Consider the following 55,174-nt stretch of genomic DNA (forward strand, 5'->3'; position numbering starts at 1 on the left):
GGCGCGCCATACGTACGAGGAGAAGGGCGTGCCGTGCAGGAGGACGACCGGATCCTGGCCGGGCTGCCCGAGGCTGCCCCAGCGGATGTCGCCCGACGTGCTGCGGAAAGTCTCGGGCAGCTGCCATTCACTCACGGGTGCTGGTCCTCTCGGTCGTGTCTGCCGAAGCCTCCACCATTGTGAGGGCGGCGCTCAGCGCGACGGCTTTGTTGAGCAGCGCCCTGGAGCGAGTTGCGATGCCGGCCTCCCTGGCCGCCAGCGCGAAGGCGACGTCCTCCGATCGGCGGGTGCGGCGCAGCTCCGGCATGAGGGCCCGCAGGGGTGCGATGCGGTAGCCGGCCTTGCGCAGCTGGTGCACGATCCGCGCATCCCGGACCTGGGCGGGTGTGTACCGGCGTGTGCCACGCGCGCGGTCACGGTTCGGGACGACGAGTTCCTCCGCATCCCAGTGCCGCAGTGTCGAAGGGCGTACGCCGAGAGCGGCGGCGAGGTCGGAAACGCTCATCGAGTCCGACGTCCGTACGTCCTCGATCGGCTCACCGGCGATGGCCCTGGCGGCCTCCTGGGCCAGCCTCAGTTCCGTGCGCTCCGCGGCGAGCCGGGCGTGGGCCGCGTCGAGCAACGCCAGTACCTGCGAGGTGGGGGAGTGGTGGACGGCCCGGACGATCCTCTTGGCCTCGGTCGGACCGGCGCCTGCTGCGAGGGTGCGGTAGGCCAGCGCCGACTGCAGATGCAGGTCCCCGTAGCTCCGGTAGCCCGTGGCCGTGCGCGTCGCCGGCGGAAGGACACCGTCGCGTTCGAGATTGCGCACCTGTTGAACGGAGTACCCGCAACGCCTTGCGACATCGGCGGTGCGCAGAACACCTGATTTGAGACTTGCCACCCCAAAAGCCCTCCATCTGGCCGTCAAAGTCTCCACAAGCACTTCAATGCAACGCTAGAGCACATGACCATGGACGAGATCATCGGTTTCGTGGACGGACTGGACGGCGTGCTGACCCTCAGGCCGGCACCGGGCGACGGCACACCGGACATCAGCTGGGGCGACACGTTCTTCTACTACGCGCCCGATCGGGTGCTCCCGACAACGACCCAGCCCTTCGCGACGATCGTGACCAAGAACTACCCCGGCGACGAGGCCTCACGTCTGGACCGGGCGGACACCTTCCGCGTGAACGTCAACGCCGGGAAGGAAGCATTCGTCAGGTGGACCGGTCACACGCCGCGCGAACCCCTCACCGGCGAGGCCGATCCCGGCACCGCTGACACCGTGATCGCCCATCCGGTCTACGGCACCCTCGGATGGCTGGCAGTCGTGAACCCGGGCCCGCGCACGGCAGCGGCGACCCGTGAGCTGCTGCGTGCGGCCCATCACTTGGCCCGCTCCCGCCATGAGCGACGCAGCGCGTCGACCACGTGAGGAGCCGACGGGCCGCGTCACGCCCGCCCGCATGCGCCCGAGCGCACCGCATCGCACCCTGGTGCCATGGCAAGTGCGCAGCCCATCGTCATCTATCCGCCCGCCGAGGACGGCGGCCGGCGGGTGCGTGCGGACACCCGGTTCCTGGGCATGGCGTACGGGCTCCTGGACGTGGCCGAGTTCCTGAGCCGGGCGGGGATCGAGGACGCGGATCCCGAGTACGTACGGCAGTCCGCGCTGATCGAATGGCGGGGCGGCGGCCCGGACGTGTGGGGTCACTGAGGAGGCGGGACGACCACAGCCGGCCTCCGCCGTCACGGTGCCTCGGTCAGGCGGCTTGCTTCTTTCCTCTGCGCCCCGCCCGGGCGAGGGCGTCGATCAGCTGGTCGCGGGTCATCTTCGAGCGGCCCGGGAGGTTCTGGTCGGAGGCCTGCTGGTAGAGCTCCGACTTGCTCATCCGCCGCAGCTCACTTTTCTGCGCCGGACGGTCGGCGGCCGGCTTCTTGCGTTGCTTCGCAGCCCCACTTCCGGGGGAGCGGGCCTGGTCGAGGCTGTTCTGGAGGACGTCCATCAGGTCGACGACGTTGGTCGCCTCGGGGGCTTCCTCGGCGAGGGCGATGTCCCGGCCCTCGGCCTTCGCCGTGACCAGCTCCCGCACCTTCTCCTGGTAGGTGTCGTGGTAGCGGGCGGGGTCCCATTCCGAGCTCAGAGCGTCGACCAGCTGCAACGCCATGTCCAGTTCCTTACCGCGCCCGGCTCGGCCGGAGGGCAGCTCGGGCAGTTCCTTGCCCGGGTCGCGCACCTCATCGGCCCAGTGCAGGGTCTGCAGGACAAGGACCTGGTCGGCCGCGCGCAACGCGGTCAGGTACTGCCTGCCACGCATCACGAAGGTCGCGATCCCCGCCTTGTCCGCCTCGGCCAGCGCCGCGCGCAGCAGCTCGTACACCTTCAGGTGCTCCTTGCCGCGCGGGGCGACGTAGTACGTGCGGGCGAAGTACACGGGCTCCATGTCCGCCAGGTCGACGAAGTCCGAGATCTCGATGGCCTTCGAGCGGCCCGGCGCGATCTCGTCCAGTTCGTCGGGGTCGATGACGATGTACTCGCCCTCGGCCGCCTCAAAGGCCTTGACGATGTCCTTGTTCTCCACTTCCTTGCCGGTGCGCTCGTTGACCCGCCGGTTGCGGATCCGGTCGGCGGTGCCGCGCTGCAGCTGGTGGAAGTGGACGGTGTGGTCCTCGGTCGCGGTGTACAGGCCGACCGGCACGCTGGCCAGCCCGAACGTGATCACTCCTGTCCAGATCGCACGAGCCATGCCGTCCCACTCCGTCCCGCGTGCAACCGAAGACCCGCTCGGGCCGTGTCCCATCTCCACGCTCGCACCCCGCACCCGGCCTCGCGCGCGGAGAGCGGATCGAGATCGTCCTCAGGTGTCCGCGAGACGGTTGGGTTGAAGCAGCAGAAGGGCGATGTCGTCGGTGTGATGGTTGGTGCGGTGGGTGTGGCGTACCAGGCTGTCCACGAGTTGGTGCAGGGGCAGATCGCTCGTCTCGCTGAGGTGGCGTGCGAGGTCGGCGATGGTCTGGGTGATGTCGGTGCCGGGGTCTTCCACGAGGCCGTCGGTGTAGAGGGCGAGGAGCGTCTCCGGACCCAGGGGCAGGGTGGTGAGCGGGTAGGTGGGGGTGCCGAATCCGAGGCCGAGCGGCGGGCCGGGGTGGACGTCGACGGGATGGGCCCGGTTGTCGGGGTGGCGCAGGAGCGGGGGAGGGTGTCCGGCGCTGGCGAGGGTCACCTGGTGGCGGGCGAGGTCGATGTGGGCGTACAGGCAGGAGACGAAACGGCTGGCGTGCAGGTCGGCGAGGTCGCGGTCGGTGCGGGTGAGGACCTGGTCGGGAGCGGCTCCGGCCGTGGCATGGGAGTGGACGGCCATACGGACCTGGCCCATCAGGGCCGCCGCCGTCATGTCGTGGCCCTGCACGTCTCCGATGACGGCCGCGGCGGTGGTGTTGGTGAGGCGGATGAGGTCGTAGAAGTCGCCGCCGATGTTCACGCCCTGGCTTGCGGGGAGATAGCGGGCGGCGACCTCGAGACCGGCCACGGTGGGCAAGGCGTGCGGCAGGAGGGTCTGCTGCAGGGCGTGGGCGAGGTTGTGCTTGGCGTCGTAGAGGCGTGCACGGTCCAGGGCCTGGGCGATGAGACCGGCCAGCGGCGTGAGGATGGAGCGCTCGGCGGCGGTGAAAGTGTGGGGCCGGTTGTAGGCGAGGAGCAGACAGCCGATGGGGCGTCCGGAGCTGAGCAGCGGCAGGAAGGCCCAGGCGTGCTTGTCGCTGATCTGCGGTGCCCGCGGGTAGAGGCGGGCGAGTTCGCCGCGGTTGGCGAAGAACAGGGGCGCCCCGGTCGCCAGAGCGCGGCCGGCCGGCGTCAGGTCGGCGTCCGTGGGCAGGCCGTCGAACTGCTCGATCAGGGAGGGGTCGTAGCCGCGGTGACCGATGATCTGGATACGGCCGGCGTCGGCGGCGGACATGATCATGCCGTGGGCGCCGAAGGCAGGCAGGATCTGGTCGGCGATCAGGTCGACGACGTCCTGGACACCGACGGCCTCGGTCAGTGCCGCTGTCAGGGCCATCAGCAGATGGATCCGGCTCGTCGGCGGAGTGCTGGCGGGGGAGGCCGGCTGCGTGCCGAGGGGCTTGGACGACTGGTCGGGGGTGATGAGGATGCTGGTGCCGCTGTCGTCCGTGTGCAGGCGCAGGTCCAGCCATTGGTCCGGTGGGCGCAGGACGGTCAGAGCGAGGTGCTCGCGGCTGCTCATGGCAGTGCGGTACGCGTCCATGTACGCGATGTTGTCGAGCCACGGCAGTGACTGCCAGGGCTGGGTTCCCAGCAGCTGCTTCGCCGGTCTGCCCAGCAGATGGGCGGCTGCGGTGTTCACGTAGGTGATGCGCCCTCCGAGGTCAAGGGCGAGCGTGCCGAGGGGCAGGCGTTCCACCAGGTCGGCTGCCGCGAGCTCGGACTGGGGCCTCGGCTCCTCGCGGTGCGGATGGACGAAGCGGGGCCGGTCCGGAATGACCGGAGGGGAAGTCTCCGCGTCCAGCACGCGGGCGATGCGGCGCGCGCTGACGGCGATGCGGCCGCGCTCGCGGCGGCTGAGGCGGGGGGACCGGTCCGGGGCCCAGATCAGCAGCAGCGCACCCCGGCAGTGCCGGATCTGTTTCAGCGGGACGACCGCGAACGCGACTTGGTAGGGGATGGTCGCCGCCGCGCGCGGGTAGGAGCGGGCCAGCGCCTCCAGGGAACTCACCCAGACGAGTTGTTCGTGGCGAACCGCATCCTGCGCCGGACCGCGGACGGCGAAGGACATCCGCCACCAGGGTGCGAAGGCATCGACCGGGAGACCGCACAGCGCGAGCAGACCCATTGAGGTCTCGGCCGGGTCCAGGAGGTAGACACCCCCGGATCGGGCACCGGTGCGCCGCACAGCCGCCGCCAAGGCCTCACCGAGCGGATCAGCCACCTCAGGCTGCTCACCGGACCCGCTCATTCGGCGCAACACCCAACGCCCATAGCAAGAACGCTAAGCCCGGCCCGGCGGCACGGCATGTGGATCAGCCCTCCTGTGCCGCGCCGGGAGGCGACGTAGGCGTTCCCAGGCGGCGCCGCAAGAACGGCTCCTGGGACAGTACGGCCCCCACGCTCAGGCTGACGGCGACGGCCACGCACACGATGATCAGCCAGGACAGCAGGACGAAGACCGGACCGGCGGAACCGTAATCCGCCAGTGCCCGGTTGAGCGCCCGCGGCATGTAGAAGTGCGCGGTCAGGGACAGGGCGCTGACCGCGATCGCCGTGATGACCGCCCCCGGCAGCAGGGGTGACCAGCGGACGCCGCCCAGCAGAAGGTGCTGGGTCCACCACCACAGGGCCGTCTCCACGACCAGGATGACCGGGATTCCCAGCACCGCCCCGAGGCCGACCCGGTTGTGCAGCAGCCCCTGCCCGACCAGTGCGCCGAGCCACAGGACGATCCACGCCAGCCACCGCCACGGAGCGACTCTCGCGCCTGACCGGGGCAGCAGCCAGGCCCGTCTGCACAGCCGCTGCACCGCACGACTGACCGCGGTGGCCGACAGCAGCACCATCAGTGCGCCCACCACGCCGCTCGCCTGGCGCAGGTCGTCGGTCGGGGGCTGGAATGCCTGTTCCAACTGACCCTTCGCCTGCCCGTTCAGACCGAAGACGGCACTGACCGCCGCGGTGACCTGGTCCTGCACTGCCGGTGGCGCGTACGCACTCAGCACGAAAAGCAGGGGAACGGCAGTCAGGAAGCACTGCGCCGCGATGCGGGTGGCGGAGTCGAAGATGTTCACCGACACCATGCGGTCCACGATCCCCGTGATCACCGGGAAGCGGGTCTCCACCCGTGCGTGGACGGCCCTCAGCCAGGCAGTCAGTTTCCTGGTACGGCCACGCCACCAGGACGCGTGCAGCACGGACCGCCGGTGGCCGTCGGCGGAGCCCTCGCCCGCGCCCCCGCGCGGCATCAGGCACCGGCGCGGGTGGAGCCCGGGCATGGTGTCCGGATCCCTGCTGCCGACGGCACCCGTGCGGAAGTCTCCATCGCGCCGCTCCTTCCCAGTCTCCAGATTGCGCGACCGAGCGGGCCACGGCACTCCGTCGCCCGCCCAATGGGCGCGTACGCGGACGCCCGGGACACGGCCAAGAGATGCGGCGGATCACGGCCGTGCCTACGCTCGTGCCGTACTGAGCCCGATGGGATCGCCCATGGTCGTGGACCTGCTGCTCATCGCCCTCGCCATCACGCTCGACCCCCTTCCCCTCATGGCGTTCGTGCTGGTGGTCGCATCCGGCAAGGGGGTACGGACAGGGCTCGCCTTCATCGCGGGATGGATGGCGTGTTTTGCCGCGGTGATCGCCCTGGTCCTGACACTGACCGGCGGGCAGCCCCCCGCTCCCAGGTCGCCTCCGTCCACGGCGAATCTCGCGGCCAAGCTCCTCATCGGGGTGTCGCTGATCGGGTACGGCCTCCACCGGCACCGGCACCGATATCGGCACCGACGACCCGTCCACGACCGCACCTCGAACGCGACGCCCGACGCCGCCGCGTCGTCGCGCGGCAAGTCGTCCTCCTTTCTCACCACCCGGATGGACCGCGGCGCGGTCTGGCCGGCGGCGGGGCTGGCCGTCCTCCTCCAGCCGTGGGGACTCGTCGCGGCGGGCGCCGTGACCGTGGTGGACGCCGACACCTCCCACAGCACGACATGGGTGGAGTTGATCGCGTTCTGCATCGTCGCCTCGGCCAGTCTGCTCGCCGCCGAGCTGTACGCCGTACTCAGACCGGCATCGGCACAGCGCCGACTGCTGGGCATGCGCACCTGGATGGCGGACCACTCACAACAGGCCATCGTGCTCGGCAGCGTCGCGATCGGCCTCTGGCTGACGGGAAAGAGCGTCTACGAGCTCGCCAGTTGACCTTCCGGAGGGATCACCCGCGCAGCGCCCCGCCGGACCCGGGGCGATAGTGGGCGTGTACCGGAGCCCACCATCACCTCAGGAGGGACCTTGACCGCGAAGGTCGACGGCCCCCGGGTCGTCATCGTCATGGGCGTGTCGGCGTCCGGGAAGTCCACCGTCGGCGCGCGCCTGGCCCAACAGCTCGGCGTGCCCTTCCTGGAGGGCGATGAGATGCACTCCGCGGCCGAGCGGGCCAAGATGGCCGCCGGACACCCCCTCGACGACGCCGATCGCCGGCCCTGGCTGGCCGCTCTTGCCCAGTGGATCCGGTCAGCCGTGTCACACGGGCGTGGTGGGGTGGTCACGTGTTCCTCACTGAAGCGCCGGTACCGGGACGAGTTACGGAGCGCGGGCGAGGGCGCGAACATGACCTTCGTCCACCTGGCTCTCGATCGCCGGTCGGCCGCGGAGCGGATCGCCCGCAGGAAGGGGCACTTCATGCCGCCGGAGCTGCTGGACTCGCAGTACGCGATTCTCGAACCGCTGCAGGCCGACGAGCCGGGCGTCACCGTCGACGCGAGCGGCACGCCGGACCAGGTCATGGCAGCGGCGCTGCGAGCGGTGACCGAACCGGGCGGATAGCGGGCGTCCCGCTTCCCGCTCACAGGAGACCCGCATGGAACTGGTCCACTTCCGCATGGTGATGCCGTCCGCCCTCACCCGGCCGGCCGTCGCCCTGCTCTCCTCGCACGGCAGCGTGATCAATCTCGTCGTGGTGAGGTCGGGCCAGGTTCCCGAGGGTGACGCGGTGGAGTGCGACGTGGTGCAGGGCGCCGCCAACGACGTGCTGGGGCAGTTGCGCGAACTGGGCGTGGACCGTAGGGGGTCGATCGCCGTGGACGGCATCGACGTGATGTTCTCGCAGCAGGCGGAGCAGATCGAGGCCGATCAGCCGAGCGCGCTCGTCCACGCGCCGTTGTGGGCCGGCGTCGAGGCGCGCATCCGGGCGGAGGGCACCTACCGGCCGTCCTTCTACCTGTTCCTGGTCATCGCGGGGATCATCGGCTCGGTGGGCATCATGTCGAACTCTCAGATCCTCATCGTGGCGGCGATGGTGGTCGGCCCCGAGTACAACGCCATCACCAGCGTCGCCCTCGGTCTCGACCGCCGTAGCCGACGCAGGGTCCGCGAGGGTGTGCGGGCGCTGGTGGTCGGGTTCTCCCTGGCGATCGTGGCCACCTTGGGATTCGCCGCGGTGGCCCGGGGCTTCGGCCTTCAGTCGGAGGCCTTCGATCTGGGCCTGCGACCGGTGTCCAACCTCATCGGTACGCCGAACTTCTTCTCCGTCGTCGTGGCCTTTCTCGCCGGCATCGTCGGAATCGTCTCGCTGACCGAGGCGCGCGGCAGTGCCCTGCTGGGTGTCTTCATCTCCGTCACCACCATCCCCGCCGCCTCGGACATGGCGGTCTCGCTGGCGTTCGGGGACTGGGACCACGTATGGGGTTCGTTCGTCCAGCTGTTGCTCAACGTCATCGTCCTCGTGGCCGTCGGCGTCCTCGCTCTGCGTGTCCAGCGGAGACTGTGGCACCGCGCCACCCGACGGGCCGCGGCGTCCGGGCAGTAGGGCATGCCGGACGGTCCCCGCCCCGCCCCCGCACCCCCGCCGCCCTCGTCCCCGCGCGCCGATCTCCGACCTCCGGCTTAGTCTGAGGCGGGGGGCATTCGGGTGAATCGCACGCCGAGAGGTGGCCTCGATGGACGACTACCCACTGATCGAGAACCACGGCCTCCTCGGCGACCTGCAGACTGCCGCACTGGTGACGACCGACGGTTGCATCGACTGGTTCTGCGCCCCGAGATTCGACTCGCCCAGTGTGTTCGGGGCGCTGCTGGACCAGGACAAGGGCGGGCACTGCACGGTCCGGCCGCAGAACGGCGCCTACGCGACCAAGCAGTTGTACTTTCCCGACACGGCCATTCTGGTCACACGCTTCATGACCGAGGCGGGCGCCGGTGAGGTTCTCGACTTCATGCCGGTGACGGGCACGACGGTCACGGAAAGTCACCGACTGGTGCGCATGGTCCGCTGTGTGCGCGGCAAGATGGTCTTCGAGGTCGAGATAGCGCCGCGGTTCGACTACGGCCGGCAGGCGCACCGGTTGCACATCACCACGCACGGGGCGGCGTTCGTAGCGGAGGGCGGCGCGAAGCTCACCGTGCACCCCGTGCGCGAAGCGGACGACGAGCGACTGCTCGACCTGCTCGCCGACCGGCGGGACGCCCTGCACTTCACGCTGACCCTGGAGGCGGGCCAGGAGCGCGGGCTGGCCCTGGAGTGGGGCGCCGACGGGCCGCCCAGGGAGATGCGCCTGGCCGAATACCACCAGCTCTTCGACGAGACGGTGCAGTTCTGGCGTACCTGGCTGGGCCAGTCCCGCTACACGGGACGCTGGCGCGAAGCCGTGGAGCGCTCCGCGATCACACTGAAACTGATGACGTTCGCGCCCACCGGCGCCGTGGTGGCCGCCCCGACGGCCGCACTCCCGGAACAACTGGGCGGGGAACGCAACTGGGACTACCGGTTCACCTGGATCCGGGACGCGTCCTTCTCGGTGTACGCCCTGCTGGGGCTCGGTTTCACCGACGAGGCAAGGGCGTTCATCCTGTGGCTCGCCGACCGGGTCAGGGAGCGGGCCGGACGGCACGGCGACACCGGTCCGCTGAACATCATGTACAGGGTCGACGGCTCCTCCGACCTGGACGAACAGACCCTCGACCACTGGGCCGGCTATGCGGGTTCGGCGCCGGTGCGGATCGGCAACGGCGCCGCCACGCAGCTCCAGCTGGACATCTACGGCGAGGCCCTGGACAGCATCTACTTCGCGCACCGGCACGGTCTGCAGTTGGGGCACCGTGGCTGGAACTCCCTGCTGACCAACCTCGACTGGCTGGTCGATCACTGGGACCAGGCGGAGGAGGGCCTGTGGGAGACGCGCGGCGGACGGGAGGACTTCACCTACGGCCGCGTCATGTCCTGGGTCGCCTTCGACCGAGCCCTGCGGCTCTCCGAAGCGAACGGACGCCCGGGCGCCTCCGAACGCTGGCGCAGGGCACGCGACGACTGCTACGAGCAGGTCATGGCCAAGGGCTGGAGCGAGGAACGCGGGGCCTTCGTCCAGCACTACGGCAGCGAAGTCCTCGACTCCTCGCTGCTGCGCATGTCGACGGTCGGGATCATCACGCCGGAAGACCCGATGTGGACGTCGACCCTGAGCGCCATGGAACAGGAACTGGTCAGCGACAGCCTCGTCTACCGCTACAACCCCGACGCGTCCCCCGACGGCCTGCGTGGCTCCGAAGGCACCTTCTCGCTGTGCACGTTCATGTACGTCGACGCCCTGGCACGCGCGGGACGGACCGGCAAGGCGCGGCTGGTGCTGGAGAAGATGATGGGGTACGCCAACCACCTGGGCCTGTACTCGGAGGAGATCGACCCGACGGGCCGTCAGCTGGGCAACTTCCCGCAGGCCTTCACCCATCTCGCCCTCATCGACGCGGCCATCACTCTGAACGCGGCGCTCGAGCGACGAGCCTGACGCCCCCGGTTCAAACGGCGGTGTCCGCGCCCGGTGCCGGCGCGGGGCCGAGCAGCACGAGTGTGTCGCCCTCCCGGGCCGTGACCGCCCGCGCCTCGGTCGTCGGCTCCAGGCGGCCGTCCGGCCGTACGACGAACAGGATCTCGTACCCCGGCGGACAAGGGGCCGACGCGGGCTGTACGTGGAAGCGGGCGCCGCGCTCATGGCGGTCCGCGACGGTGTGGCGGACGAGTTCCCGGCCGAAGAGGAGCTCTCCGGAGGTGTAGGGGGCGACCACGCCCCGGGTGTCCGGCGGTGGGCCCACCCGGTAGACCGGGCCGTCGACGCTGTCCCGCAGGGCGACCGAGACGAGCGCGTTGAAGTCGTCGTCGTCCGTGAGCAGGAAGACCGATGTGATGCCCTCCAGACGGGCCTGCGGATCGGTCGCCACGGCCATGAGTTCCCCGGCTGTCTGCTCGATGCCCGCCGCCTCGATCCGGGCCTGCCCCTGGGTGGATCCCGCCCACATCAGCACGTCCAGCCCCGCGCTGCGCAGCGCTCGGGCGAGGTCCACGACCCACGGCTCGTCGCCCAGCAGCAACGGCCGGGATCGCGCGGTACGTACGACGTCCAGCTCGGTGGCCACGGGCTTCGCGGTCAGCCCGTAGACGAGGACCGTCCCGACGATCACCAGGAAGGTGACCGGGAGGATCTTGTCCGCGTCGTGCAGACCCTCGCTGGTGAGTGCCGCGGAGAAGGTCGTGGCGGTGGAGGCGGCGACGATGCCGCGCGGGGCCATCCAGCCGATGAAGGCGCGTTCGCGGCCGGTGAAGTCCGTTCTGAGGGTGGACAGCAGCGCGATCACGGGCCTGACGACCAGAACGAGGGCCGCGACCAGCGCGACGGTGGGCAGCAGCACCGGAACGAGCGACTCGGGCGTCACCGAGGCCGAGATGGCGACGAACAGCAGACCGATGATCAGCTGGACCAGCGTCTCGAAGAACGGCCGCCGCGCGGGCATGTCGAAGCCCGGCAGGTTCGCGGCGACGAGGCCGATGACGATCGCGGCGATGAGCCCGGTGTCGTCGTACACCGCGTCGCAGCACGCGGCAACCACCACGACGACGGCGAACTGGGCGAGCGTGCCGAGGGTCTCACCGAGGCGGAGCAGCCGAAGAGCGAGCCACAGCAGCGCGGCCCCGACCACGCCGCCGGCCAGCCCGACGGCGATGCTGCCCAGGAACGAGCCCACCCGGAAGTGACCGGTCTGCAGGCCGCCGGAGACAATGGAGTGGAAGACCACGGCGCCGAGGATGCCGCCGACGGCGTCGATGAGCGAGCCCTCCCACACCAGCACACGCCGCACCTTGTCCGACGGCCTGACGTGCTCCAGCAGCGGACCGACGACGGTCGGCCCGGACACCACGAGGATCACCCCGATCATGCTGGCCACGGCCGCCGGAACGCTGAACAGAGCCGGCCCCACGGCCATCACCGCCGCCCAGGTGAGCACTACTTGGAACACCAGCAGCCGGATGACGGTGTTGCGGGTCGCGCCCTTGAGCAGGCGCATGTCCAGGCCCAGTCCGGCGTCGTAGAGGATGAGCGCCACCGACAGCGACACCAGCGACGAGAAGTCCTCTCCGACGAGCCGGTCGGGGTGGACGATGTCCGTGAGGGCTCCCGCGGTGAACCCGGCCGGCAGGAGCACGATCAGGGCCGGGATCCGCAGTCGGCCGGCCAGGATCTGGGAGCCGACGGCGAGGGCCACGACCAGGGCGAGCCCCAGCAGGATGTCGTCCTCGCTCACCTTGCCCTCACCCTCGCCCCTCGCCGCGGGGCTCAGGCGTCGTCACCGGCACCGAGCCGCAGATCGGTGTCGGTGAGGCCCTCCAACTCCCCGTGGGTGTCCAGCCAGTAGAGAAGGACGACCGCGGGCATGACGAGCACGACGGCGACGAGGGTGACCACCCCCAGCCAACGCAGCGTCGTGTCGGCACCCGCGCCCTCCGCGACGGTCAGGGAGGTCGGAACGAGGTACGGCCGCTGCGCCAGGCCCCAGGCGATGACCGCGGACGCCACGACACCGACCGCGCTGACCCGGGACCAGGCGCCGGACGGGCGGATCAGCAGCCAGGCGGTGGCCAGGGTGCTCACCGCCGCCACGATCACGAACACGAGTCCCGCACCGTGCGTGAGCCCGTGCCACACATGCGCCGCGTCGTCGTGCGCGACGATCAGCGTCACCACGGACAGAACGGCGACGGCGGCCAGGGCGGCCAGTGCCCGCCGCCGGAAGTAGCCGACCAGATCCGGTGCTTCGAAGCGCCGGGCGTCCGCAGCGAGGAACACGGCACCGAGCAGGGCGGTGGTCGCCACGGCGAGCACCCCGAACAGCACCGGGGTGGGGTGGGCCCATGCGTGGTCCGAGGGCTTGGCGTCCGCCGTCACCCGACCCGACGCCACACCGCCGGCCGCGGCGCCGAGGAAGAACGGCGTCAGATGGGAGGAGACGGCGAACACCGCGCCGTACAGGCGCCGCCCCGCCAACCGCTGGGCGGGCTTGCGCAGCGCGAACCCCGCGCCGCGCAGGACCGTGCCCACGACGGCCAGGGCGAGCGGCAGCCACATCGACTGGAACAACTGCTGGAAGAGCACGGGGAAACCCGTCCACATGATGACGAGCACGAAGATCAGCCAGACGTTGTTGACCTCCCACACTGGCGCCATCGCATGGTCGATCAGCCACCGGGGCCGCTTGCCGTGCTCCGCTCCGCCGGCGGTCAGGTCCCAGAAGCCGGCTCCGTAGTCGGTGCCGCCCGCGCAGGTGTAGGCGGCGATCGCGAGGAGCAGGACGACGGCGATGACGTCGGCGATCACGGCATGCCCTCCGCGGACGAGGACGGTCCGTCACTGCCGGACGGCGGCGAAGCGCCGGACGGGACCGTGGGACGCGGCCCGTAGGGGGTGTCCGTCTCGGGCGCCTGCGCCGTCGGCCGCGTCCCGGTTCCCGCCCTGTCCTCCTCGTCGGCGAGCCGCCAACGGGTGCGCATCCGCAGCAGGATCACGAGGAACGACCCGAAGATGAACACGTACACGACGACGACCAGGCCGAGCATGGTCCACAGCGTGCCGGACCGGGTCGAGGTGACCGCTTCGGCGACCCGCATGTTCTCGTAGACGATCCACGGCTGGCGGCCGACCTCGGTGGTGATCCAGCCGCATTCGACGGCGACGACGGAGGCCACGCCGGACACGGCGGCGCACCGGTAGAACCAGGGTGAGGCGGGCAGTCGGCGGCGCCGCCACCAGACCAGGGCGTACCACAGGGCGAGCACCGCGAGCAGGGAGCCGATGCCGACCATGATGTCGAAGGCCCAGTGGGCGATGGTCGCCTGGGTGGGGTTCGGTCGCTGGTCGGCGGGGACGGAGGTCAGGCCGGTCACCCGGGTGTCCGGGCTGAAACCGGCGAGGATGGAGTCGAATTGCGGGATCTTGATGCCGCCCGAGACGCTCCCGTCCGGGTGCAGCCGGCCGAACAGGTACTCCGGGACGTGCGTGTCCGTCTTCCAGACGATCTCCATGGCGGCGAACTTCACCGGCTGCTTCTGGAAGACCTGCCGGGCGATGGAGTCGCCCAACATGAACTGCACCGGCGTGAACACCGCGGCGACCGTGAACGGGACGGTGAAGCCGAGCCGGTGGTAGTGGTCCCGGCGCCCGCGCAGCCAGCCGACGGCGTAGACGCCGGCCACGATGTAGCCGGCCGTCACGAGCATCGCCACGACGAAGTGCCAGTACTGCGGGCCGAACATCGGCGTGAAGATCGCCTTCCAGATGTTCACGTCGACGGGGTTGCCCGCGGAGTCGAGGCGGAAGCCACGCGGCGTGTTCATCCAGGAGTTGGCGGCCAGGATCCCGAAGGCGCCCAGCAGGGCCGTGACGGGCAGCGGCAGAGCCAGCAGGAAGTGGGTCCGGGCGGGGAGGCGCCGCCAGCCGTACAGGTAGATCGCGATGAGGACGGCCTCCAGGAAGAAGGCCCACGCCTCGACGCCGAAGCCGATGCCGAAGACATCGCCCCACCTGCCCATCAGGCCCGGCCAGAGCAGCCCGAACTCGAAGGACAGCACGGTGCCGGTGACGACCCCGATCGCGAACTGGACCGCCATCACCGCCGACCAGCGGCGCGCCAGCAGCAGGGCCGTACGGTCGCCGCGGCGCAGCCCGTAGCCGTGCAGGATGAGCGTGATCAGCGGCAGTGCCACACCCAGGGGCACCAGGATGATGTGGGACGCAAGGGTGAAGGCCATCAGGGATCTGGCCGGCAGCAGTTGCGCCGGCGCGTCCGCAAGCACCTGCAGAGTCGTGTGCACAGGGGTTTCCGTCCGGGGCCGTCGTGCGTGTGTGCTGTCAGCCGCCGGTGGCGAAGCCGGGGAAGAGGGTCATGCCGCCGTCCACGTAGAGCGTCGCGCCCACCACGTAGTCCATGAGGTCGGAAGCGAGACCTACGGCCGCGTGCGCGATGTCGTCCGGATCGCCGACGCGGTCGTAGGGAATCAGCTTGAGGAGGTCGTCGCGGGCCGCCTGCGTCTCCCAGGCACTGCGATTGATGGGGGTCGCGATGGCGCCCGGGGCGATCGCGTTGACCCGGATCTTCTTGGGCGCGAGTTCCTGCGCGAGCGTCTCCATCATCATCTGCACGCCGCCCTTGGACGAGGCGTAGTTGACGTGCCCGGCCCAGGGGATGACCTGGTGCACGGAGCTCATGCAGATGATCTTGCCGGCGGCGCGCGACACCTCGGGGACGACGCCGCGCCGCAGGAACTCCTTGGTCGCCTCCCGGGCACACAGGAACTGCCCCGTCAGGTTCACGTCGATGACCTTCTGCCACTGGGCGAGGGTCATCTCGGTGAACGGGGCGTCGCGCTGCAGGCCGGCGTTGGCGACCAGGATGTCGATCGTGCCGAACTCCTCGACCATTCGGTTCGTCATGGCGACGACCTGGTCCTCGTCGGAGACGTCCGCCTCGTAGGCCGCGGCCCGCACACCGAACGACTTGATTTCCTCTACGACCTTCTCGGCCTCGTCGCGGCCGGCCACGTAGTTCACCACCACGTCGGCGCCGGCCCGGCCCATGGCCACGGCCGTCGCCTTGCCGATGCCGGAGTTCGCGCCGGTCACCAACGCCTTCTGGCCCTTGAGCAGGTGGGCGGGGATCACGTCGCGGGGCGCGCCCTCGGGGGAACTCACGATGACTGTCTCTCCATTGCGTGGCCGGGTCGCCCGGGCCGTGGCCCGGCGGTCAAGGGGTCACACAACCACCGCGGGCGCGTAGCGGCGCGTGGCACGAGCCGGTGTAGGCCGACCGGCTCAGGAACTTCGCCCGCTCGAAGGCGAGCCGCCGGGCCCCGCTCAACCCAGGCGCTCCAGGAGGTGATCGCCCACCCGCAGGGCGTTCGCCATGGCCGTCAGGGACGGGTTGACCGCGCCGATGCTCGGGAAGAAGCTCGTGTCGACCACGTACAGGTTGTCGACGTCGTGCGCCTTGCAGTGGACGTCCAGGGCGGAGGAGGCCGGATCCGTGCCGAAGCGGACCGTCCCCGCCTGGTGCGCGGTCGCGCCGATGGGCATCCCCTTGTGCAGGTAGATGCTGTGCGACAGCAGGTGGTGCTCGTGCATGCCGAGATGGCCGAGCATGTGCTGGAGCTTGTGCTGCAGGCGCTTCAGCCCGGCCGTGTTGTTGTTCTCGTCGAGCGTCAGGCGGATGCGGCCGTCGCCCTCCAGCGTGACGCGGTTGTCCGGCAGCGGCAGGTCCTCCCCGCACAGCCAGAAGTCGACGGCATGGTGGGCCAGCACCTCGAAGGGCATGTCGGGCGCCACCGCCCCGGCCCAGCGCGGGGCCTCGCCGTGGATCTGCTCGGCGTCCGACTTGCCGAGCATCTGGATGCCGCCGAGCGGATACTCCCAGTCGTCCCCGCCGAGGTACCAGTCGTGCAGGGCGAGCGTCTTCTGGAACTGGGTGTCGTTGGGTTCCTTCGACACGGCCATCAGGGCGAGGTTGTTGTGCCGCATGTAGTGGCGGCCGACCAAGCCGGAGCTGTTCGCCAGCCCGCCCGGGTGCCGGTCGTTCGCCGAAGCGAGCAGCAACGCGGCCGAGTTGACCGCTCCGCACGCCAAGACCACGATGTCCGCCTCGAAGCGGGCCTCCTGCCCGTCCGCGAGCGTGGTGACGACCGCGGTGACGCTGCGGCCCGTCGGGTCGGTGTCGAGGCGCGTGACATGGGCGTTGGTGATCATCTCGACGTTCGGGTGCTGCAAGGCCGGTTCGACGCAGACCACTTGGGCATCGGACTTGCCCCGGACCAGACAGGGGAACCCGTCGACCCGGTTGCAGCGGATGCAGGCGCTGAAGTGCGTCGCCCCGCCGTTCGTGTCCTGGGTGAGGTCGACCCCGATGGGCAGATGGAAGGGATGCAGGCCCTGCTTCTCCAGGTCGTCGCTCAACTGCTGGATGCGCGGCTCGTGTTCGACCGGAGGATGGGCGTACTGCTCGCTGTACGGGCCCTCCCAGGGGTCCTCGCCGTGCCGGCCGTGCACGCGGTAGAGGTGCTCCGCCTGGGTGTAGTACGGCTCCAGGTCCTCGTACCGGATCGGCCAGGCGGGGGAGAGGCCGTCGTGGTGGCGCAGCTCCCCGAAGTCCTCGGGCCGCAGCCGGAACAGGGCCGCACCGTAGAACTTGGTGTTGCCGCCGACGTAGTAGTTGACCTCGGGCGGGAACTCGTTTCCGTGCTTGTCGAGCCAGAACTCCGGGGCCCGGTACTTGCCCTTGACGAACACGGCCGTGGAGTCCCAGTTGTCGCGCTCGCGCGGCAGGTAGTCACCGCGTTCCAGAACCAGGACCCGTTTGCCCGAGGGGGCGAGCCGGTGGGCGAGCGTTCCCCCGCCGGCTCCGGTGCCGATGATGATGACGTCGTACTGGGGTGAGTCGCCCATGACGACCACCGTCCTTGGCTGGGGTGGTCTCCCGCCGCCGCGGTGACCCGGACACGTCTGGGGGCCCACTTCGAACGTATACGGAGGCCGCCGATGCAGCATCCGCAAGGCAACCCTTGCCGGCGCTCACAGAACGGCGATCGGGTTCACCGGCGAGCCGGTGGCCGAGGGAAGCCGCAGCGGGGCGACCACGCACAGGAACTGCCAGCGGGCCGACCCGGCGCAGGCCTCCGCGAGCTCCTCGAGGTCCAGCCAGTCCAGCAGATGCAGTCCCATGGCGTTCACGGCCAGGACGTGCACGGGGTAGTCGACGCCGGTCACCGCGCTCGGTGCGGCGTCGTTGTTGCCGTCCGATCCGAGTACGGCCACGCCCCGCCCGGCAGGGAAGCGCATCGCCTCCGGATGCAGTCCGGCCCGGGCCTCGGCCGGGTCCCAGGGGCCGAGGCTCCGTCGCCGACGGCGGTGCCCCACGCGCACGAACAACAGGTCGCCCGGTCCGACCGTGACCTCCTGTGCGGCCTCGGCGGCCTCGAGGTCCTCGGCGCTCACCTGCTCGCCGGGTTCCAGCCACGGCACGCCCCCCAGCCGGGGGATGTCCAGCAGCACACCGCGCCCGACGATGCCGTCCCGCACCAGGTCCAGCGTCAGCGCGCCGGCGTGGTCCGGCGTCACCGTGCTCGCCGGGACGCCGCCGTAGAGCTGGCCGTCGAACATCACGTGACAGAGCGCGTCGAGGTGACTGTCGGCGTCGCCGTGCACGTTCATGGCGAACCGGTCCCGGGCGAAGTGCAGTCCCGGGGCGGTGGTCTCCTCCTGGTCCGTCGGCGCGATCATCCGGTGGGACGCGGGCTGCGGATTGTCCGGCCCCGGCTCGGTCTCGATCGGCGCGGCCAGCGAGACGGTACGCCCGGTACGCACCTCGCCGACGGCGGCGACGACCCGCTCGGGCGTGAGCCGACCGAGCGCCCCGCGGTGACCACCGGTGCCTTGCGCCTGCTCACGCAACCGGCGGTACAGGGCCCGGAAGGCCGCCTCGGACATGCGCTCGGGCGCTGAGGCCTCCAGACGCGAACTCATCACAACCGAGGGCCAGGCTCGGCCGGGCTCCGCTGCGCGCCGAGCTGGACGTGCACAACGAGCACAACGAGCGCGGTGCGCCTCCGGCGATCGACCATGTGAGCTCCTTGTGTGCAGGGCTCTCGCTTCCACTGTCGACCGGACCGGGCGGACACGCATGTTGGCGCGTCGCGGGTTCGGGGGCCCTGCCGAGGCTGAACCCTGTTGCCCTGTGGGCGGCCCGGGCGGGTGGGTGGACGGGTCGCGGCGCCCGGCCGTGGGAGGCGTGGGCCGGTGTGCGGGGGGCCTTGTCCGGCGTACAGGACGTCCGGTCGGCTGGCGGCATGTTCGACGGTCTCGGTGAATCCCGGTCGGCCGTGCCTGTTCGACTTGCCGACGGCAGTGGGTGCGTGACGGACGGGTCGCGGCGGCGGCCGGCGGTGTCTGGCGCTTTCGGGGGCTGCCCGGCGTGCGGGGGTCGGTCGAGGGCGGGGCTGGTCCGGCGTACATGAGGTCCGGTCGGCTTGTCCTGGGGGGCAGCAGTGCACGCGTGCCCCCACCGGTCACCGCTTCCGGCCGCGTCAGGTGCCCTCGGCGCGGTCCCCCGCCCTTCCGGGGGGCCGGTCAGCCGGGTGCCCGTCCGGTGGGCCGGAGCTCGGGTCGGCCGGGGTCCCGGCCGGTGCTGGGGCCGGCTTGCCAAGCGGTGGCACGGGACGGCCCGGTGGGAGGAGTTGGGCGGTCACGAAGCCCACCACCGCCGCGAGAAGCACCACGGGAGTCATCGCCCCGCTGCCCATCAGCAGCACGACCAGCACCGCACTGCTCACCGGCAGTCGCAGCGCGGCCGCGGCCGAGGCCGCCATGCCCGCCGCCAGGCCGGGCACGACTCCCAACCCGGGCAGGGGTGCCAGCAGGACCCCCAACGCCGCCCCCAGGAACAGCGCGGGGAAGATGGGGCCGCCGCGCAGACTGCCCAAACACAACCCGTACGCCGCCGCCTTGCACAGCAGTACGGCGATCAGGGCACCGACGCCCCAGGAGTGGGGGTCCTCGGCCAGCCGGGCCAGCGTGGCCTGGCCGGAGGACGCCACGTCCACCGGTGTCCGGTCGACGGCCAGCGTGTAGATGGTGGCGCACGCCCCGGCGGCCAGGGCGCAGGCCACCGTGTGGACGACGGGCCTTTTGGAGACGAACACCGCGGCCAGGCGCCCGGCGTCCAGGATCAGGTGCACCGCGATTCCGATCACGACGGCCATCGGAATCGCCCAGAGCACGTCCCCTGCGTCGAGGCGCGGCGTGGGCACCCCCAGCGTGAGCGTCAGGTTGCCGATGGACAGGCCGGTCCAGCGACCGAACCCGGTGAAGACCAGCGAGCCGATCCCGCTGGACAGCAGCGCCGGCAGCATGACGGCGAACAGCCGCGGCCCGCCCACTCCGGCGACCTCGATCAGGATCACCGCTCCGACCAGCGGGTTGCCGAAGATCGCCGGAAGCGCCGCGGCGGCGCCGGCCGCTCCGAGAAGTGCCGCGCCCTGCGTCGTCACCGGGGCACGCGCCAGTTGTCCGAAGAGCAGGGCCAGGCCGCCGCCGAGCGCGATCAGCGGGGCTTCTGGGCCGAGGGTCGCGCCCAGCGGCAGGCTGGCCAGGGCCGCCAGGATGACGCCCGGCAGGGTGACCGGAGGCAGCCCCGCGGCATGCAGACCAGCGGCAGGAACGTGACCGCCGGCTCCCGGCAGATACCGGACCACGAGACCGACGGCGATGCCGGCGAGCGTCAGCAGCGGCAGCGGCCACCACCACGGAGGGGTGTCCCAGCCCAGCCCCGAAGGCAGGTCGGCCCACAGCAGGTGCTCGAGCTCGTGCAGCGCGGCCAGGAACCAGAACGCGGCCAGGGAGACCGGGACACCGATCAGCGCGGAGAACACGAGCGCCTTGTGGTAGGCGGGGCTGCGCAACAGCTCACGCAGCCGGTCGGCCTCTTCCGGTTGCGTACCGGTGGCGGGCGCAGCCGAGGGCCCCGGCTCAGGCACGACCCCGTTCCCCCCGCGTCAACCGAGGACCTGGCGCTTCTGGGCCGCGAATTCCTCTTCGGTGAGCACGCCCTGGGCCTTGAGGTCGCCGAGCTGCTTCAGCTGGTCGATCTTGCTGGTCATCTCGTCGGCGGTCGACGGCGGTGCGGCGGGCGCGGGCGCTGCGGGCGTCGGAGGCGCGACGCCCTGCTGGTAGGCGACTTGCCGTTCGGCGTCCTGCTGGGCCCATCGGCCCGCCTGCCGCCGTGAGACGCGGTTCGACACGGCTGTTGCCGTCCCCGCGACGACGGCGGTGCGGGCGACGCCGCGAAGGAGTCCTGGCATGTCAGTCATCTCCCCTGTGATCCGTGGATGGAGTGGCGCTGTGGTGTGGCACTGGGTGGTGTGGCACTGGGTGGTGTGGCGCTGGGGTGGTGCGGCACACCGGATGACGGCATCGGTCCTCCTATGGCGCCGCCGTCGCCTCGGCGGCCTCCAGCGACGCCAGCAGCGCGTCCACGGGGATGCGTCCGCTGGCCACCACCTCGGCCCCGCCGCGCCGCAGCGCCCGCGCCAGGGGCGCGGCCCATACGTTCTCGTACACGACGACGGCGGCGGAGTTGCCGGCCTCCAGCGTGGCTCCGGCGTCGTCCAGGTCGCCCTGGTCCAGCAGTCCGGACGAGGCTCCTTCGAACACCGTCAGGTCGACCTCGTCCCCGACGTTGCGCAGTTCCAGCACTTCGACCGAACCGTCGGTGCCCTTGTGGATGAAGACGAGGTCGAGGATGCGGATGACGCCGCCCTCGACCAGGTCGACGAGCAGGGGCAGTCCCTCACCCGTCATACGGCTGCCGGGGAACTCGACGATCAGGTAGTCGACGGGCCCCATGTCCCCGATGTCCTGGTGCATGGCCACTCCTCAGAGGTGGGTACGGGCCCGGTCACACCTCGTCGGGCGTCGCTCGCCCGCGGCGCAGCCGGAGGGTCAGCCCCTCCAGCCATTGCAGCACTCGGCCCGGCGCCCTGCATGTTCACGGGGCGACCGGGCCCCCGGCGGCGACCGGATCCGCCGCCGACGTCAGGTCTTGACGCTCACAGCCTCGTCGGGCATCCGCGTCGTCTGCCTGCCCGGCCCGCGTCCGGCGAAGTGCATGGCGATGCAGGCCCCCAGATACAGCGCGGCGACGACCAGCAGCAGCGCCTGATAGCCCGTCATCAGGGCCAGGTACTCGAGCGCGCCCCCGGTCAGCGCGCCCAGCAGGTTCGCGCCGAACGCCGAGGTCGGGTCGGAGGCCCGCGCGAGGCGGTCCGAGAAGATGAGGTTGGCGCAGAAGATGGGCGCGAAGGCCAGGGCGATGGCGGCGGCCAGCCGGCCCGCGGTGGGCAGGGAGAGCACGGCCTGCGGCGGGACGAGAAAGGCCACCGCGAGGGAACCGAAGAGCATCAGCTGCAGCACCAGCAGGTTGACCCGCCGCAATCTGCGCCGCACCTCGACAGCGGCCAGGACGGAGAGCAGAACCCCGAAGAAGACCAGGGCGTTGACCAGCCAGGTCGTACCGAAGTAGAGCGCGAAGCCGATCACGTTCTTCGTTTCGAGCAGCATGAAGGCCGCGCCCAGCAGGAACATGTCGGCGTAGCGGAACGTGCTTCGGATGCGGACCCCGGCCAGCCGTACCGACAGCAGCGTCACCAGCAGGATCGCACCCAGGGCGCCCAGATAGATGGTGGGGATGGTCCGGTGCAGCAGGTACGGGAACGGGTGGTCGTCGGTCGCGGCCGCCGGGACCGGGCCGCTGGGCTGCCAGGTCTGCTTGCAGGACTGGTCGGCGGGGGTCATTCCGGCCACCAGCACGGCCGCGTTCCGTTTGAACGTCGTCATGCAGGGTGCGTGGCCGTAGAGGTCGTCGAGGTCGCCGGCGAAGCGGTCGACCAACCAGCTCTTGCGGTAGTAGTTGTACATCGCGAACGCGCCGTCCGGCGTCAGGTGATCGCGGGCGGCCTCGAACGCCTGCCGGGTGAAGAGGTAGCTCTCCAGTCGCAGATTGCTCGCACCCGACACCAGGGTCAGCGAGTCCGGGAGCGCCAGGATGATGAGGTCGTACTTGGCGTTCGTCCGCTCCAGGAAGGCCCGCCCGTCGTCGATGTGGACGTGCACCCTGGGATCGTCGTACGGCCTGGCGGGGTGCAGCTGCGCGCCGATCTCCTGCAGGCGCGGGTCGATCTCGACCGCGTCCACGCGCTGTGCTCCGTGCGCCAGCGCGACGGCGACGTCATTGCCGTTGCCGGCTCCGATGATCAGCACGCGTTTGTGCGGGTTGCGGGGCGTCTGGTCGTACGCCTGCCGATAGGGCGACTTCTCCCGCATCAGCACCGGGAGCGGTGCGGTGCTCTGGTGCGGGACGCCGTTGGCGGAGATGTAGTACGTGCGCGTGGTGGTCGGCGAGGACTTCAGCTCGATCTTGTAGTACGGCGACCAGGAGATGCCCGCCGTGGCCGTCTCCGCCAAGAGCGCGGCGACCATCGCCGCGAGGGGGACGCCGTAGAAGAGGGTGTTGCGGCGGCCGCCGAGGATCAGCAGGGCCACGGCGGCGAGTACGCCCCACACCACCGAGGGGGCGCGCAGCCAGGACAGCACGGCGAAGGAGACCGAGCCGGCGATGCTGCCGAGCAGGTCGTAGCGGTAGGCGTCGAGGGAGGGGAGCTGGCGGAACAGGTCGGCGGTGATCTTGCCGATCCCGGCCATGATCACCGCGGTCAGCAGGAAGATGGCGGGCAACGTGACCCACTGGGGGAGGCCGGTGGTCTTCACGGCGGTGAAGTAGATGACCTCACTGCTGCTCTGACGCACCTGGACCGGATACGCGCGTACGAGGATGACGAGCAGTGCCAGGGGGATCGGGGTCCAGCGTTTGAGCCACTGTCCGCGCGCGGCGGGAAGCAGAAAGCCGATACCGATGCCGAGGAACGATCCCAGCAGGATGAAGTTCGAGAAGTAGCTGAGATGGACGACGTTGGCGCCTGCCCATCTGATCAGCGCCAGCTCTACGAAGAGCATGGTGGTGCTGGCGAGCACCAGCCTCCAGCGCACCGAACTTACCTTTTGTCCGGAATCGGTCAGCTTCATGCCGGATTACGGTGCCAGTTCCGGGTCGATGAGTCGAGATGCCTTGCCGGTGGGAGCCCCGGACGTTGAGCAGAGCACGGTGCGAGGAGCCGAAGGTCAGACGTGCGCGAGGAGACGCTCCAGCGGCCGGGGCACACGATCGGGGTCCAGATGCGCGACCAGTGACTGCGCGTAGAGCGCCTTGCGGCCGCTGTGCGTGCCCATGAAGCGCCGCAGTTGGTGCTCGACGGGCCGTTCCCGCTGGGCCGGCTGGTTCCGGAAGGTCTGGAAAGGGCGTGACTCGCCCTGGGTCTCGATCACCTCCTGCACGTTCTCGGCGCCGAGAGCGCGGATCAGCTCGTCCTCCAGGTCGGCGACACACACGTGGAACCCGAGCGCCTCCAGTCCGGTGTGATTGAGACCGGACCCGAGCCCGACGCGCTCCAGATGGCGCCGGAAATGCCGCTCCTCACCCACGTCGCAGAGACCGGCCAGTGGGAGGCCGAGCCCGGGCGGACCGCACACGTCCAGAAAGTGCCCGATGTTCGTCGCACCTCCGAGCGGCACCACCGCGACGCCCTCCGCACCGAGGTCACGGCCGTGACGCGTGGCCAGGGCTTCGAGCGCGACCTGATCACTGCTTCCCTCGACGAGCACGATCGTCCGCACCCGGCCGCCGGCCAGCTCCCGCGCCGTCGCGGCGGCCGTGGCCGCCCCCGCTCCGCCGGCCGCCCAAGCGACCACCGCGCGGCGCCATCGCGTCAATTCGTCCACGAGACCTCGCTTCCCCGAAGCCATCGTGGCACGCCCGAGATCCTGTACGCGCGGCCGTTTTCCGTGGACGCGTAAATCCGTCGCGCCCCGCACGCGTGAGCCGTTAGCCTGCGGCTGAGGCGCAGTGGTGTGCGTTTCCTCGAAGGGGGCCCGGCATGGACACCGGTGGCGTGCGGACCGACCGATTCGGCTTGCTGCTCGACCAGTTCGACCGTGCCAGGGAGATGGCCGAGGTACGGCTCACGGGACTCGGCGACGAGGAGTACCTGTGGGAGCCGGCGCCAGGCTGCTGGTCGATCCGGCGCCGGGCCGAGGCGACGACGCCGAGGGCCTTCGGGCCGGGGGAGTGGGTGCTGGACCAGGGCGCCCCGGACATCCCCTCCAACGAGTACGCCGAGGTCGCCCGGCAGGCGGCCGGCGGCATGTCCGTGGCGAAGATCGCCGAGGACTGGAGCGTGAGCGTCGAACGCGTCGAGCAGATCCTCGCCCACACCGGGCCGACCGAGCCGGACGAGACACCGATCACCACGATCGCCTGGCGGCTGGGCCACCTGCACTACCAATTCGCGGGCCAGTGGGAGTGGACCTTCGGCGAACGGCGTCAGGACCCCAAGCTGATGGTCGACTTCAGCCCGTCCGCCGCCCTGACGCTCAACCGGTTCTGGGCGGTGATCGACCGCTGGCGCGAGAGCGTCGGCGCCATGACGGACGAGCAACTCGACACGCTCGGCTTCTCCCAGTACCCCTACGGCTCCGACCCCGACGAGCCGTTCATCTCCGTCCTGTGGGGTGCCAACCTCGAGTTGATCCACCACATGGCCGAGATCGCGCTGCTGCGAGACCTTTGGCGGGCTCGCCGTACGTGATCAGCGTCCCGTAGTCTCCCCTGTTCAGGGCAACGGGGATGCGGTACCGAATGGGGGGACGGGGCGACATGGCGTATCGGCGTGCGGTGATACCGGCGTTGGTCGGAGGGGTGCTGCTGGCGGCGTTGCTCTGGTGGGCGGGGGCGAGTGTGCACGCGCTGGACCTGCCGGGTGCCGACGGCGTGCTGGGCGGTCGAACCGCCGCCGGGCTCGAACAGTGGCTCACTCCCTGGTCGTACGATCCTCCGGCATCGCTTCAGTTCAGCGACCGCTACCGCGAGTTGTACGCCACCGCGCTGCAGATCCGCTTCTGCGCGCTCTTCGTCTTCTTCGTGCTCGGGGCGCTGCTCCTGGTCCGCCGGCTGCCGCCGGTGCGGGGCCGGATGACGGCCGCGATCCTGGCGCTGTGGGGCTGGGGTCTGGTGGCCGGGACCCTCGCGGTGACCGTCTCGGCGCCGTGGCTGATCGCCGCGTGGGGGCACGGCAGTTACCGCTTCCTGCCGCAGCTGGCGAGTGCGAGCTCCTCCGGGCGGCAGATCCTGGTCGTGACGGCGCTGGTCGCTGCGGCCGGCACGGTGCTCGCCGCGCGGATCACCGACAAGGGGACCGAGCCGCCGGCACCGGAGGCCGTTCCGGCGGGCGCCGCCCGCCTGGCCGCCACCGTCGGGACCGCGGTGATCGCGTTGTCCCTTGTGGTGCTGTCGTACCAGCCGGTCGCCGCCGCCATCCAGACGGCTTTCATAGGCGATGGACTGCTCTCCGAACCGGGCGACCTGCTGCGCCAGTGGCTGCTGTTGGGCGCCTGGTCGGGCCCCTCGGGGGCCGCTCTCGGCGACTGGCTCGTGGTTCGCCTCGGCGACGTGCTGTTGCTCGCCGTGGTGTGGTGGGCGCTACGGCGGCTGCCGACGCTGCTCACCCGGGCCACGGTCCCGGCGATGGCGGTGGGCGCGGTCTGCGCGACCGTCCTGGGGCTGCTCGCGAGCCAGTTGCTACGGATGGCCACCGACAGGACGGGCATGAGCTACGGGCTGCTGCAGCTGTTCGCCGGTCTGGGCGGTGGCGTCCCGGCCGCTCTGACCTTCGGCCTGGCGGCGGGAGCCGCGGCGGCCGTGACTCTGCGGCTGGCCGCGGCGGGGCGCGTCGACGAGACGGCCGAGGCCACGGTCTCCGCGTAGGCCGGCCCTACCGGCCCTACCGGCCCTACCGGCCCTACCGGCGACACCGGCGACCGTAAGGGGAGTTGACGGCCCGTCGAGTGGCGCCGGATACCTCTCTCACCTCCCGGACCGGTCTGCGTCAAGCCCCAACTCATTGACAGGTCCATACCAGAGCGGGATTCTGAGAGCGCTCTCAAAAGCGTCCTGATCGACCGGAGTCGAACGGAGACAGAGCATGCTGCGCACACTCAAATGCAGAGCCTCGGCCGTGGGGTTGACCATCGCCACGGTCCTCGCCGGAGGGCTGCTCACGGCAGGCGCCCAGTCGCCGGCGCAGGCCGCCGTCCCGGCGACGATCCCCCTGAAGATCACCAACAACTCCGCCCGCGGCGAGCAGGTGTACATCTACAATCTCGGCACCGAGCTGTCGACCGGACGGCAGGGCTGGGCCGACGCGGGCGGCACCTTCCACCCCTGGCCCGCGGGCGGCAACCCGCCGACCCCCGCTCCCGACGCCGCGATACCGGGACCGGCGGCAGGCCAGTCGAGGACCATCCGAATGCCGAAGTTCTCCGGCCGCGTGTACTTCTCCTACGGCCAGAAGCTGGTGTTCAAGCTCACCACCGGAGGCCTGGTCCAGCCCGCCGTGCAGAACCCGACGGACCCCAACCGGAACATCCTGTTCAACTGGTCCGAATACACGCTCAACGACTCCGGCCTGTGGATCAACAGCACGCAGGTCGACATGTTCTCCGCGCCGTACGCCGTCGGAGTGCAGCGCGCCGACGGCAGTACGGCAAACACCGGCCGGCTCAAGCCCGGTGGGTACAACGGCTTCTTCAACGCCCTCAGAGGACAGCCCGGAGGCTGGGCCAACCTCATCCAGACGCGACCCGACGGGGCCGTGCTGCGCGCCTTGTCGCCGCTGTACGGACTGGAAACCGGAGCCCTGCCGGCCAACGTCATGGACGACTACATCAACCGCGTCTGGCAGAAATACTCCAACTCGACCCTGACGATCACGCCCTTCGCCAACCAGCCCAACACCAAGTACTACGGCCGGGTCTCCGGCGGCGTCATGAACTTCACCAACACCGCCGGCGCCGTCGTCACCAGCTTCCAGAAGCCGGACGCCTCCTCCGTCTTCGGCTGTCACCGGCTCCTCGACGCACCGAACGACCAGGTGCGCGGCCCGATCTCGCGCACGCTGTGTGCCGGGTTCAACCGCTCCACGCTGCTCGTCAACCCCAACCAGCCCGATTCCAGCGCCGACGCCTTCTACAAGGACGGCGTCACCAACCACTACGCCCGCAAGATCCACGCGCAGATGGCCGACGGCAAGGCGTACGCCTTCGCCTTCGACGACGTCGGTCACCACGAGTCGCTCGTGCACGACGGCGATCCGCGCCAGGCCTACCTCACCCTCGAACCCTTCAACTGACAGCCCGTCACAGATGGGTCCGGCAGCCACCGGCACTGTGAGCCGATCGCGGTGCCGGTGGATTCTGTGCCCGCGGGCCTCGCCACCGTGCGCAGGCGTCGGGCTGCGGTTCGTACCGGGTCGGCCGACAATGGGTTGTGGATCACATGTCCGGCCCGCCCAAGGCGCCGCGGCGGCGTCGGCACCGAGAGGAACGTGCTCATGCGCGCTGAGTCTTCGCCGACCGCGCGGACGGGGGCGTTCATCGCGGTGGCGGTCGCCGGGGCGGGCATGATCGTGCTCAGCCTGGTCACGGCCTGGTGGCTGTACGTTCCGGCGTTCGCCTGGTGCGGACTCGGCCTCGGTCTCGGCTGGATCCTCGCGGCTGCCGTGGTCGTCATGGCCGTACGCCACCGGCTCGTGGTCCTCGGCAGAGTCCCCCCGCTCGGCTCGCGGGCGCCACGCGGCGGGCGCCTGCCGTGAAGGGCGGGGCCGAGCGGACGCGGATCCTGCACCGGTCGGTGCGGGTGACTGTAGCTGCGGCTGCGGGTTTCTACAGCTTCGTGTACGGCCTCGACGAACCGGTGCTGGCGCTGTACGCGCTGTTCGCGCCGATCTCCCTGGGCCTGCTGTCCCCGATCCCCGGATCCGGGCGGCAGCGCGCCGAGGTGATGCTGAAGGCGCTGCCCGTGGGCCTGTGCCTGGTCACGCTGGGGACCGTACTGGCGGTGAAGACCTGGGCGGCGGTGCTCGGCATGCTCGTCGTGGGCTTCTTCCTCGCCTTCGCGGCGATCGCGGGCCCGCGCCCGGCCGGTGCGGCGCCGGCACTCCAGCTGTTCTACATCCTGGCCTGCTTCCCGCCGTACGAACCCGAGACGCTGGGGCTGCGGCTGGCGGGGCTCAGCTTCGGAGTGCTGGCGCTGGTGCTGTGCGAGCTGTTCCTGCTCCCACAGCCGCCGGACCAGCCCTACCGGACGACCCTCGCCGCGGCCCTGGCGACGGCGGGCGACACCATCGCGGGGCGAAGCAGCCTCTCCCCGGAGGCGCTGCGGAAGACAGGCGCGCGGCTGCGACTCTCCAGCATCCCGCCCGCGGAACGCCCCGCGGGTCCCGGTCGCGTGCCCCGCGGCCTCGCCCAGGCGGGGTCCGCCACCCGCCGGCTGCTCGAACAACTGGCCCATCTCACAGAGACCGGCGAACTGCGCGAACTCGTCCGGGAAGGCGCCGGGGCCGGCGAGCCCGGCAGGGGCCGTACCGACACGCCGTCCGGGTCACTGCTGCCCCAGGTGGCGTCCCTGTGCGACGAGACCGACGCCGCCCTGCGCACGGGCCGGCCCGCCCCCGGCCCGCAGCGGATGGACAAGGCCATCGACAACTTCCAGCAGTTGCGTGTACGGCAGGCCACGGGACCCGCCGCCGACGTACCGCCGGCGCCCGTGCTGCGTCGGCAGGCGGCGCTGCTGGCCGTCGCCGAGTCGACGCGCATCCTGGAGATCTCCGTACGGGTCGGCCTCGACGGGCGACGCACCCCGCCGATCCGGCCACGGGAACTCTTCTGGTACACGCATGCGGCCACGCCCCAGCTGTGGGCGCGCCGGTTCACCGGCAACATGACGCTGCGCTCGGTGCAGTTCCACAACGCCGTGCGGATCGCCGTGGCGCTCGCCGCCGCACGGCTCGTCGCCGGTTCGCTCGACCTGACCCACGGCTTCTGGGTACTGCTGGCGGTGCTGACGCTGAGCCGGACAACCGTCGGGGCTACCTGGGCGGCCATCCGCCAAGCCGTCACCGGCAACCTCGTGGGCGCCGTGGCGGCGGGCGCCCTGCTCATCGGCCTCGGCCGGCACACCGAGGCGTACGCCGCGATCCTCGCGCCGGCCATGCTCATCGCCTTCGCGCTCGGGCCGCTGCTCGGCATCGCCTGGGCGCAGGGCCTGTTCACGCTGGTGGTGGCCACCGCGTTCGCCCAGATCGCCCCGGCCTCCTGGCGGCTGGCCGAGGCACGGATCGTGGACGTGGTGACCGGCAGCGCCATCGGCCTGCTGTGCGCGATGCTCGCCTGGCCGGCCGGCGCCCGCACGGAGGTACGCAGAACCATGGCGGGGCTGCTGCGGGAGTGCGGCCCGCTGATCAAGGGCACCGTCGACATGCTGACTGCCGTTCCGCCGGGATCGGCCCCGGCCCCGCCGACGCTCCCCGCCCTGCACCGGCTGCGCCTCGCCGAGTCCGCGTACGCCCAGTTCCGCAGCGAACCCGGGGCCGACCCGCCGGTGAGTGCCGACTGGCACAGTGTGCTCATCACCGCCAACCACATCCTGCTCGGCGCCCAGTGGCTGGCCCGCTTCGACCTGCCCGCGTCCGCGCTGTCCCCGGACACCGCCGACCGGGCACGGGCCGGCGCCCGCGCGCTGGCCCAGGTCACCGACCGGCTCGCCGCTCTGTGCGTCGCCGACCGGACGCAGCCGCTCGGGTCACGGCCGACGCCGCCCTCGGAACCGACCGGACCGCCGCTGCCCGTGCTGGTCGACCTCGACATGTGGCTGCGCAGCCTCACCGTCCAGCTCACCCGGATCGAGGCGGGACTGCCCGAGGCACTGGGCCGGCCGGCCCGCGGCACGACGGCCGCCCATGCAAGCCACGGAAGCTAGGGGGCGCGCCGTGTCCAGCCGGAAGCTCCGCTCCGAACTTCGGCCGCCCTCCGCGCGAGGGTGGGTGTGGTGGCTGCCGTTGGGCGCCGTGCTCGTCGACGTGGCGGCCGAACTCATCGTCAGAGGACGCGAACCGGTGAGTTTCATGCTCATTGCCGTACCGCCGCTGGCCGCCGCGACCCGCGGCCCGCGAGGCACCGCCATGTCGGCGGTGGTGTGCCTGGGCCTCCAGATGTGGATGGCCGCCCGGCGTCCCGGCCACTTCGACGAGCAGCACCATGTCGCGATGTACATCGCCACGACCCTCATCGGCATCGCCAGCATTGCACTGGCCTGGCAGCGGGAGCGCACCCGGCAGCATCTGATCCGGGCCAACTCGGTCGCCGAGGCCATGCAGCGCACCCTGCTGCGTCCCGTGCCGCGCAGGCTCGGCCCGGTACTTGCCACCGGGTTCTACGAGGCGGGGGAGGGCGGCACGCTCGTCGGCGGGGATCTGTACGACGTGTGCGAGACGCCCTTCGGAGTCCGGGCGATCATCGGCGACGTCCGCGGCAAGGGACTGGACGCGGTACAGACGGTCGCGGCGGTACTGGGCAGCTTCCGGGTCTCGGCCCATGAATGGCAGAACCTGAGCAGCCTGGCCGAGCGCCTGGAGCTCAGCATCGCCCGCAACAGCCCGGCCGGTGACGACGGCGACCCCGAACTGTTCGTGACCGCACTGGTGCTGGAGTTCCCGCCGGAGGGCGGCGAGGTGCGGATCGTGGACCGCGGCCATCCCCCGCCCGTGGTGGTCGGCACGCAGGGCGCCCGACGGCTGGTCACGGCGCCCGGTCTGCCCCTGGGCCTGGGCGCGATGGCGCCGGGTGCGGTCGATGCGACCGTCCATCTGCTCGAGCCCTCCGAGGTGCTCGTCCTGCACACGGACGGCGTGAGCGAGGCGCGCAACGCGGACGGTGACTTCTACCCGGTTCAGGAGCGGCTCGGTGAACGCTTCTCGGGTCGGCGCGCCATCGATCCGGAGACGGTCGTGTCGTTCGTTCGGGCCGACGCGGAGCGGTGGTCGACGCAGTCGGACAACGACGACCGGGCCGTCCTCGGCCTCTCCCTGACGCCCGATGGGCTCAAACCAAGCCGCCGTGCTGGAAGTTGACCGTTCACCAGTTCTGAACATCAAGTACAACTTTGCTGTTCCTTGGTGTAGCTCAGCAGTGGATTACGTGAGCCTCGTGGGCACCACGCGGTGACTGCAGGCCCCGCCGTAACACGGTGCAGCTGCCTCGTCACCATCCCCCCACGTACGGTGGAAAGGCAACAACGATGACGATCAACCGCGCTCTGCGGTACGGCGGCCGCATGCTGGTGCTGACGGCGACCGCTCTCGGAACGATCGCGGCGGCCGTGCCCGCTGCCGCCGACGAACAGCCCACGGCGCAGCAGATCCTGGCCGACTGCGCTTCCGGCGAAGGCAAGTGCGGCTTCAACTCTCCTGAGATCGGCGAGGCTTACCTCGGCAAGCCCCGTCAGGTCTCCGAACTGCTCTACAACTGCACCGCCTCGCCCGCAGCCCAGACGATGTCGTGGGCCGACACCGTGGGCTCCTCCCACTCGGTCGGAGGCTCGGTCACGGTCGGCGGCGGCATCGAGGGCATCATCACCGCCAGTGTCACCGCGACGTACAACTACACGTGGCAGAGCTCGCACACGGAGACGAGCTCCTTCACGGTGAACGTGCAGCCGGGGGAGGTGGGTTGGATCTCCCGCGCCCAGGTGATGCAGCAGATATCCGGCACCTGGCAGACCCACTACGACGACCCCAAGTGGGGCCACTACTACTGGTTCGTGCCCGACGTGATCACCGGCCCCGCCCCGAACGGCACGGACGGCAAGCACAACGCGGTCGTGGTCGAGTCCCGCAAGATGACGGCCGACGAGAAGAAGCTCTGCTCCAGCGGCTCCACCAAGAACGAGGTGTTCACCCGCAACAGCTGAACTGGGCCACCACCGCGAGGTGGGCGAGCCGGCCGGAAGACCGGTCGGCTCGCCCCCGGCTCACCTTCGAGACGCGTCGCCCACGATGCCTCCGACCGAGGGCGCGACGAGGGTGGGCGGAGACGTGAGGAGGGCACGGAGGTCGATGACCCGGTAACCACGGTCGGAGATCGCGTCGAGGATGCGTGGCAGGGCTCGGGCATCGATCACTTCGGTGCGGCCCTGCGACGCACCCGCGTGCATCTGCAGGATCGCCCCAGGGCGCAGGGCGTCCAGCGCCCTGCGCACCGCGTGGTCGACGGTCATGCCGCCCTCGGAGCCCATCCACCCGTTGGTGTCGGTGGTGAACTCGATGTCCGCGAAACCCAGCCTGTTGACTTCCCTGACCTGGGCAGGGCTGGTCTCGCTGTAGGGAAACCGGAAGAACGGGGTCAACGCCCCTCCCGCCCCGGCCGCACGCAGGGCCCGGTCCGCCGCCTGCACTTCGCGGCGCCTTCCGTCCGCCGACAGGTCCGCGAAGAACGGGTGGCTGTAGGAGTGGTTGCCCAGCCCGTGCCCCGCGGCGGCGATCCTCTTCACCACCTCGGGGTACCGATCAGCGAAGTCGCCGGTCAGGAAGAACGTGGCCGGCGTGTGCCGACGCTCGAGGTCACCCAGGATGCCGGTCAGGCCGGCGTCGTTCCAGGCCGCGTTGAACGTCACGGCGACCACCCGCTCGCCCGTACGGATCACACGGTTCTCCGATCCGAACAGCGCCCGCAGGCCTTCCTGGTCCGCGGCCGCCGCCGGACGAGGCGGGACGGCCCTGGCCGCCAAGGCCTGCGGGCCGATCACCACGGCCCCCCAGAGAACGGCGAACAGCGCGGCGGTCACCGCGATCGGCCGACGGCGCACGCGAGGGTGCGCGACGACGAGGGAACGAGTCTCCATGCCACCGGCATCGGCCGCGCGGCGCTCTTCCTTGAGCGTGATCGTGCACGGAGGGCTCACCATCTCTGATCGGCAACGTTGGTTTGTCGTGCGAATGCCGCGGCACTCGGACAGCCACGCGGACGGTGCCCTCCGGGGTGATCACCGCTGCGTGAGGTGCGTCGGCCAGACGCATCAGGAACTGGCCCGGCAGTCGGGCGGAGCATAGGGCGGTCGATGACGACGATCGGCGTTGAAGAGGAGTACCTGCTGCTCGACCCGGCCACCGGCCTGCCGGTGCCGCGGGGGCCCGAGGTGAGGGAGGCGGCGGGTCTGGGGCGTCTGGCGGCCGACCGGGAGGTGCAGCACGAGTTGCTCCAGGCGCAGGTCGAGGTGGCCACCCCGGTGTGCGACACGCTGGACGAGGCCGGGGGACACCTGCTGCGTCTGCGGCAGGCGGTCGCGGTGGCCGCCGAGGAACACGGCTGCCGGCTCGCGGCCTGTGGGACATCGCCCCTGCGACGCGGTCGCCCCGTGGCGGTCACCGACGAGGCCCGTTACCGGGCCATGGTCACGCAGGCGCCGCAGCTGGTGGCGGAGCAGCTGGTCAACGGCATGCACGTGCACGTGGCCGTGCCCAACCGTGAAGAGGGCGTCCAGGTCCTGAACCGGATCAGGGCATGGCTGCCGACACTGACTGCCATGTCGTCGAACTCCCCCCTGTGGGACGGGCAGGACACCGGCTTCGCAAGCTGGCGCACGGTGATCTTCAGCCGCTGGCCGGTCAGCGGGCTGCCCCCGTGCTTCGAGGACGCCGCGGACTACAACCGGCGCGTGCAGCGGCTGCAGGACGCCGGTTTGATCGTCGACACCGGCCAGGTGTACTGGCAGGCCCGCCTCTCGCCCCGCTTCCCCACCATCGAGGTGCGGTGCTCGGACGTCCAGCTGACCGCGGACGAGGCGGTCATGCTCGCCGGGATCATCCGGGCTCTTGTGGATACCGCCTTGAGGGAAGCTGCCGCCGGGGCGCCCGCGCTCGCCCACGAACCCGAACTTCTGCGGGCCGCCATGTGGCACGCGGCCCGCCACGGTCTCGGCGACACCCTGGTCGGCCTCGGCGGCACGCTGCAGCCCGCCGCCGCTGTGCTGCACCAGCTCCTGCGGCACATCTCTCCCGCGCTCGACGCATCCGGCGACACCCGGCAGGTCACGGCATTGGTACGCCGGCTCCTGCGCGACGGGACCGGCGCCGACCGGCAACGCACTGCCCTCGCCGAAGGTGGCATCGAGGCGGTCACCGACCTGATCGGCGTCCGGAGCACTGTGCCGTGACCACATGGATTTTTCCCTTGTAGACGGACGGGTCCTGGGTACTCGCCGCACACCGTGTAAGGAGGATCAAGCATGAGCACCGTCAAGGAAACCGTGGAAGTCGAGGTTCCCGTCGGCACCGCCTACAACCAGTGGACGCAGTTCCAGGAGTTCCCGAACTTCATGGAGGGCGTCGAGGAGGTCCGGCAGCTCGACGACAGCCACAACCACTGGACGACCAAGATCGGTGGGGTACGGCGGGAGTTCGACACCGAGATCGTCGACCAGCTCCCTGACGAGCGGATCACCTGGCGCACCATCAGCGGCGACACCCACCAGAAGGGCACGGTCCGCTTCCAGCGCGTGGACGACACCCACACCCGGGTGGAGCTCGTGATGGACGTCGAACCGAGCGGAGCCGCCGAGAAGGCAGCGGACATGACGGGGACCATCGATCGCCGCATCAAGGGCGACATGCGCCGCTTCAAGGAGTACATCGAGCACCGCGGGATCGAGTCCGGAAGCTGGCGCGGGCGCATCACGCCCGGATGACACCGAACGCCTCGATGGATCCCGGGAGCCCGACGGGCATCAAGACCCGCCGGACCCTCGGGCGCGCTGCCGCCCGGTTGTGCCGGGCGGCAGCGTGGCCCTCACCGTCGACCGGCGGCGCCGTTGACGGCTCAGATGCCGAGCGACGGCGAGGTACCTCCGTTCCTTGCGAGGCTGTCTAACCCTCCTGCTGACGGCGCACCATCTCGCCGATCCAGATGGGTGCGAAAGGAGAGGTGCAGTTCGGGGGAGTCGGGTAGTCCTTGAGCACTTCCAGGCGCTCGCCGATGTCGATCGCGCGGGCGCGGCACTCGGCGTGCTGGATCCCGATCTGAGCCAGACAGTGGTTCATCGCCCACTGCAGACGATCCGGGGCGGCCTTCATCTCCGCCTCGATGACATCGAGCAGTCCCGCGAGGTCGAGGCCCTCGGGCTTCTTCGCCACCCGCTCGGTGGTCAGCGCCCAGCCGGCACTGGCGACCACTGGATCCGGATCCGTGAACCAGGCGAGGCGCAGTTCTTCGGAGTGCGGGCTCTTCTTGACCACGTAGTTCACGAGCCAGTCGTGCACCTTGGGGGCGCGTGTCTCGCGGACCATGGTGTCCAGTTCGTCCCGCTCGAACGCCTTCGGCCGGCAGACCAACATGGCGAGGAGCCTCGCCGCGGTGTCGTCCGTCTGCCAGAGTTCGCGCGCAAGGTCCTGCTGTGTCTTGAGCTGCTTCGCGAGCGCGCGCAGCTTGCCGAGGTTCACACCGTGATCGTCGCCGCGCTTCTCATTCGCCGCGCGCATCTTCGGGTCCTCGAGCACGGCCAACTCGGCCATGACCTGCGCAACTGTCGTCCCGGTCACTTCGGCCTCCTCGCTGTCGCGCCTGAAATCTAGCCGACGGCCACCATCCTTGGCGAAGTTCAGATCTCGACTTCGGGGTACGTCTCCGTGTATCTGTCACCGTCGGCGCCGTAGTAGGTGCAGGTGCGAGCGGCGAGGTCGACGTCGTACCAGACCACGCCGGCCCTCCAGCAGCCCTCGATGAACTCGGGGAAGGTGGTCTCGCCTGCCTGATCGGCGCGCAGAGCCGCCACGAGTGCCTGGCCGTCGAACGGCAGGACATCGACCATGCCGGTCACCAGCGGCTCGCCCTGAACAGCGACGGGGCCGGTCTCGGTCAGGTAGAGCATGGCATTCGACGGCACCGCCATGCGGCAGCGGGCAACGCCGGCCTGCCGCAGCGATTCGGCCAGGAAGGGGAAGCCGCCGACCTTGGGCCGGATGGCGGCCGCGTGCTCCAGCGCGGCCTGCAGGTTTGATATCGCGGTGCTCATGATCTTCTCCAGGAGAGCGGTGGGTGGTGCGGGGGCGCGTTGCGATGGCTCCAGCCGCAATATGACAACATGTTTCTGAAATGGAAACATGTTGTCAATGCGAGGAGCGGGCATGCCCGACGAAGTGGCCCTGCTGGTGGCGGATGTGTACGAGGCGGCTGGAGCGCTGCGAAAGTCGGGGGAGGTGATCGCCGCATCCCAGGGGCAGACGCAGGCGCGGTGGCAGCTCTTGAGCGTGGCGTCCGGCACTCCGCTGACTGTGGCCCAGGCGGCCCGCCGCCTGGGAGTCGCCCGTCAGGGCGTGCAGCGCCTCGCCAACCACCTCGCGAGCGAGAGCCTCGTCGCCTTCCGCCCCAATCCGGATCACCGCAGCTCGCCGCTCCTGGAACTCACGCCCGCCGGGCGTCGCGTCCTGGACGAGATCACGGTCCGCGCGGCAGAGGTCCATCGCAGGCTGGCTGCCGACATTCCGGCCGATGAGATCGCCACGGCCCGTGAGCTGCTCCGTCGCGTCATCGACGAGGTCCGCCGCCAACAGGAGGGGTAGACCTGAAAGCCCTGCCCGCTGGTGCGGCTCGCGGCTCGCGGCAGCCTTCGCCGAGTGCGAGTGTACGATCGTACGCTCCCGCTTGTAGGCTCCGCCGCATGACAGTTGACGTATTGCGTCCGCCCACCCGGCATGCACGGCATGCCCGTGCGGCCGTGGCCATGCTGTTCTTCACGAACGGGGCCCTCTTCGCCAATCTCATTCCGCGATACCCGCAGATCAAGGCCGACCTCGGCATCGGTAACACCGCGTACGGACTGGCCGTGGCGGCCTTCCCGGCCGGTGCCATCGCGGCCGGCCTGGCCGCAGGTGTGCTCATCCGGCGACTGGGGTCGGCGCGTGTCGCGGTGGCCGGGACCTTGCTGACCGGCGCGGGAGCCCTTGCCGCCGGGCTCGCGGGGTCGGTGGCCGTGTTCGCCGGAGCGCTGTTCCTGGCCGGGGCCATGGATGCCATCACCGATGTCGCCCAGAACGCGCACGGCCTGCGGGTGCAGCGCCGCTACGGACGTTCCATCATCAACTCCTTCCACGCCGTCTGGTCCGTCGGCGCCGTCACGGGCGGTTCGATGGCCGCCGCCGCGATCGCACTGGGCCTGTCGCGCGGGCAGCACCTGCTGATCTCGGCGGTGGTGTTCGGGATCGTTTCCCTCGTGGCGCTGCGCCACTGCCTGCCCGGTCCCGACACCGAGCCCGTGGGGGAGGAGGCAAAGGTCCAGGGCAAGAGTTCGCAGCAGCCCTCCCGGGGCGGCATGCGCGTGGGCTACGTGCTCGCGGCGCTCGTCGTCATCGCGACGGCCGGCACGGTCGTCGAGGACGCGGGCAACTCCTGGGCGACGCTCTACCTCTCCGACTCCCTGCATGCGTCGGTCACCGTGGCGGCTTCCGGGTTCATCGCCCTGGTCGGAGCCCAGTTCGTCGGCCGTCTCGCCGGCGACCGCCTGGTCGACCGGTTCGGTCAGCGCACCGTGGCGCGCACCGGCGGGCTCCTCGCCGCGGCAGGCATGGGGCTGGCGCTGGCCGTGCCCACGGTGCCCGGCACGATCCTCGGCTTCGCCGCGGCCGGATGCGGGGTGGCCACCCTGGTGCCGGCCGCGATGCAGGAGGCCGACGAACTGTCCGGCCTCAAGCCGGGATCAGGGCTTACGATCGTGTCCTGGCTCATGCGCCTGGGCTTCCTGTTCTCCCCGCCCGTGGTCGGCCTCGTCGCCGACGTGACCAGCCTGCGCGTGGGCCTGCTGGTGGTGCCGCTCGCCGGGCTGCTCGTGATCCTCCTCGCCCAGGTGCTGCAGAACCGTCGCCGGTAATTCCCGTATCGCCTCGATGTAAGGCAACCCCATACCGCCTCTGCACCCAGGCGACCCCCACACCCCAGAATGTACGTTCGTACACTCGCCGGTGTACGCTCGTGCGCATGCCGACGGACTACTTCGCGCAGGATCCGCGCACGAACCTCGAACGCATGCAGGCGGGCGACCTCTACATCGCCGACGATCCGGAGATCGCCCGCCGGCAGCAGGAGGCCGTACGCCTGGCCGCTCACTACCAGGCCGGCTACGCCGAGGACGCCGACGCCGCCCGGCCGATCCTCGCCGAACTGCTCGGCGCGCTCGGCGAAGAGGCCCACGTTCGGCCGCCCCTGTACGTCGACTACGGCAGCAACATCACCATCGGGGCGCGCACCTTCGTCAACTACAACCTCACCGCACTGGATGTCGCGGCCATCACCATCGGTGAGGACTGCCAGATCGGCCCGAACGTCCAACTGCTCACCCCCACCCACCCGTTGGAGCCGCAGCCCCGACGCGACAAGCTGGAAGCCGCCCAACCGATCACCATCGGCGACAACGTCTGGCTCGGCGGTGGCGCGATCGTCCTGCCCGGCGTCACCATCGGGGACAACTCCGTCATCGGCGCCGGCGCGGTGGTCACCAGGGACATCCCCGCTGACGTCGTCGCCGTCGGGAACCCCGCGCGAGTGGTCCGGAGCCTGTAAGTCTGTCGTCATGGCCACCGGACACACCGACCCCCAGCGCCGCGAACGCATCATCTCCGCGACCCTCGACCTCATCGCCGAAGAGGGCATCGCACGCGTGTCCCACCGGAAGATCGCCGTGCGCGCCGGCGTCCCGCTGGGATCGATGACCTATCACTTCAGCGGCATGGACGACCTGTTGCGCGAAGCGTTCAGCCGCTTCACAGACCACATCGTCGCCGTCTTCGACGCCCACCTGTCCGCCCCGGCGGATCCCGACCAGGCCCGGCAGGCGGTGGCCGACCTCGTCCACATGCTGTCCGAGGAAAGCGGACGCGACCTCGTGCTCACCCAGGAGCTGTACACCCTGGCCGCCCGCCAGCCCGCCTACCGGGAACTCACCCACGAATGGATGCGCCGCAGCCGCGTCCACCTCGAAAAGCACTTCGATCCGGACACCGCCCGCCAACTCGACGCGCTCATCGAGGGCCTGACGCTCCACCGGGCCCTGTCCCGTCAACCCCACGACCGTGCCCTCACGGTCGAGGCGATCGCCCGCATCACCGCAACCGGCACGCGTGCGCCTTGACCCGAGCTCAGGATGGCCGGCTCGCAGCCGTCGGAATAGATCACCAGCGTCTGTTTCCGGCAGCTCTTGCCCGATGAACCGCTCTGCACAGCCATGACCGGTCCGGAATGGGGAACCGGGCAGGATCACCCCATGGATGTAGCGACAGAACGATTCGCCAGGTGAACGGCGCGATACTCCCTCAGCAGCGCGGGGCGGCACGGCGATCCTGATCCAGGTATCCAACTGATCGGCAGGCACCGGGCCTTGGGCCCTTCAGCCCTGCCCTGGCCAAGGAGTCTCCCTTGCGCATTCGTCGCATGCTGACCGGCGCTCTCGGTTCCGCCGCTCTCGTCCTCACGTCCATGGGCGCGGTGACCGCCCAGGCGAGCCCAGCGGCAGCCGACCCGTGCGGCTTCTACGAGACCGGTTCCGACGCCTTCTACAACCACTGCACGTCCGACGGCTCGCGTGTGGTCATCAAGGTCGAGGTCGCCCTCGCGGCCGACTACGAGCGGTGCGTCGGCCCGGGCAGGACCTGGCTCGGTTCCGCCGCCAAGATTCAGGGCGCCCACTACGTCGGTCGTACCTGCTGACGGATAGTCCCGGCGGTGATGCGGTGTCGGGCAGGTCACGAATGGGTCAGCCGGCATGGCCGGCCGGCCCGTTCGGTCGGCCCCGGCGGACTCGGCGCTAGGGCAGACGGATGTTGGTGAGTGGGATGTTCCAGTCGTTGCTCTCGACGGTGCCATGGTCGTCATGAGCCGGGGCCGGGGCGGCGAACAGCATCAGCCCGGCGAAGACGGTGGCCAGTACGGCGACGACGCGACGCTTCACAAGTCCTCCTCGACGACGACAGCACCGACCACCTTGCTTCGGGCCGACAGCCGTGGCCCCCGAAGGCACGCCGATCAGCCGGCGGATTCAGCCGCTTGGTGGCGGGACCGCCCGTTTGGCGCAGGAACAGGGGGCCCCGCGGGATCGGCCTGCGTGACCGCACCCAATGGAAAGAGCGATCTCTACGGGAGTGTTGCAAGTGACCGTGAACGAAGAGGCCGTGGCAGCGCCGCAGGCGGATGCCGGATCAGCGCCCGCCGTGGTGTGGGTGCCCCGCGAGGAGTGGATCAAGACCCAGCCCCAGGCGCTCATCGCCTCATGCGTCATGCTCCTGGACGGTCAGGGGCGGATCCTGCTCGTGCGCTACGCCCCCGGTCAACCGATGGCCGGGGACTGGTGGCTGCCGGGCGGAATGCTCGATCACGGAGAAGACCCGTGTTCGGCGGCGCGGCGGGAAACCTACGAGGAGATCGGAGTCGAACTCCGGTCTGCGCTGAGGCTCATCGGCATCGACCACCGGGTGGACGTCTGCGGAACCGGGCCGGTGCTCGACTGTTTCTTCGACGGCGGAACGCTCGCAGAGGGCACCCCGATTCGCCTGAGTCCCGAGCACGATCAGTACGCCTTCGTCAGCCTGGACGAACTCCAGGACGTGCAAACCGCCGCGGACGTACGTACCTTGACGGCACTTCACGCTGCGGTCACTTCCGGGGCGGCGGTCTGCATGCGGGAAGGTGAGCCGGTGCAGGAACTGGCCGGTTCAGGGGCCCGACCGGGTGACCGTCAGATGCGTGACTCCGCTGGGTGAGGAGGTGGCCTCGACGTCGTAGTCCTTCTCGAGGTCCTCCAGCCCGTCCCAGAGGCGGACGCCTCGGCCGAGCACGATCGGGACCACCGCAACGTGCATGTGGTCGATGAGCCCGGCGGCAAGGAAGTCGCGGATCACGGTGGGCCCGCCGCCGATGCGTACGTCCTGGCCGCCCGCTGCCTCGCGGGCCGTCTCGAGCGCCTTGGCGGGTGAGGTGTCGAGGAAGTGGAACGTAGTGTCGCCCTCCATCTCGATCGACGGGCGCGTGTGATGGGTGAGGATGAAGGTCGGTGTGTGGAAGGGCGGGTTGGGTCCCCACCACCCCTTCCACTCCTGGTCCTCGTGCCATCCTGGGTAGCCGTACTTTCCGGCGCCCATGATCTCGGCCCCGATCCCCGGCGTGAACTGCCGCACGAGGGCGTCGTCGAGGCCGCTGGAACCGCCGGGCTCGCCGACCCTTTCGTGCCACCACCGGGTGGCGAACATCCACTCGTGCAGCCTCTCCCCGGCGTGCCCGAACGGCGCGTCACGGCTCAGACCCTCGCCGGTGGCGAAGCCGTCGAGCGAAATGGAGAAGTTGTGGACGCGGGCGCGTGACATGGCTGACGACTCCCTTGCGCAACGAATCGGTGACCGGATCGGCAACCGGGCCGGGTTACTCCCCGTCGTCGGTCAGCCACCACCTGGGGCCGCTGGAAGCCGCCACCGAGGTCGGTCATACGTGCGCCTCGGCCGCGCCTTCGCCACGGGTCGTTTCATCGTGGCACGGACTCGTCGAGGGCGGCCATCGGATCGAGCACCTTGCCACCAGCCTGGGGCCGCGGTCCGGGCTCGGCCGGTGGCGCCGGACGGCCCTTGATGCCGATGACCGCTGTGTCGCGGCGACGAAGGCGGTGCTGCTCCACATGCGCGCCCTCTCCGCGATGAGTTCCGTCCGGGTTGCGAGTCTGTTCTGGTGACCGCCGGGCGGCGCCGTACGACGCCGCCCGGCACCAAACGCCACGGAGGACACCATGACGACCACGCCGCACGACCGGACCGCTGAGCTGCCGGGCCGCCCGCCCGTCGTCGACCTGGCCACCTGGCAGGCCGCCCGTGACGAGCTGCTGGTCCGGGAGAAGGCCCACACGCGCGAGGGCGACGCCATCGCCGCGGCCCGCCGCCGCTTGCCGATGGTGGAGTTCGACGGGACGGTCGAGGTCGTCGGACCCGATGGACCGGTCCCGTTCCTGGACCTCTTCGAGGGCCGCGACGAGCTCATCGTCTACAAGCACATGTGGTACGACGGCGCGCCGCACCAGGGGCAGTGCGAGGGCTGCACGACCACGGCCTGGCACATGAAGGACGCCGTCTACCTCAACGCCCGCGGCGTCTCCTTCGCCATCGTGACCACGGGTGCGTGGGACGAGGTGGCTTCGTTCGTGGACTTCATGGGCTACACCCAGCCCTGGTACTCGGTCCGCGACGTCGACGAGCCGGTCGGCGGGGACATGGGGTACCTCACCTGCTACCTGCGCGACGGCGACCGCGTGTTCCTGACCTACTCGACGACGGGACGCGGCAACGAGCCGGTCAACGGGTCCCTCGGCCTGCTCGACATGACGCCCTACGGCCGCCGCGAGGGCTGGGAGGACAACCCGTCGGGCTGGCCCGAGGCCCCTGAGGCCGGCGCCCCGGTCGGTGGCCACGGCTCGCCGATCTGCTGGTACTGGCGCACGGACGCCGACGGCGTCGCCACGTGGGGCCCGACCGGCCGCCCCGTACCGCAGTGGACCCGCCCCGGTGCGACTCCCGTGGAGACCCTTGGCCGACAGGGTCACGGTCACTGACGCGTTCGGCGGCAACAGCACGGCTGAGGTCCGGTCGCCGGCTCACGACCGGCGACGGGCGCCCGGTCCCAGGCGGGCCGTGACGTCCCAGGGGTTGAGGGCGGAGTGTTCCGCGGAGCATTCGACGACGACCCGGACCGGAGCGTCACAGTCGGTGTGCCGGATGTCCAGCAGGGTGTCGTCGGGGTCGAGGAGGTACGTCTCGCCCCACTGGGCCAGCGCCATGAGCGCGGGCCACAGGTCCCAGCCCTTGCGGGTCAGGCGGTACTCGTTGCGAGCGCGGCTGCCGGGCTCCTGGTAGGGAACGGTTTTCAGGATGCCGGCCGAGGTCAGCTTGCGCAGGCGGTCGCTGAGGACGGCTTCCGACAGGCCGATGTGGCGGTGGAAGTCGTCGAAGCGGCGGACTCCGTTGACGGCGTCGCGCAGGATCAGCATCGTCCATTTCTCTCCGACCACGTCGAGCGTGCGCTGGACGGGGCAGTTCTCCGTGCTCGCCTCAAGCCACTCCATCCCACCATCGTACGGCCCTGGCTTCGCCATTGACAGTCAGGTGGAAGCGGAGCTAGCTTCCATGGACGAAGTCAGATCGGAAGGCGCTGGACCGTGGGACGAACACGTACGTACTACTGGGACGATCCCGTCCCCTTGGCGGAAGCCGCCGGACGCATGGCAGGCATCGACTTCCTGCGTGAGCTGCAGGCCGGGCGGCTGCCGGGGCCGCCTGTCAGCAACACCCTCGACTTCACCCTGGCCGAGGTGGAACCCGGCAGAGCGGTGTTCTCCCTGACGCCGGGCGAGGAGCACTACAACCCGATCGGCAGCGTGCACGGCGGCATCTTCGCCACGCTGCTCGACTCGGCCGCGGGGTGTGCCGTCCAGTCCACCCTTCCGCAGGGCATGGCGTACACCTCGCTCGACCTGACCGTGAAGTTCCTGCGGCGGATCACCGTGGACACCGGGACGGTGCGCGCCATCGGTACGGTTGTCAATCAGGGGCGTCAAACCGCTCTGGCGCAGGCGCAGTTGGTCGACGCGAAGGATCGCCTGCTCGCGCATGCCACCAGCAGCTGCATGCTGTTCCCGGTGCCGCCCGCCCAAGGGTGAGCGGCACCGGCGCCTTCGTCGTCCGTGCCGGGACCCAGTCGTTCACGAGGTGTGACCGGAGCGGCGGAGAACGGGCCGCAGGGCCTCGATGACGCTCGCGTCGTCCACGGTGGAGGGGATGGGTTCGTCGTGGCCGTCGGCGATGCCCCGCATCGTCTTGCGCAGGATCTTCCCCGAGCGGGTCTTGGGCAGAGCGGCCACGACCGTGACGTCCTTGAGGGAGGCGACGGCGCCGATGCGGTCGCGTACGAGCTGGACGAGTTCGGCCTCGACCTCGCCCGGTTCGCGGGCGGTACCGGCCTTCAGGACCACGAAGCCGCGCGGCACCTGTCCCTTGAGGGCGTCGGCGACGCCGATGACTGCGCATTCGGCGACGTCGGGATGGGCCGCCAGGGCCTCTTCCATGCTGCCGGTCGACAACCGGTGTCCGGCGACGTTGATGACGTCGTCGGTACGGCCCATGACGAACACGTAGCCGTCCTCGTCGAGGTGCCCGCTGTCGCCGGTGAGGTAGTAGCCGTCGAAGGCGGAGAGATACGAGGCGACGTAGCGGTCGTCGTCGTTCCAGAGCGTCGGCAACGCACCGGGCGGCAGTGGGAGCCTCACGACGATCGCGCCGTCGACACCCGGGGGGACAGGGGCGCCGGACGCGTCGAAGATGCGGACGTCCCAGCCGGGCAGCGCGCGTGTGGGGGAGCCGGGTTTGAGTGGGGCGGCTTCGATGCCGACCGGGTTGGCGACGATGGGCCAGCCGGTCTCGGTCTGCCACCAGTGGTCGATCACCGGGATGTCCAGGAGGGCGCTGGCCCAACGGTACGTCTCGGGGTCGAGCCGTTCACCGGCGAGGAAGAGATAGCGCAGGTGGGAGAGATCGTAGTCAGCCGTGAACGCTCCCTTCGGGTCCTCCTTGCGGATGGCCCGGAAGGCGGTGGGCGCCGTGAACATGGTCTTGACCCGGTACTCGGCGGCGACGCGCCAGAACTGGCCCGCGTCCGGGGTGCCGACCGGCTTGCCCTCGTACAGGACCGTCGTCGCGCCGACCAGCAGGGGCGCGTAGACGATGTACGAGTGCCCGACGACCCAGCCGACGTCGGAGCCGGTGAACATCGTCTCGCCCGGACCCACGTCGTACACGGCGCCCATCGACCAGTGCAGAGCGACCGCATAGCCGCCGCTGTCGCGCACAACTCCCTTGGGTTTCCCGGTCGTTCCGGACGTGTAGAGGATGTACAGGGGGTCGGTGGCGGCGACGGGAACGCAGTCGGCCGGCGGTGCGGCGGCGACCAGCCCGGCCCAGTCGAGATCGTCCGGCCCCAACTCGGCCTGCTCCTGCGGTCGTTGCAGGATGACGCTCTTCTGCGGCTTGTGAGTGGCGAGTTCGATCGCCCGGTCGAGCAGCGGCTTGTACGCGATGACACGCTTGCCCTCGACGCCGCAGGAGGCGGAGACGACCACCTTGGGCGCGGCGTCGTCGATACGGAGGGCCAGATCGTGCGGGGCGAACCCGCCGAAGACGACGGAGTGGACCGCGCCGATGCGCGCACAGGCCAGCATCGCGACGGCGGCCTCCGGCACCATCGGCATATAGATCACCACCCGGTCGCCCCGCCCCACACCGAGCTGCGCGAGCGCCCCGGCGAAGGCGGCCACCTCGTCCCTCAATTGCGCGTAGGTGTAGGTGCGTTGCGTGCCGGTGACGGGGGAGTCGTGGACAAGCGCCGGCTGGTCGCCGCGGCCGGCTTCGACGTGCCGGTCGAGCGCGTTGAAACAGACGTTGAGTCGCCCGTCGGGAAACCAGCGGTAGAACGGGGCGCCGGAGGAGTCCAGGGCGCGCTGCGGAGCGACGTCCCAGTCGATGGCCTCCGCCGCCGTCAGCCAGAAGCGCTCCGGGTCCTCTGTGCTGGCACGGAAGACATCCTCGTACAGTCCCATCACGGACTCCTTCGTCCCGTCGGTGCCTGGCTGCGGTGGCGTGGAAAGGGGGACACGAACACCGTATGCCGCACGACCGACAAGATCGAGTGGGACGCGGCCGTCGGGCCGGTCGAGGAGTGCGGTGCCGGTGGTGCGGCCCCGCTGAGCCGGAACTGGAGCTCAGCCCCGACGAACTCGCAGTCCCTCCGTCACCAGGCCGAGCCCGAACTCGAAGTGGGGCGTGAAGTCGGTGCTGGTCAGCGTGGGCAGGGTGGCGCTGAGATGTGGATACGAGCCTGCTGTCACCGCGGCGTGCAGGACTTCCGTAGCTGCCGGAGCCCCGCTCTCCGGCTGGAGGGCCGCCTGTTCCTCCAGGGTGTGTCCCACGGTGAAGTTGACCACCGCGAACAGGGCCCGGGCGGCCTGTTCGTCGGTGAATCCCGCATCGCGCAGAACTCCGACGAGGCGGTCGGCGAAGCGCAGGGTGTTCGCCCCGGTGGAGTGCGTGCCGGCGAAGACGCGCGCGCCGTCGCGATGGGCGAGCAGTGCCGCGCGCATCGCGTGGGCGAGGGTGGCCAGTTGCTCGCTCCAGTCGCCGTCGGTCGCCTCCCCGTCTGATTCCGCCAAGCTCGCGAGCATCCTCTCCGCCATCGCCGTCAGCAGGTCCTGCTTGGTCGCGAAGTAGCGGTACAGCGCACCGGCTTGGACGCCCATCGCATCGGCGAGCCGCCGCATGGTCAGTGCTTCGAGGCCGGACTGATCCAGCAGGTCGAGTGCCGTTTCGACGGTGCGCACAGGGTCGAGCCGCGCGGGCCGTCCACGGGCGGGGGTTGACGTGGAACTCATGGCTCTCACTATAGTGAACGGCGTTCACGTGAACGCTGTTCACTAAATGGGAGGCGCGATTCTGATGGACGTCGACGTGATCGTCGTGGGTGCCGGCCCGACCGGGCTCATGCTCGCCTGCGAGTTGGCGCTGGCAGGCGTACGTACCCGGATCCTGGAGCGCCGCACTGAAGCGCAGCGCGACTCGCGGGCGCTGAGCCTGCACCCGCGCAGCGTGGAACTGATGGACCAGCGGGGGCTGCTCGACCGGTTCCTCCGGGTCGGCCGGACCGTGCCGGGCTGGCACTTCGCCGGGCTGCCCACACACCTGGACTTCAGCCGCCTGGACTCCCGGCACGGCTACACGCTCTTCCTGGCACAGGCCCGCACCGAGGCCCTCCTCCAGGAGCGGGCGCACGAGCTGGGTGTGGAGATCAGCCGGGGGCACGAGACCGTCGGCGTGCGTCAGGACAGCGCCGGGGTCGCCGTGGAGGTGCGCGGCCAAGGGAACCGTACCGAGACACTGCGCGCGCGGTACGCGGTCGGCTGCGACGGCGGACGCAGCGTGGTACGACGGGCCGCGGGGATCGACTTCCCGGGCACGGACGAGACCCTGACCGGAGTGCTCGGGGACTTCGCCGTCATGGACCCGCAGCCCGGCGCGCTCGACGACGCGCGGGCCCGTGGGCTGATCATCGCGCCGCTCGAAGAAGGGCTGACCCGGATCGTCTACCTGGACCCGGAGCGGATGCGCGTGCCGTCCCTGGAATCGGTGACCCTTGAGGAGTTCCGCACGTCCCTCATCCGTATCGTCGGCTCCGACTACGGCATCGCTGAGCCCCGCTGGCTGTCGCGCTTCGGCAACGCGACCCGGCTCGCGGCGAGCTACCGCTCCGGGCGCGTCCTGCTGGCGGGCGACGCCGCCCACATCCACTTCCCGGCGGCCGGGCAAGGGCTCAACACCGGGCTCCAGGACGCCATGAACCTGGGCTGGAAGCTGGCGGCCGCCATCAACAACTGGGCGCCGCCCGGGATGCTCGACAGCTACGACGCGGAGCGTCGGCCGGTCGGACAGTCGGTCACGGAGAACACCGAGATCCAGACCCTGCTCGTGGAGCTGACACTCGTCCCGCGGTACGAGCGACCGGGCGCCGCGCTGCGGGGGTTGCTCGACCGGCTGCTGGGCATGCCGGAGGTCAACAGGCGGCTCGCCGACCAGATTTCAGCACTCGGCACCGCCTATCCTCCGACGGTCCCGGACGCTGATCCATTGGTGGGGCGGCGCATGCCCGACGTCGGACTGAAGGCCGTGGACTCGGAGGCGACACGGGTGTACGAGCTGCTCCACCAGGGCCGCTTCGTTCTGCTCTCGCCGGCCGGGGACCAGGGTCCGAAAGCGGCCGTCGACTCCGGGTACGCCGACCGGGTCACGGCCGTGAGTGTCGACACGTACGACGAGCATGCGGAGCTGGACGGGGTGCGCGAGGTCCTCGTACGACCCGACGGGCACGTGGCCTGGGCCAACCGGACCGGGGATGCCGACGAACGTGGTGATCAGCGGGCCCGCGCGTTGACCGCCTGGGCCGGTGCTCCCACTTGATGCGCTGCCGTTGAGCGATCCCGGACGCGCGTCCCCTTCCGTCAGTCGAGCAGGACGCCGGGGTTGAGGATCCGGTGGGGGTCCAAGGCGTTCTTGGTTGCGCGCAGAGCCAGTGCGAAGGGCTCCGGGCGTTGGAGGTCGTAGCCGGGGCGGTGGTCGCGGCCGACGGCGTGGTGGTGGGTGACCGTGGCGTGGTGGCGGTGCAGGAGGTCGGTCACTACGGCCTTGATGTCGTCCCAGACCTCGACCTCGTCGCCGGGGCGGCCGGCGACGGCCACGGTGAAGTAGGGGGCCGCGCCGTCGGGGTAGACGTGGGTCAGGCGGCAGTTGATGGCGGCCTCGTGTCCGGTGGCCTTCAACGCGGCGGCGCCGACTTCGGTGCGGACGGCCTCGATCAGGGCGGGGATCCGGTCCCACGTGGTGGCGGTCTCGAAGGTCTCGACCACGGCGCCCATGCGGGCCAGGCCGTCGCGCAGATAGGGCATACGCAGGAAGGCGGAGCGCCAGGCGTTAACGGGCCCGTCGGCCGGCGCGTCGCCGTGGGCCGTCGGTGCCTCGCCGCGACCGCCGTGGGCGCGGGCCAGGTCCAGGGCGGTCGCGAGGCGATCGTCGACCCGGGCGGTGGCGGACTCGAAGCCCAGGACCAGGACCGCGGAACCGTCGTGCGAGGCGCCGGACAGCGCGGCCTCGCCGGGGTCGAGCAGGCGACAGTTGGCAGGGAAGAGGTCGGACTGGGCGATCGCGCGCACCGCGTCCAGGGCACGGTGGAAGTCGGCGAAGGCCACCGATGCCGAGGCCTTGAACCGGGGGCGCTCCTGCAGCCGCATCCACGCCTCGGTGATGACGCCCAGCGTGCCCTCGGATCCGAGGAACAGCCGGTCGGGCGACGGCCCCGCACCGGACGCGGGCAGCCGCCAGGACGTGCCCGCTCCCGAGGGCGTGATCACGCGCAGGGACTGCACGAAGTCGTCGATGTGCGTGTGAAGGGTGGCGTAATGGCCCCCGGCCCGGGTGGCCAGCCAGCCGCCGAGGGTGGAGAACTCGAAGCTCTGCGGGAAGTGGCGCAGCGTGAGGTTGTGCGGCCGCAGCTGCGCCTCCAGTGCGGGGCCGAGGGCCCCTGCCTGAATGCGGGCGGCGCGACTGGCGGTGTCGATCTCCAGGACCCGGTCCATCGAGGTCAGGTCGAGCGACAGCACAGCACGGTGGGCGCCGCCGCGGTACTCCACGCCGCCGACCACCGAGGAGCCGCCGCCGAAGGGGATGACGGCCACGCCGTGCTCGCCGGCCCACTCCAGCAGGTCGGCCACCTGCTGGTCGCCGGTCGGGCGGGCCACAAGGTCGGGGATCCGGCGGGGGCGGCCGCGCAGGGCCCGGATGACGTCGCGGTAGGCCTTGCCCATGGCGTGCGCGGCGCGGGCCTCCGGGTCGTCGGTGACCAGGTGCGCGAGGGCGGCCGGCGGCTTCACGCCGGGGCGGCCGATGGCCAGGTCGGAGACCCGGGGTATCGGCAGTGGGCGGGCCAGGGTGCCCGGCAGCAGGGCGCCCAGGGCGGCGCATTCGGCGTCCTCGGGGTGGGCGTCGGTGTAGCCCCAGCCCCACCAGGAGCGGGGGCGGGAGGCGCCGGGGTCGATCGGATGGATCGCGGACTCGGGCATGGCGGCGCTCCCGGCGGATTGAATTTACCCTACGGTAAATTACCGTAGGGTAAATTGGAGTTCATGACAAGACTGAACTCCAAGGCCGGTACCAAGGGCGTGCCACGGGCCGCACGCGAACAGCAGGTCCTGGCTGCGGCGACGGAGGAGTTCGGTCGGCACGGCTACGAAGCCACGACCGTGGCGGCCGTCGCAGCGCGCGTGGGCGTCACCAAGCCGCTGGTGCACCAGTACTTCGGCAGCAAGCAGGATCTCTACCTCGCCTGCCTGAACCCGATCGGCGACCGGCTGCTCCAAGCGATCCGCGCCGCGATGGCTGTGGGCGACACCGGTGGGCCGCCCACGCCCCTGCGTGTGCTGCACGGCCTGTTCACGGCTCTGGACGGGCAGCGCGAGGCGTGGTTCGTCCTGTACGACGCGTCACTGCCTCCGGACAGCGACGCCGCCGACCGCGCGGCGTACTACCGCGGTGCCATCGACGACCTGGCGGCGATCGGCACCGCCGATCTCGTGTACGCGGACGGTGCCGGCGATCCGCTCGACGCCGACGCGCTCAAGCATGCTTGGCGGGGCCTTTGCACCGCCCTGGTCCGCTGGTGGATCAACCACCCCGACCAGTCGCCCGAGGCCATGGCGCAACGGTGTGCGCGGCTCTTCGCCGTCGGACGTGGCGTCCTGGGCACGGGTGGCGACAGCGGGTCACCTTCGGAGCCGAACGCACCTGCCTCGTGATGCGCGTACTCGGGCTTCGGAGCGTGCTGGTGCGGCGGGCACGGCCCGATCGGATGGTGCCCGCCGCTCCCGCCGCCGCTCAGAAGTCCGTGGGCAGCCCGCTTGCCTCGGCAATTCCCCGCAGCTCTTCTGTCTCCCTGTGTCGTTCCCTGATGTAGTCGGCGATCTCGCTGAGGCGGGCGGGATCGGAAGCGGTGGTCGCGTCCGTGACGATGCGGACCGGGCCGGTGTCGTCGACGTCGATCTCGACCACTTCGTTGTCCATACGACCGGTGACGGCGGTGGCGATGACCAGGGCGGCCTCGTCGCGCACCTCCTGAGGCAGCTCGTCGCCGCCCCCGGAGTCGAGCGCGACGTCGAGGCCGGAGAGGCGCTCCTCGGCGATCGCCTGGAGGACCGGTTCCACCAGGCGCCGCAGAAGGCGGTAGTCCTCCGTGTCCATCCGGATGCGCAGGAGGTCCAGGTACGCGTCCACGGGCCGGCCGTCGCCATTCGGAATCTCGGAATCGCTCATCTGCTTCGTGTTTCCAGCACGACGCCGCTCACACACGTTGCCAGCGAGCCATGGCGAACGAGAACACACCGAACAGCATCAGCCCCGCTGCGACGCAGGCCAGCAGCCATGGGCCGAGCGGAGTGTCGGCGAATGTACGCAGAGTGTCGTCCAGCCCCTTCGCCCGGTCGGGCTCGTAGTCGATCGCCGCCCGGACGGCGAAGACTCCCGCCACGGCGAACACCAGCCCGCGCGCCACACCCCCCACCACACCGGTGACGTCCACCAGCTGCCGTGCCCGGCGGCTCAGCTGCCCGAGCTTGAGCTTGTCGTGGTACTTCCGCAGAACGGCCCGTACGGCGATCCAGCCGCCGGCCACGACGACGCCGATGCCGGCCGCCGCGACCAGCCACTGGCCGGCGGGTATCTCCAGTGCCCTGGCGGTGGCGTCCCGCGACTGCTGGTCGCTGGATCCGCCGCCGCTCTGGTTCCGGCTCGCCGCGAAGGACAGCACCGAGTAGGCGACGAAGACGTAGAAAGCGCAGCGGACGGTCGCCAGCGCGCGCTTGCGCGCGCTGCGGCCGTCCTTCCCGACGGAGCCGAACAGCGCCTCGGACAGCCGCCACAGGGCCATCCCGACGAGGCCGACGCCCAGCGCCCACAGCAGTACCGCACCAAAGGGCTTGTGCGACAGTTCCTCCAACGCCCCGCCGCGGTCGGCCTGTTCGCCGGTGATGCCGAAGGCGATCTGCAGCGCCAGCGCACCGACGAGCAGATAGATCACTCCCCGGGCGGCGAGACCTGCCCGCGCCGCCCCCTCGGTGACCGAACCTCGCGCTGCCCGCTCGGCCCGGAACCGTCCTGTCCGTGCCAACGCACTCGTGTCCATGGAGACCTCCCGGCAGACCGAATGCCCCGGCACGGCCGTCACACACGCTGTCATGCCGCCGGCCAGGGGAATTTCCGGTCAGTCGGGGCCGCTGCGGTGACGACGTCGGCGTCCTGGGGCAGGTGTTTTCCATGGGCGCGTACGTGGAAGCCAACGGAACCACGATCTGGACCGAGAGCTGTGGCCAAGGGCCCGGCGTTCTGCTGATCGCAGGGCTGAGCGATCCCGCCGAGGCGTGGCAGGCGCAGCTCGACGGGCTGTCGGACCGGTACCGAGTGATCGCCTTCGACAACCGGGGGGCGGGGCGGACACCGCTGCCCGACGGGCCCATGTCCGTGGCGATGATGGCGGACGATGCCGCGGAACTGCTCCGTGCGTACCAGGTCGACAGGGCGCATGTCGTCAGTTTCTCGGGCGGCAGTGCGATTGCGCAGGAGCTGGCACTCCGTCACCCCGAAGCTGTCCGCAGCCTCGTCCTCACGAGTACGTGGGCACGCGCGGACGCCTACTTCACCGGCATGACCCGCTTCTGGCAGTGGCTGGCGACCCAGGCGCCGGACGAGCGCGCCATGCTGGAGGCGTTCTATCTGTGGATCTACACGCCCCGCGCCCACGCCGACGGCACGGTGGAGCGGTTCATCGAGGAGACGCTCGCCTTCCCGTACGCGCAGTCCGCCGAGGCCTTCCAGCGTCAACTGGAGGGCTTCGCGCCCCACGACACACTCGACCGGCTGCCCGGCATCACGGCACCGACCCTCGTCCTGGCCGGCGAACTGGACATCACCACGCCTCCGCGGTTCGGGCGGATCGTGGCCGACGCCATCCCGGGCGCCCGCTTCGAGATCCTGGCGGGGGAGGCTCATCAGCCGTTCCAGGAGTCGCCGGACGCGTTCAACGCACGGGTCGGTGACTTCTGGCGCGAGGTCGAGGGCGGGATCTGATCCTGCCGAACTCAACCGACGACAGCTGACCCGGGCTGACGAGGAACTTCGAAGTCCACATGTACGCGTGCCGCATTGTCAGTGGGTGCTGCCAGGATGACGTACATGAGGATCAAGGAAGTGGCACGTCACGAAGTCGCCGAGCAGCGGATCGAGGACACCCTCCAGCGCGCGGCCCAAACGGCCTTCGGTCACGCATCGGCCATGCGCCACGACGGTCGGCCAGCCGCACCGCCAACCGAGCCGTCCGACGCTCCAGTTCGGCCCAGCTCAGCGTGCGCCGGTCATCGGCGGACGCGACCTTGTCGCCATGGCGTGAGGAGTTCCCGACGAGCAACTCCGGGACAGACCGCACCTCGAACACGTCCGCCACACCCATCAGGCATCCCCCCAAGTCCGGACCGCGTCGAACTTGTCGATCAGCCTACGGGGCGCGAACTGGTGCGTGGCGGTGAGGACTTGTGATTCCGCCGGGGGCCAGTGAGGGGGCTGTTGGTCAGTCGGCGTATACCCGGCCGTCCTTGATGACGAAGTGGGTCGGTTCGGAGCAGCCGAGGGACGGAGTGAGGAGCAGGCTCACCGTCAGCGGGGCGGGTTCGGTGCTTGCCGTGGAGAGTTGGCAGACGGCGTTCGCGCCGGTGAGGGGGAACCAGAACCAGCCGTCCACATCGCCCACGGTGACGCGGTCGGACTCCTTCCAGGCGCCGCCGGACTGCGTGTAGACCTGCAGGCGTACGGAGGCGGCGTACTCGTCCTGTGTCGATCGGAGGGCGGTCAGCGTGATCTTGTAGTCACTGCCGAGGACGGACGAGGCGATCTGCCGTGTCTGCGGCGCCGCCGCTGCGGTGCCGGCCGTCGAGGATCCGGCACCGGCGGCGCCGAGTGCGGCCGCCATCAGCATGGTGAGGGCCACGGCGGTGCCGCGGCGGGTGCGGGTACGAGTGCGTGCCAAGCTCATGTGTTCCCCCGTTGGAACGAGTTGGGAAGAAACGCTCGGAGGCGTTCCGGTCAGTGGTGAAGACACGTCACCGCGGTCAGGGGTTGTACGGCCGGCCACTGGGGGTTGGCCAGCTGGGCGTAGCCCGGAAGGACCCTCATCCTGATTCGTCAGGACGTCGTCTCGTCGGCGGGCTACGGTACGGACGAGTTGCGCTGCCTTGCGCTGCGTTTGCGTTCGCGTCGTTCACGGTCGTCCGAGGAGGAATCCTGTGTCATCGCCCTGCGACCCCCAGTACGCTCCGGTCGGCGATGTAGGTGCAGCGCTCATGATGATCGACTCTCGGCTCAGAACCATCTACGAGGGCAAGTCCGAGACCGACCCCGAACAGCAGCAGTTGGTCGACCAGTTCATCGCCTCACTGGGCCCCGGGGAAGTCGATGACCTGGTGGACGGCGCGTGCACGCTCATCTACATGTTCGTGCAGTGGCTGCGGATGGCCTACGAGGACCACGACAGGGACGTCATCGAGTACGTGGTGCCCAGCTTCGTGGGATCGCTGCGCATGATGCCAAAGAGCATCCCTGCGGAGTCCATCCCCACCATGGCCGCTCTGGTCGTCGCGGCCGGCACCGGGCTGAGCCCCAGCCTGTGGCGCAAGCAGTTCGGAGACTGGACCGGGGACGAGATGAACCCCCTGGAAGCCACGGCCTTCCTGCTCGCGGAGCACATCAACCGGATCACCGGCGACCGGGACTTCGCCACCCGCATGATCACCGAAGCTCTGTCCAGCTCGAACATGGACTGACGCAGAGGATGACCTGAAACCGGCCCGCAGCCACCCCCGCCCACCGGTCCATACCAGTGGCGGTCGAACCCGTGTCCCCCAGTGGCCCGCCGATGCCGTATTCCCCCCTCTCACCTGGAGCGTAGATCCCGAAGCGCCCCG

The 55,174-nt window shown here is 70.4% G+C and carries 55 protein-coding genes (1 of these 55 cut by a window edge); 27 read left to right on the top strand and 28 right to left on the bottom strand.

Annotation, left to right across the window (positions count from 1 at the left end; translation table 11 throughout):
- Both AB5J55_RS40425 and AB5J55_RS40430 read right to left on the bottom strand, forming a co-directional pair.
- A protein-coding gene (locus tag AB5J55_RS40425) for an alpha/beta fold hydrolase (RefSeq protein ID WP_369275404.1) crosses the window boundary here: on the bottom strand, positions 1-135 show its start. The gene continues 702 nt to the left of window position 1, outside the view; only the first 135 of its 837 coding nucleotides appear in the window; it begins with the start codon at positions 133-135; its stop codon lies off the left edge, out of view.
- Positions 128-925: a MerR family transcriptional regulator gene (locus AB5J55_RS40430; RefSeq protein ID WP_369275405.1), complete on the bottom strand. Its 798-nt coding sequence runs from the start codon at positions 923-925 to the stop codon at positions 128-130. The genes AB5J55_RS40425 and AB5J55_RS40430 overlap by 8 nt, the downstream gene beginning before the upstream one ends.
- Before the next feature lie 21 nt (positions 926-946).
- On the opposite strand from AB5J55_RS40430, the gene AB5J55_RS40435 reads away from it, so the two are divergent.
- Positions 947-1,420, top strand: a complete 474-nt coding sequence (locus tag AB5J55_RS40435) for a DUF6194 family protein (protein WP_369275406.1) — start codon at positions 947-949, stop codon at positions 1,418-1,420.
- 66 nt (positions 1,421-1,486) lie between these two features.
- Positions 1,487-1,702: a hypothetical protein gene (locus AB5J55_RS40440; protein ID WP_369275407.1), complete on the top strand. Its 216-nt coding sequence runs from the start codon at positions 1,487-1,489 to the stop codon at positions 1,700-1,702.
- 46 nt (positions 1,703-1,748) lie between these two features.
- Here AB5J55_RS40440 and AB5J55_RS40445 read toward each other — a convergent pair whose 3' ends face one another.
- The 3 genes from AB5J55_RS40445 to AB5J55_RS40455 form a co-directional block, all read right to left on the bottom strand.
- The gene (locus AB5J55_RS40445) at positions 1,749-2,732 is read right to left on the bottom strand and encodes a Ku protein (protein ID WP_369275408.1); all 984 of its coding nucleotides are present in this window, start codon (positions 2,730-2,732) and stop codon (positions 1,749-1,751) included.
- Between the two features lie 111 nt (positions 2,733-2,843).
- Positions 2,844-4,958, bottom strand: coding sequence for a GAF domain-containing SpoIIE family protein phosphatase (locus tag AB5J55_RS40450; RefSeq protein WP_369275409.1), 2,115 nt, complete (start codon positions 4,956-4,958; stop codon positions 2,844-2,846).
- A gap of 64 nt (positions 4,959-5,022) precedes the next feature.
- Positions 5,023-5,988: a YhjD/YihY/BrkB family envelope integrity protein gene (locus AB5J55_RS40455; protein ID WP_369275410.1), complete on the bottom strand. Its 966-nt coding sequence runs from the start codon at positions 5,986-5,988 to the stop codon at positions 5,023-5,025.
- A 199-nt stretch (positions 5,989-6,187) separates the two neighbouring features.
- On the opposite strand from AB5J55_RS40455, the gene AB5J55_RS40460 reads away from it, so the two are divergent.
- From AB5J55_RS40460 to AB5J55_RS40475, 4 genes are all read left to right on the top strand, one after another.
- Positions 6,188-6,907: a GAP family protein gene (locus AB5J55_RS40460; protein WP_369275411.1), complete on the top strand. Its 720-nt coding sequence runs from the start codon at positions 6,188-6,190 to the stop codon at positions 6,905-6,907.
- A 129-nt stretch (positions 6,908-7,036) separates the two neighbouring features.
- Positions 7,037-7,531: a gluconokinase gene (locus AB5J55_RS40465; RefSeq protein WP_369276435.1), complete on the top strand. Its 495-nt coding sequence runs from the start codon at positions 7,037-7,039 to the stop codon at positions 7,529-7,531.
- A 34-nt stretch (positions 7,532-7,565) separates the two neighbouring features.
- Positions 7,566-8,513 carry a DUF389 domain-containing protein gene (locus tag AB5J55_RS40470; RefSeq protein WP_369275412.1) on the top strand — a complete coding sequence of 316 codons (948 nt, stop codon included), beginning with the start codon at positions 7,566-7,568 and terminating at the stop codon, positions 8,511-8,513.
- Positions 8,514-8,643: 130 nt separating this feature from the next.
- Positions 8,644-10,485: a glycoside hydrolase family 15 protein gene (locus tag AB5J55_RS40475; protein ID WP_369275413.1), complete on the top strand. Its 1,842-nt coding sequence runs from the start codon at positions 8,644-8,646 to the stop codon at positions 10,483-10,485.
- Positions 10,486-10,495: 10 nt separating this feature from the next.
- Here the strand turns inward: AB5J55_RS40475 and AB5J55_RS40480 are convergent, their stop codons facing one another.
- The 11 genes from AB5J55_RS40480 to AB5J55_RS40530 all read right to left on the bottom strand — a co-directional run bounded on the left by AB5J55_RS40480 (position 10,496) and on the right by AB5J55_RS40530 (position 24,399).
- The gene (locus tag AB5J55_RS40480) at positions 10,496-12,274 is read right to left on the bottom strand and encodes a cation:proton antiporter (protein WP_369275414.1); all 1,779 of its coding nucleotides are present in this window, start codon (positions 12,272-12,274) and stop codon (positions 10,496-10,498) included.
- Positions 12,275-12,306: 32 nt separating this feature from the next.
- Positions 12,307-13,344: a cytochrome d ubiquinol oxidase subunit II gene (locus tag AB5J55_RS40485; RefSeq protein WP_369275415.1), complete on the bottom strand. Its 1,038-nt coding sequence runs from the start codon at positions 13,342-13,344 to the stop codon at positions 12,307-12,309.
- Positions 13,341-14,774: a cytochrome ubiquinol oxidase subunit I gene (locus tag AB5J55_RS40490; RefSeq protein WP_369276436.1), complete on the bottom strand. Its 1,434-nt coding sequence runs from the start codon at positions 14,772-14,774 to the stop codon at positions 13,341-13,343. Before AB5J55_RS40490 ends, AB5J55_RS40485 begins: the two co-directional genes overlap by 4 nt.
- Before the next feature lie 100 nt (positions 14,775-14,874).
- Positions 14,875-15,714: an SDR family oxidoreductase gene (locus AB5J55_RS40495; protein ID WP_369275416.1), complete on the bottom strand. Its 840-nt coding sequence runs from the start codon at positions 15,712-15,714 to the stop codon at positions 14,875-14,877.
- A 162-nt stretch (positions 15,715-15,876) separates the two neighbouring features.
- Positions 15,877-17,457, bottom strand: a complete 1,581-nt coding sequence (locus AB5J55_RS40500; RefSeq protein WP_369275417.1) for a GMC oxidoreductase — start codon at positions 17,455-17,457, stop codon at positions 15,877-15,879.
- 126 nt (positions 17,458-17,583) lie between these two features.
- Positions 17,584-18,534 (bottom strand): cyclase family protein, encoded by a 951-nt coding sequence (locus tag AB5J55_RS40505; protein WP_369275418.1) that lies wholly within the window; start codon positions 18,532-18,534, stop codon positions 17,584-17,586.
- Positions 18,535-19,094: 560 nt separating this feature from the next.
- Positions 19,095-20,543 carry a chloride channel protein gene (locus tag AB5J55_RS40510; RefSeq protein WP_369275419.1) on the bottom strand — a complete coding sequence of 483 codons (1,449 nt, stop codon included), beginning with the start codon at positions 20,541-20,543 and terminating at the stop codon, positions 19,095-19,097.
- Positions 20,544-20,561: 18 nt separating this feature from the next.
- A complete protein-coding gene (locus AB5J55_RS40515) occupies positions 20,562-20,867 on the bottom strand; it encodes an SHOCT domain-containing protein (protein WP_369275420.1) in 306 nt (101 codons plus the stop codon).
- A gap of 121 nt (positions 20,868-20,988) precedes the next feature.
- On the bottom strand, positions 20,989-21,432 hold the full coding sequence (locus AB5J55_RS40520) for a DUF6325 family protein (RefSeq protein ID WP_369275421.1): 444 nt from the start codon (positions 21,430-21,432) through the stop codon (positions 20,989-20,991).
- Between the two features lie 168 nt (positions 21,433-21,600).
- Positions 21,601-23,646 carry a spermidine synthase gene (locus tag AB5J55_RS40525; protein WP_369275422.1) on the bottom strand — a complete coding sequence of 682 codons (2,046 nt, stop codon included), beginning with the start codon at positions 23,644-23,646 and terminating at the stop codon, positions 21,601-21,603.
- Positions 23,647-23,742: 96 nt separating this feature from the next.
- Positions 23,743-24,399 carry a TOPRIM nucleotidyl transferase/hydrolase domain-containing protein gene (locus AB5J55_RS40530; protein ID WP_369275423.1) on the bottom strand — a complete coding sequence of 219 codons (657 nt, stop codon included), beginning with the start codon at positions 24,397-24,399 and terminating at the stop codon, positions 23,743-23,745.
- Positions 24,400-24,554: 155 nt separating this feature from the next.
- Here AB5J55_RS40530 and AB5J55_RS40535 point away from each other — a divergent pair, with 155 nt between their 5' ends.
- The 7 genes from AB5J55_RS40535 (at position 24,555) to AB5J55_RS40565 (ending at position 32,479) form a co-directional block, all read left to right on the top strand.
- Entirely contained in the window at positions 24,555-25,265 is a 711-nt protein-coding gene (locus tag AB5J55_RS40535) for a DinB family protein (RefSeq protein ID WP_369275424.1), read from the top strand.
- 68 nt (positions 25,266-25,333) lie between these two features.
- Positions 25,334-26,440 carry a hypothetical protein gene (locus tag AB5J55_RS40540; protein WP_369275425.1) on the top strand — a complete coding sequence of 369 codons (1,107 nt, stop codon included), beginning with the start codon at positions 25,334-25,336 and terminating at the stop codon, positions 26,438-26,440.
- 217 nt (positions 26,441-26,657) lie between these two features.
- Positions 26,658-27,863, top strand: coding sequence for a glycoside hydrolase family 64 protein (locus AB5J55_RS40545; protein ID WP_369275426.1), 1,206 nt, complete (start codon positions 26,658-26,660; stop codon positions 27,861-27,863).
- A 201-nt stretch (positions 27,864-28,064) separates the two neighbouring features.
- Positions 28,065-28,325 (top strand): hypothetical protein, encoded by a 261-nt coding sequence (locus tag AB5J55_RS40550; protein WP_369275427.1) that lies wholly within the window; start codon positions 28,065-28,067, stop codon positions 28,323-28,325.
- On the top strand, positions 28,322-30,490 hold the full coding sequence (locus tag AB5J55_RS40555; RefSeq protein ID WP_369275428.1) for an FUSC family protein: 2,169 nt from the start codon (positions 28,322-28,324) through the stop codon (positions 30,488-30,490). The genes AB5J55_RS40550 and AB5J55_RS40555 overlap by 4 nt, the downstream gene beginning before the upstream one ends.
- 10 nt (positions 30,491-30,500) lie before the next feature.
- The gene (locus tag AB5J55_RS40560; protein WP_369275429.1) at positions 30,501-31,640 is read left to right on the top strand and encodes a PP2C family protein-serine/threonine phosphatase; all 1,140 of its coding nucleotides are present in this window, start codon (positions 30,501-30,503) and stop codon (positions 31,638-31,640) included.
- Between the two features lie 167 nt (positions 31,641-31,807).
- Positions 31,808-32,479 (top strand): hypothetical protein, encoded by a 672-nt coding sequence (locus AB5J55_RS40565; protein ID WP_369275430.1) that lies wholly within the window; start codon positions 31,808-31,810, stop codon positions 32,477-32,479.
- 60 nt (positions 32,480-32,539) lie between these two features.
- Here the strand turns inward: AB5J55_RS40565 and AB5J55_RS40570 are convergent, their stop codons facing one another.
- Entirely contained in the window at positions 32,540-33,409 is an 870-nt protein-coding gene (locus AB5J55_RS40570; RefSeq protein ID WP_369275431.1) for a polysaccharide deacetylase family protein, read from the bottom strand.
- Between the two features lie 216 nt (positions 33,410-33,625).
- On the opposite strand from AB5J55_RS40570, the gene AB5J55_RS40575 reads away from it, so the two are divergent.
- Both AB5J55_RS40575 and AB5J55_RS40580 read left to right on the top strand, forming a co-directional pair.
- Complete coding sequence (locus tag AB5J55_RS40575; protein WP_369275432.1) at positions 33,626-34,720, top strand: glutamate--cysteine ligase; 1,095 nt, start codon at positions 33,626-33,628, stop codon at positions 34,718-34,720.
- Positions 34,721-34,792: 72 nt separating this feature from the next.
- Entirely contained in the window at positions 34,793-35,251 is a 459-nt protein-coding gene (locus tag AB5J55_RS40580) for an SRPBCC family protein (RefSeq protein ID WP_369275433.1), read from the top strand.
- A 178-nt stretch (positions 35,252-35,429) separates the two neighbouring features.
- Here AB5J55_RS40580 and AB5J55_RS40585 read toward each other — a convergent pair whose 3' ends face one another.
- Together AB5J55_RS40585 and AB5J55_RS40590 are read right to left on the bottom strand one after the other, a co-directional pair.
- Positions 35,430-36,074 (bottom strand): DNA alkylation repair protein, encoded by a 645-nt coding sequence (locus AB5J55_RS40585; protein ID WP_369276437.1) that lies wholly within the window; start codon positions 36,072-36,074, stop codon positions 35,430-35,432.
- Positions 36,075-36,160: 86 nt separating this feature from the next.
- Positions 36,161-36,574: a DUF1398 family protein gene (locus tag AB5J55_RS40590; RefSeq protein ID WP_369275434.1), complete on the bottom strand. Its 414-nt coding sequence runs from the start codon at positions 36,572-36,574 to the stop codon at positions 36,161-36,163.
- Positions 36,575-36,686: 112 nt separating this feature from the next.
- On the opposite strand from AB5J55_RS40590, the gene AB5J55_RS40595 reads away from it, so the two are divergent.
- The 5 genes from AB5J55_RS40595 (at position 36,687) to AB5J55_RS40615 (ending at position 40,257) form a co-directional block, all read left to right on the top strand.
- The gene (locus tag AB5J55_RS40595; protein ID WP_369275435.1) at positions 36,687-37,121 is read left to right on the top strand and encodes a MarR family winged helix-turn-helix transcriptional regulator; all 435 of its coding nucleotides are present in this window, start codon (positions 36,687-36,689) and stop codon (positions 37,119-37,121) included.
- 98 nt (positions 37,122-37,219) lie between these two features.
- The gene (locus AB5J55_RS40600; RefSeq protein WP_369275436.1) at positions 37,220-38,425 is read left to right on the top strand and encodes an MFS transporter; all 1,206 of its coding nucleotides are present in this window, start codon (positions 37,220-37,222) and stop codon (positions 38,423-38,425) included.
- Positions 38,426-38,532: 107 nt separating this feature from the next.
- On the top strand, positions 38,533-39,114 hold the full coding sequence (locus tag AB5J55_RS40605; protein WP_369275437.1) for a sugar O-acetyltransferase: 582 nt from the start codon (positions 38,533-38,535) through the stop codon (positions 39,112-39,114).
- A 10-nt stretch (positions 39,115-39,124) separates the two neighbouring features.
- Positions 39,125-39,682, top strand: coding sequence for a TetR/AcrR family transcriptional regulator (locus AB5J55_RS40610; protein WP_369275438.1), 558 nt, complete (start codon positions 39,125-39,127; stop codon positions 39,680-39,682).
- Positions 39,683-39,966: 284 nt separating this feature from the next.
- Complete coding sequence (locus AB5J55_RS40615) at positions 39,967-40,257, top strand: DUF6355 family natural product biosynthesis protein (RefSeq protein WP_369275439.1); 291 nt, start codon at positions 39,967-39,969, stop codon at positions 40,255-40,257.
- Between the two features lie 97 nt (positions 40,258-40,354).
- On the opposite strand, the gene AB5J55_RS40620 is transcribed toward AB5J55_RS40615, so the two are convergent.
- Positions 40,355-40,498, bottom strand: coding sequence for a hypothetical protein (locus AB5J55_RS40620; protein ID WP_328419638.1), 144 nt, complete (start codon positions 40,496-40,498; stop codon positions 40,355-40,357).
- 199 nt (positions 40,499-40,697) lie between these two features.
- Between AB5J55_RS40620 and AB5J55_RS40625 the strand changes: the two genes are divergently transcribed.
- The gene (locus AB5J55_RS40625) at positions 40,698-41,306 is read left to right on the top strand and encodes an NUDIX hydrolase (protein ID WP_369275440.1); all 609 of its coding nucleotides are present in this window, start codon (positions 40,698-40,700) and stop codon (positions 41,304-41,306) included.
- Here the strand turns inward: AB5J55_RS40625 and AB5J55_RS40630 are convergent.
- Entirely contained in the window at positions 41,259-41,906 is a 648-nt protein-coding gene (locus AB5J55_RS40630; RefSeq protein ID WP_369275441.1) for a dihydrofolate reductase family protein, read from the bottom strand. The genes AB5J55_RS40625 and AB5J55_RS40630 overlap by 48 nt on opposite strands.
- A 413-nt stretch (positions 41,907-42,319) precedes the next feature.
- Between AB5J55_RS40630 and AB5J55_RS40635 the strand changes: the two genes are divergently transcribed.
- Positions 42,320-43,135: a DUF899 domain-containing protein gene (locus tag AB5J55_RS40635; protein WP_369275442.1), complete on the top strand. Its 816-nt coding sequence runs from the start codon at positions 42,320-42,322 to the stop codon at positions 43,133-43,135.
- 42 nt (positions 43,136-43,177) lie between these two features.
- Here the strand turns inward: AB5J55_RS40635 and AB5J55_RS40640 are convergent, their stop codons facing one another.
- Positions 43,178-43,645, bottom strand: coding sequence for a winged helix-turn-helix transcriptional regulator (locus AB5J55_RS40640; RefSeq protein ID WP_369275443.1), 468 nt, complete (start codon positions 43,643-43,645; stop codon positions 43,178-43,180).
- 93 nt (positions 43,646-43,738) lie between these two features.
- Between AB5J55_RS40640 and AB5J55_RS40645 the strand changes: the two genes are divergently transcribed.
- The gene (locus tag AB5J55_RS40645; RefSeq protein WP_369275444.1) at positions 43,739-44,239 is read left to right on the top strand and encodes a PaaI family thioesterase; all 501 of its coding nucleotides are present in this window, start codon (positions 43,739-43,741) and stop codon (positions 44,237-44,239) included.
- A 42-nt stretch (positions 44,240-44,281) separates the two neighbouring features.
- On the opposite strand, the gene AB5J55_RS40650 is transcribed toward AB5J55_RS40645, so the two are convergent.
- Positions 44,282-46,171, bottom strand: coding sequence for a propionyl-CoA synthetase (locus tag AB5J55_RS40650; RefSeq protein ID WP_369275445.1), 1,890 nt, complete (start codon positions 46,169-46,171; stop codon positions 44,282-44,284).
- A gap of 162 nt (positions 46,172-46,333) precedes the next feature.
- Complete coding sequence (locus AB5J55_RS40655; protein WP_369275446.1) at positions 46,334-46,999, bottom strand: TetR/AcrR family transcriptional regulator; 666 nt, start codon at positions 46,997-46,999, stop codon at positions 46,334-46,336.
- A 64-nt stretch (positions 47,000-47,063) separates the two neighbouring features.
- On the opposite strand from AB5J55_RS40655, the gene AB5J55_RS40660 reads away from it, so the two are divergent.
- Complete coding sequence (locus AB5J55_RS40660) at positions 47,064-48,578, top strand: monooxygenase (RefSeq protein WP_369276438.1); 1,515 nt, start codon at positions 47,064-47,066, stop codon at positions 48,576-48,578.
- Between the two features lie 41 nt (positions 48,579-48,619).
- On the opposite strand, the gene AB5J55_RS40665 is transcribed toward AB5J55_RS40660, so the two are convergent.
- Positions 48,620-50,233 carry an FAD-binding oxidoreductase gene (locus AB5J55_RS40665; protein WP_369275447.1) on the bottom strand — a complete coding sequence of 538 codons (1,614 nt, stop codon included), beginning with the start codon at positions 50,231-50,233 and terminating at the stop codon, positions 48,620-48,622.
- A 63-nt stretch (positions 50,234-50,296) separates the two neighbouring features.
- On the opposite strand from AB5J55_RS40665, the gene AB5J55_RS40670 reads away from it, so the two are divergent.
- Positions 50,297-50,965: a TetR/AcrR family transcriptional regulator gene (locus AB5J55_RS40670; RefSeq protein WP_369275448.1), complete on the top strand. Its 669-nt coding sequence runs from the start codon at positions 50,297-50,299 to the stop codon at positions 50,963-50,965.
- A 79-nt stretch (positions 50,966-51,044) separates the two neighbouring features.
- Here the strand turns inward: AB5J55_RS40670 and AB5J55_RS40675 are convergent, their stop codons facing one another.
- Together AB5J55_RS40675 and AB5J55_RS40680 are read right to left on the bottom strand one after the other, a co-directional pair.
- A complete protein-coding gene (locus AB5J55_RS40675) occupies positions 51,045-51,479 on the bottom strand; it encodes a hypothetical protein (RefSeq protein WP_369275449.1) in 435 nt (144 codons plus the stop codon).
- Between the two features lie 28 nt (positions 51,480-51,507).
- Positions 51,508-52,347 (bottom strand): DUF1206 domain-containing protein, encoded by an 840-nt coding sequence (locus AB5J55_RS40680; RefSeq protein ID WP_369275450.1) that lies wholly within the window; start codon positions 52,345-52,347, stop codon positions 51,508-51,510.
- Positions 52,348-52,478: 131 nt separating this feature from the next.
- On the opposite strand from AB5J55_RS40680, the gene AB5J55_RS40685 reads away from it, so the two are divergent.
- Positions 52,479-53,288 (top strand): alpha/beta fold hydrolase, encoded by an 810-nt coding sequence (locus AB5J55_RS40685; protein WP_369275451.1) that lies wholly within the window; start codon positions 52,479-52,481, stop codon positions 53,286-53,288.
- Positions 53,289-53,784: 496 nt separating this feature from the next.
- Here AB5J55_RS40685 and AB5J55_RS40690 read toward each other — a convergent pair whose 3' ends face one another.
- Entirely contained in the window at positions 53,785-54,246 is a 462-nt protein-coding gene (locus AB5J55_RS40690) for a hypothetical protein (protein ID WP_369275452.1), read from the bottom strand.
- A gap of 250 nt (positions 54,247-54,496) precedes the next feature.
- Here AB5J55_RS40690 and AB5J55_RS40695 point away from each other — a divergent pair, with 250 nt between their 5' ends.
- Entirely contained in the window at positions 54,497-55,033 is a 537-nt protein-coding gene (locus tag AB5J55_RS40695) for a hypothetical protein (RefSeq protein WP_369275453.1), read from the top strand.
- Positions 55,034-55,174 lie beyond the last annotated feature (141 nt).

Source organism: Streptomyces sp. R11 (assembly GCF_041051905.1).
GTDB lineage: Bacteria > Actinomycetota > Actinomycetes > Streptomycetales > Streptomycetaceae > Streptomyces.

What these genes read in the sequence shown, in the direction of transcription:
- AB5J55_RS40435 (WP_369275406.1), top strand. Translation starts at nt 947, where the DNA reads ATGACCATGGACGAGATCATCGGTTTCGTGGACGGACTGGACGGCGTG.
- AB5J55_RS40440 (WP_369275407.1), top strand. Translation starts at nt 1,487, where the DNA reads ATGGCAAGTGCGCAGCCCATCGTCATCTATCCGCCCGCCGAGGACGGC.
- AB5J55_RS40445 (WP_369275408.1), bottom strand. Translation starts at nt 2,732, where the DNA reads ATGGCTCGTGCGATCTGGACAGGAGTGATCACGTTCGGGCTGGCCAGC.
- AB5J55_RS40450 (WP_369275409.1), bottom strand. Translation starts at nt 4,958, where the DNA reads ATGAGCGGGTCCGGTGAGCAGCCTGAGGTGGCTGATCCGCTCGGTGAG.
- AB5J55_RS40455 (WP_369275410.1), bottom strand. Translation starts at nt 5,988, where the DNA reads ATGCCCGGGCTCCACCCGCGCCGGTGCCTGATGCCGCGCGGGGGCGCG.
- AB5J55_RS40460 (WP_369275411.1), top strand. Translation starts at nt 6,188, where the DNA reads ATGGGATCGCCCATGGTCGTGGACCTGCTGCTCATCGCCCTCGCCATC.
- AB5J55_RS40465 (WP_369276435.1), top strand. Translation starts at nt 7,037, where the DNA reads ATGGGCGTGTCGGCGTCCGGGAAGTCCACCGTCGGCGCGCGCCTGGCC.
- AB5J55_RS40470 (WP_369275412.1), top strand. Translation starts at nt 7,566, where the DNA reads ATGGAACTGGTCCACTTCCGCATGGTGATGCCGTCCGCCCTCACCCGG.
- AB5J55_RS40475 (WP_369275413.1), top strand. Translation starts at nt 8,644, where the DNA reads ATGGACGACTACCCACTGATCGAGAACCACGGCCTCCTCGGCGACCTG.
- AB5J55_RS40490 (WP_369276436.1), bottom strand. Translation starts at nt 14,774, where the DNA reads ATGGCCTTCACCCTTGCGTCCCACATCATCCTGGTGCCCCTGGGTGTG.
- AB5J55_RS40500 (WP_369275417.1), bottom strand. Translation starts at nt 17,457, where the DNA reads ATGGGCGACTCACCCCAGTACGACGTCATCATCATCGGCACCGGAGCC.
- AB5J55_RS40505 (WP_369275418.1), bottom strand. Translation starts at nt 18,534, where the DNA reads ATGAGTTCGCGTCTGGAGGCCTCAGCGCCCGAGCGCATGTCCGAGGCG.
- AB5J55_RS40515 (WP_369275420.1), bottom strand. Translation starts at nt 20,867, where the DNA reads ATGCCAGGACTCCTTCGCGGCGTCGCCCGCACCGCCGTCGTCGCGGGG.
- AB5J55_RS40520 (WP_369275421.1), bottom strand. Translation starts at nt 21,432, where the DNA reads ATGCACCAGGACATCGGGGACATGGGGCCCGTCGACTACCTGATCGTC.
- AB5J55_RS40525 (WP_369275422.1), bottom strand. Translation starts at nt 23,646, where the DNA reads ATGAAGCTGACCGATTCCGGACAAAAGGTAAGTTCGGTGCGCTGGAGG.
- AB5J55_RS40535 (WP_369275424.1), top strand. Translation starts at nt 24,555, where the DNA reads ATGGACACCGGTGGCGTGCGGACCGACCGATTCGGCTTGCTGCTCGAC.
- AB5J55_RS40540 (WP_369275425.1), top strand. Translation starts at nt 25,334, where the DNA reads ATGGCGTATCGGCGTGCGGTGATACCGGCGTTGGTCGGAGGGGTGCTG.
- AB5J55_RS40545 (WP_369275426.1), top strand. Translation starts at nt 26,658, where the DNA reads ATGCTGCGCACACTCAAATGCAGAGCCTCGGCCGTGGGGTTGACCATC.
- AB5J55_RS40550 (WP_369275427.1), top strand. Translation starts at nt 28,065, where the DNA reads ATGCGCGCTGAGTCTTCGCCGACCGCGCGGACGGGGGCGTTCATCGCG.
- AB5J55_RS40565 (WP_369275430.1), top strand. Translation starts at nt 31,808, where the DNA reads ATGACGATCAACCGCGCTCTGCGGTACGGCGGCCGCATGCTGGTGCTG.
- AB5J55_RS40570 (WP_369275431.1), bottom strand. Translation starts at nt 33,409, where the DNA reads ATGGAGACTCGTTCCCTCGTCGTCGCGCACCCTCGCGTGCGCCGTCGG.
- AB5J55_RS40575 (WP_369275432.1), top strand. Translation starts at nt 33,626, where the DNA reads ATGACGACGATCGGCGTTGAAGAGGAGTACCTGCTGCTCGACCCGGCC.
- AB5J55_RS40580 (WP_369275433.1), top strand. Translation starts at nt 34,793, where the DNA reads ATGAGCACCGTCAAGGAAACCGTGGAAGTCGAGGTTCCCGTCGGCACC.
- AB5J55_RS40585 (WP_369276437.1), bottom strand. Translation starts at nt 36,074, where the DNA reads ATGGCCGAGTTGGCCGTGCTCGAGGACCCGAAGATGCGCGCGGCGAAT.
- AB5J55_RS40590 (WP_369275434.1), bottom strand. Translation starts at nt 36,574, where the DNA reads ATGAGCACCGCGATATCAAACCTGCAGGCCGCGCTGGAGCACGCGGCC.
- AB5J55_RS40595 (WP_369275435.1), top strand. Translation starts at nt 36,687, where the DNA reads ATGCCCGACGAAGTGGCCCTGCTGGTGGCGGATGTGTACGAGGCGGCT.
- AB5J55_RS40600 (WP_369275436.1), top strand. Translation starts at nt 37,220, where the DNA reads ATGACAGTTGACGTATTGCGTCCGCCCACCCGGCATGCACGGCATGCC.
- AB5J55_RS40605 (WP_369275437.1), top strand. Translation starts at nt 38,533, where the DNA reads ATGCCGACGGACTACTTCGCGCAGGATCCGCGCACGAACCTCGAACGC.
- AB5J55_RS40610 (WP_369275438.1), top strand. Translation starts at nt 39,125, where the DNA reads ATGGCCACCGGACACACCGACCCCCAGCGCCGCGAACGCATCATCTCC.
- AB5J55_RS40630 (WP_369275441.1), bottom strand. Translation starts at nt 41,906, where the DNA reads ATGTCACGCGCCCGCGTCCACAACTTCTCCATTTCGCTCGACGGCTTC.
- AB5J55_RS40635 (WP_369275442.1), top strand. Translation starts at nt 42,320, where the DNA reads ATGACGACCACGCCGCACGACCGGACCGCTGAGCTGCCGGGCCGCCCG.
- AB5J55_RS40640 (WP_369275443.1), bottom strand. Translation starts at nt 43,645, where the DNA reads ATGGAGTGGCTTGAGGCGAGCACGGAGAACTGCCCCGTCCAGCGCACG.
- AB5J55_RS40650 (WP_369275445.1), bottom strand. Translation starts at nt 46,171, where the DNA reads ATGGGACTGTACGAGGATGTCTTCCGTGCCAGCACAGAGGACCCGGAG.
- AB5J55_RS40655 (WP_369275446.1), bottom strand. Translation starts at nt 46,999, where the DNA reads ATGAGTTCCACGTCAACCCCCGCCCGTGGACGGCCCGCGCGGCTCGAC.
- AB5J55_RS40660 (WP_369276438.1), top strand. Translation starts at nt 47,064, where the DNA reads ATGGACGTCGACGTGATCGTCGTGGGTGCCGGCCCGACCGGGCTCATG.
- AB5J55_RS40665 (WP_369275447.1), bottom strand. Translation starts at nt 50,233, where the DNA reads ATGCCCGAGTCCGCGATCCATCCGATCGACCCCGGCGCCTCCCGCCCC.
- AB5J55_RS40670 (WP_369275448.1), top strand. Translation starts at nt 50,297, where the DNA reads ATGACAAGACTGAACTCCAAGGCCGGTACCAAGGGCGTGCCACGGGCC.
- AB5J55_RS40675 (WP_369275449.1), bottom strand. Translation starts at nt 51,479, where the DNA reads ATGAGCGATTCCGAGATTCCGAATGGCGACGGCCGGCCCGTGGACGCG.
- AB5J55_RS40680 (WP_369275450.1), bottom strand. Translation starts at nt 52,347, where the DNA reads ATGGACACGAGTGCGTTGGCACGGACAGGACGGTTCCGGGCCGAGCGG.
- AB5J55_RS40685 (WP_369275451.1), top strand. Translation starts at nt 52,479, where the DNA reads ATGGGCGCGTACGTGGAAGCCAACGGAACCACGATCTGGACCGAGAGC.
- AB5J55_RS40690 (WP_369275452.1), bottom strand. Translation starts at nt 54,246, where the DNA reads ATGAGCTTGGCACGCACTCGTACCCGCACCCGCCGCGGCACCGCCGTG.